The sequence below is a fragment of the Stenotrophomonas sp. SbOxS2 genome (assembly GCF_013416715.1).
Lineage (GTDB): Bacteria > Pseudomonadota > Gammaproteobacteria > Xanthomonadales > Xanthomonadaceae > Stenotrophomonas > Stenotrophomonas lactitubi.
In genome coordinates, this window is sequence record NZ_JAAVXD010000005.1 from 454521 (window position 1) to 511191 (window position 56671).

The window sequence follows — 56671 nt, forward strand, 5'->3', positions numbered from 1 at the left end:
CGCGGCCTTTGCAGTGGCCATTGTCGGTGCCGAGTACGTGGCGCGGCTGCTGCCCAAGGGCACCCACCACTACCAGGAATTCATCAAGCCGGCCGAGCTGGCGCGCTGGCTGCGCGAAGCCGACCTGCAGCTGGCCGATGTCAGCGGCATGGCCTACGAGCCGTGGCGCAACCGCGCCCGCCTGAGCAGCCGTACCGACATCAATTACCTGGCCCACGCGGTCAAGGCGCCGTGACCGCCGCAGCATTTCCGCGTGCGGTGCTGTTCGACCTGGACGGCACCCTGCTGGACAGCGCACCGGATTTTGTCGCCACGCTTGACGTGATGCTGGCCGAGCGTGGCCGCGCACCGATCGATCCGGCGCAGTTGCGTCCGGTGGTGTCGAAGGGCTCGCGGGCGATGGTGTTGGCCGCGTTTCCAGAACTGGAAGCGGCCGCGCGCGATGCGCTGATTCCGGAATTCCTGCAGCGCTACGAAGCCTTGATCGGCCAGCACGCCGTGTTGTTCGACGGCGTCGCCGGCATGCTCGATGCGCTGGACGCGGCCGGCACGGTGTGGGGCATCGTCACCAACAAGCCCGAGTACCTGGCGCGGCTGATCGTGCCGCAGTACGGCTGGCAGCAGCGTTGCGCGGTGCTGGTCGGTGGTGACACCCTGGCCGAGCGCAAGCCGCATCCGTTGCCGCTGCTGCACGCCGCGCAGCTGATCGGCATCGCAGCGGAAGACTGCGTGTATGTCGGCGACGATGAGCGCGACATCGTCGCCGCGCGTGCCGCCGGCATGCCGTCGGTGGCGGCACTGTGGGGCTACCGCCTGCACAGCGATGACCCGTTGGCCTGGCAGGCCGATGTGCTGGTCGAGAACGCCGAACTCCTGCAACTGGCCAGCCTCTGGCCGACCCGGCCGGCGACCCCGGCCCAGCCGTAAGGAACAACGTAGTGAGCAGTACCGCGCTGGACAGTTTCCTCGACAAGTGGCGCAGCCGCTGGCCGGAATGGTCGGTGGCTGAGCCGTTCGTGGCCGAACCGCAGCGCCCTGTGGCGCTGGCGTGGTTCGCGCTGCTGCAGGAATTCGACGACATGCTCAACACCAGTGGCGACCCGCTGCCGGCCGACGCCAAGCTGGCCTGGTGGGGCGAGGAACTGCGCAGCTGGGCCGCGCAGCGTTCGCGGCATCCGCTGGGACGCGTGCTGGAGCCGGTGCGGGCGCCGTGGGCGCAGCTGGCCGAGGCGCTGCCGGATCTGGTCGAGGCGCGCACTGCCGCGCTGGACCCTGCCGCTGCCGAACGCGCACTGGGCAACTATGCCGAAGCAGTGGCTGCGGTCGAAGCGGTGGTGTTTGCCGACACGCCGCGCAAGGGCGCCGGCCGTGCAGTGCTGTTGCAGACCCTGGCCCAGCGCCTGCAGGACGCTGGCGTGGCCGGCGTGCCGCGCAGCCTGCTGGACGAGGATGCCGGCAATGCCGCACAGCGTTGGGCGCAGCAGCTGCTGAAAGGGTGGGGCGCCCGTGTGCCCGGTCCGCGCGCGCGCCGCGTGTGGTCGAGCCTGGCGCGTGCCCGCCTGGCGGCGCAGGCCGCAGGCAAGCCGATTGAAGCGACGCCAGTGCGCACGTTGCTGCGTGTATGGTGGGCCGCGCGCGGCTGAACGATTGGCCGCTGCGCTCGCCGGGCATGGCCCGGCGCTACCAGTTCATCGCACGGCCCATGCGCGATAAACGATCCGTCACGCGGTAGCGCCGGGCCATGCCCGGCGGGGACGCCGCGCACGTTATTTCCGTTCCAGCACCAGCAACGGGTCGATGCGGGTGTCGAACCAGTTCATGCCCCAGTGCAGATGCGGGCCGGTAGCGCGACCGGTGGCGCCGACGGCGGCGATCACCTGGCCCTGTTCGACGCGATCACCGACCTTCACGTCGATGCGCGACAGGTGCAGGAAGTTCGAACTGACGCCGAAGCCATGGTCGAGCAGCAGGGTGCCGCCGGTCAGGTACAGATCCGGGCCCGCGAACGTCACCACACCCGCAGCCGGTGCTTTCACCGGGGTGCCGGTCGGTACCGCGATGTCCATGCCGGAGTGACCGGCACCGGGGTGGCCGTTGTACACGCGTGCGTTGCCGAAGCGACCGCTGATGCGCCCCTGCACCGGCCAGATGAAGGTCTGGGTGAAATCGGTGCGGTTGTCGTCGCGCGCACGCGCGGCGGTGACCTGCGCCTGTTCGCGCTTGATCCGCTCGGCGATGGCCGGCGGCGGATTGACCGTCTTCGGCGGCACGCCGTTCACCCGCTCGGTCGGCCAGTCGCGCGGCGTCACCGTGATGGCGGCCGTCTCGCTGCTGCCATCCGGTCGGCGGATCTGCACCTGCAGCGGGCCTTTCTCATCGCGACCGATGCCGAACACCACGCTGCCGTAGCTGCTCACGCGCAGGTCGCGGCCTGCGTAGCGCACGCTGCTGCCTGCGGGAACCTTGCCAATCACCAGCGCGCCCTGCGACGCGCTGGCCGGGAACACCACGCGGCTGTCGATCAGGTCGCCGATGACGTCCTGCGCCTGTGCCGACGGTGCAGGGAACAGGGGCGCCGCCAGCAGCAGCGCCCCGAACATGAGTGCCGAACGCATCAGCGGTCGTAGGTCATGCGCTGGCCGGCGGGCTGACCCGCCAGCTTGCTGCCGTCCCACACCAGCTGGCCGTTGACCCAGGTGGAAGCGATGCGCGATTGGAACGTGGTGCCTTCGAACGGCGACCAGCCGCACTTGGACAGCACGTCCTCGCGCTTGACCGTGAACGGCACGTCTTCCACCAGCACCAGGTCGGCGAAGTAGCCTTCGCGCAGGAAGCCACGCTCTTCCACGTCGAACAACTGGGCGGGAGCATGGGCGAATTTCTGCACCACCTGCTCGCGGGTCAGTTTGCCTTCGTGCACGCGTTCCAGCGCGGCGACCAGCGCGTACTGCACCAGCGGCAGGCCGGACGGCGCCTGCGCATAGGGCTTCTGCTTCTCTTCCCAGGTATGCGGGGCGTGGTCGGTGGCCAGGACATCCAGCACGTCGTCAGCCAATGCGGCGGTGATCGCCTCGCGATCAGCCACGTCCTTGATCGCCGGATTGCACTTGATCAGGTTGCCCTTGGTGGCGTAGTCCGGGCGGGCGAAGTGCAGGAAATGCACGCAGGTCTCGGCGGTGATCTGCTTGCGGCTGCCGTCGGCGCGGATCAGCGGGCCCTTCTCGAACAGCGCCAGTTCGTCGGCGGTGGAGATGTGCAGCACGTGCAGGCGGGTGCCGTGCTTGCGCGCCAGCGACATGGCCAGCCGCGTCGACTTGATGCAGGCTTCGCGCGAACGGATGTCCGGGTGCATCTCCGGGGTCAGCGCGTCGCCGTATTTTTCCTGGAAGGCCTTCAGGTTGGCATCGATCATCGGCGTGTCTTCGCAGTGCGTGATGATCGGGGTCGGGCACTCGCGGAAGATCGCGTCCAGGGTTTCCGGGTTGTCGACCAGCATGTTGCCGGTGGACGCACCCATGAACACCTTCACGCCCGGCGCCTTCTTCGGGTCGAGCGCGCGGATGGCGTCCAGGTTGTCGTTGCTGGCGCCGTGGTAGAAGCCGTAGTTGGCCCAGGCACGGCCGCGTGCCAGCTCGTACTTGGCTTCGAGGATGGTCGAGTCGAGCGTCGGCGGGTTGGTGTTGGGCATGTCCATGAAGCTGGTCAGGCCACCGGCCACGGCCGCGGCCGACTCGCTGGCGATGTCGCCCTTGTGGGTCAGGCCCGGTTCGCGGAAGTGCACCTGGTCGTCGATCATCCCGGGCAGCAGCCAGCGCCCGGCCGCATCCACCACCTGTTCGCCATCACGCGGGGTCAACCCTTTGCCGATCTGCGCGATGCGGTCGTTCTCGATGCGCAGGTCGCCTTCGAAGGTGCGGCCTTCGTTGACCAGGCGGGCGTTGGTGATGAGCGTGGAGGACATGTCAGTGTTTTCCTGTGCAACGGCAAGAAGGGGCGTCGGGAGATTCGGGTACTGGATCGAAGCCGCCGGGATGGAACGGATGGCAGCGGCCCAGCCGTCGCGCGGCCAGCCAGCTGCCGCGCAGCGGGCCGTGCCGGGAGATGGCTTCCATGGCGTATTCAGAGCAGCTCGGCACGAAACGGCAGCGAGGCCCCAGCAGCGGGCTGATGAAGCGCTTGTAGAAGCGCAGCAGGGCGATGAGCAGGCGCGAGATCACTCAGTCATCTTAAGCCAGTTGGCATGAAGGCCGCATTTGTGCAGGATGGGCCGTTGGTCGCATGTCGTAGATGGCCTGCGACCGCTATCGGCACCCCTCCAGGTGCCGGACAGGTTCCGTACCGCGCAACGCGGTCCGTGTTCGTCGGACCGCGCCTTGGACCCGTTGACTCCTGGACTGAATGGAGCGGGCCCCCAAGGTTGCTGCTGCGGGTCGGGTAGGCTATAAAGGCCCGCTTTCCCGGGCCCCGGGGAATCCAAGGAAGAGCGTTTCGTGGCTGCTAAAAAAACTGCAAAGAAGGCCGTCAAGGCCGCCAAGAAAACCGCCAAGCCTGTTGTGAAGAAGTTGGCGGCCAAGCCCGTTGCCAAGAAGCCGGCCAGCAAGCCGGTGACCAAGGCGGCATCCTCACAACCGGCGGCCAGGAAGGCCACCGCAAAGAAAGCGCCGGCCAAGTCCGGCAAGCCGGCAGTGGCGAAGAAACCCGCTGCGCCGGTCAAGGCCAAACCTGTCGCTGCCAGCAAGAAGGCACCGGCGGTGAAGAAGGTTGCCAGCAAGGCTGCGCCGGTGAAGAAGGCCGCTGCCAAGCCGGCACCGAAGAAGGCAGCAGCCAAGCCAGCGCCGAAGGCGGTGGTGAAGAAGGTTGCCGCCGCGCCTGCTGCGAAGCCGGCAGCAAAGAAGGTGGCGCCTGCCAAGCCGGCACCTGCCGCCAAGACTGCCAAGAATGTCGCCCCGCCGGCTGCCAAGCCGACGCCGGCCCCTGTAGTGAAGTCCGCACCGAAGCCAGCTGCGAAGCCGGCCCCGGCCAAGTCTGTCCCGGCCAAGACCGCGGCAGTGGCAGCAGCCAAACCGGCCTCCAAGCCGGCCCCGGCCGCCGCTTCTGCAGCATCGACCGCCCCGCAATCCAAGAATCCCGTGCCCGTTTCGAAATCGCCTGCTAAAACCGCCGTGAAATCCGATTCCGCTCCGAAGACCGTGACCCGCCCCGTGGGCAAGGTCGCCGTGGCCGTCGCCGCCCGTTCGTCGGCACCTGCGCCGCGCAGCAAGTACAAGGTCGTCGAATACAAGACCGACGAGGCCACTGGCCGCCCGATCCTGCCGGCAGGCTACAAGCCGGCCTCGGACGAGGAGTACATGAGCCCGCTGCAGCAGGAATACTTCCGCCAGCGCCTGCAGAACTGGCGCGCCGACCTGGTGGAAGAGTCCAAGCAGACCATCGAGAACCTGCGTGAGGAAGTGCGTGACATCGGCGATGAAGCCGAGCGCGCGACCCGCGAGACCGAGAACTCGCTGGAACTGCGCACCCGTGACCGTTACCGCAAGCTGATCGGCAAGATCGACAGCACCCTCAAGCGCCTGGAAGCGGGCGATTACGGGTACTGCGTGGACACCGGTGAAGAAATCGGCCTGGAGCGCCTCGAAGCGCGCCTGACCGCCGAGCGCACCATCGACGCCCAGGAGCGTTGGGAGCACCTGCAGAAGCAGCAGGGCGACTGATTCCGGTTCGTTGTGATGTCATGCGAAAAGCCCGGCTTCGGCCGGGTTTTTTGTTGGGTTCGAGTTGGCTGCGTAGGGCGGCGCCTTCCGGGTATCGGGGTGAGCCTGCGGGTGGGTCCGGACAGGACACGCTGCAAGTACATCCCTGTAAGCTCGGCCGCGGCATCCATGCCGCGGACGGTCCTGCCCGGACCCACCCGCAGGCTCTCGACGCTTCCCTGCGCGCGCGGCCGCTGTAGAGCCGAGCCCACGCTCGGCTCAGGCCGAAGCCGTAGGGCAGGGAAGAGCAAGAGCAAGAGCAAGAGCAAGAGCAGCCAAGCATGGCTTGGCTCTACCAGGAGCGGTCATGCGTGCGCTCGCGGCTGTTGGGTCCGCCTTGTAGCGAGCCGAGCACCGCAGGGGAATCAGGGGCGAAGAGGCGCCGCTGTTTGAGCGCAGCGAGTTCGGCGCCGTCCCCTGATTCACCGAGGAGCGCAGGGCACCGGTGCGCAGCGCCGGCTCGCGGATGGCGGCGCGTTCCCGCCGCGGTCGCGGAAAAGGGCCGCCGGGCATGGCCCGGCGCTACCAGTGCGTCGGCGCACGTAAACCCGCTGTCGCGGAAACGACGAGCCGACGCTACTGCAGATCGCGCAGATTCAATTTCCGCAGCGTCGGGTTCTTCCACGCGGTGATCCCGGCCACGCTCAGCACCGCGAACCCGCCCAGCACCACCGCCGGTACCAGCCCCAGAACCTTGGCCATCGTGCCGGCATAGAACGCGCCCAGTTCGTTGGACGAGCTGATGAAGATGCCGTTGATCGACGATACCCGGCCGCGCATCTCTTCCGGCGTGGCCAGCTGCAGGATGGTGGAGCGGATCACCACCGACACGCCGTCGAAGGCGCCGTAGAACAGCAGGATCAACGCCGACAGCCAGAAGTGCTGGGACAGGCCGAAGCCGATCACGCACAGGCCGAAGCCGGCCACGGCGAACAGCAGCACGCGACCAGCATTGCGGTGCAGGGGATGGCGCGCCAGCCACAGGCCGACGCACACCGACCCCAGTGCCGGGGCCGCGCGCAGGATGCCCAGTCCCTCCGGGCCGTGGTGCAGGATCTCGTGCAGGAACGCCGGCAGCATCGCCACCACGCCGCCCAGCAGCACCGAGAACATGTCCAGCGCCATGGCGCCGACCATGATCCGGTTGCCGACCACGAAGCGGGCGCCTTCGGCGATGCTCTTGAAGATCGGGGCGGCCGGGCCGGCATGCACCGGTTCTTCCACTTTCAGCGTGGCCAGGCAGCCCATCGCCACCAGCGCGAAGGCCGTGGCCACCGCATAGGACAGGCCCTTGCCACCGAAGCCGACCAGCACCCCACCCAGTGCCGGGCCGGCGATCATGCCAGTCTGGAACACCACGGCGCCGAGGCCGGCGCCACGGGCGAAATGTTCACGTGGCAGCACGCGGGCGAACAGGGCGTTGTAGATCGGCGACAGGAACGCGCGGACCATGCCGGTCAGGGCGATGGCCGCATAGATCGGCCACACGCCTTCAACCGGCAGCCAGCCCTTGGCTACGCTGGTCAGCACCAGCGCGGTGGCGATCAGTCCGGAACAGGCGACCATGCCCAGCTTGCGGCGCGGCAGATGATCCACCAGATAACCGGCAAACGGGGCCACACAGAAGAACGGCAGCACCTCGGCCAGGCCGATCAGGCCCAGCGAGAACGGATTGCGGGTGACTTCGTAGATGTGCCAACCGACGGTGACCGCGACCACCTGGTAGGACAGCATCGCGAAGATGCGGTACGCCAGCAGCCGGGCGAAACCGGGCCGGGACAGCAGGCCCAGCGCGGTGTCTTCGGCCGTGGCAGGTTCGCTCACGACGGATCGCGCTGCAGCTGGGCCTGCGCGGTCTCACGGATGAAGGCCAGCATCGCCGCCACGCCGTTGCTGCGCGTCGGCGACAGGTGGCGGGACAGGCCGATATCCTGGATATAGCTGGGTTCGGTGGCCAGGATCTCCTGCGCGGTGCGCCCGGAGTACACGCGCAGCGCCAGGAAGATCAGGCCGGAGACGATGGCCGAATCACTGATGGCGTGGAAACGCAGCGACTGCGCATTGCCTTCCGGCACGATCCAGACCATCGACTGGCAACCGAGCAGGCGGTGCTCTTCGGTCTTCCATGCTTCCGGGAAGGCGGGCAGCTTGCGGCCGAGGTCGATCAGGTACTGGTAGCGCTCGGACCAGTCGCCGAAGAAACCGAATTCCTCGGCGATGGCCGTTTGTGCCTCGGCGGCAGTGGGTTCAAGCGGGAATGGGGAGTCGATCACAACAGTCTCTACAGTGGGAGCGTGGCCGGCGGGCCGGCCACGGGGCAGGGCAGGTCAGCCGCGCTTGCGCGACCAGCGCACGCCCTGCGGGGTGTCTTCCAGCACGATGCCCTCGGCGGCCAGCTGGTCGCGGATGGCGTCGGAACGGGCGAAGTCGCGCGCCTGCTTGGCCGCCGCGCGTTCGTCGATCAAGCCCTGGATGCGCGCGTCGTCGTCGCTGTCGCCAGCGGCGTTGCCGAACCATTGCGCCGGGTCGGCCTGCAGCAGGCCCAGGGCGAGGCCGGCGCCGAGCAGTTCGCTCTTCAAGCGTGCGCGTTCGCCGGGATCGGTGGCGCGGCGCGCTTCGCCGGCGATACGGGCCACTTCGGCCAGCGCCTGCGGCGTATTGAGATCGTCATCCAATGCTGCTTCGATGTCTGCCGGGATCACTGCCGTGGCGGCCACATCGGCCAGCTCGCGCAGCGTGCCGTACAGGCGGTCGAGGGTGCGCCCGGACTGTTCGATCAGCGCGTCGGACCAGTCCAGCGGCTGCCGGTAGTGGGCCGACAGCAAGGCCAGGCGCAGTGCCTCGGGGGCGTGTTTACGCACCAGGTCGTGGACGCGCTCGATGTTGCCGATCGACTTGCTCATCTTGGCGCCGCCGAAGTTGAGCATGCCGTTGTGCAGCCAGAAGCGCGCGAACACCTTGCCGCCGTGCGCGCACTCGCTCTGCGCGATCTCGTTTTCGTGGTGCGGGAACTGCAGGTCGACGCCACCGGCATGGATGTCGATGGTCTCGCCCAGGTGTGCGGCGGCCATCGCCGAGCATTCGATATGCCAGCCCGGACGGCCGCGGCCCCACGGCGATTCCCAGCCAGGCAGGTCGTCGCCGGACGGCTTCCACAGTACGAAGTCGCCGGGCGCGCGCTTGTAGGGAGCAACCTCGACACGGGCACCGGCCAGCATTTCGTCCGGATCGCGGCGCGACAGCTTGCCGTAGCCCTCGAAACTGCCGACGGCGAACAGCACATGGCCCTCGGCGGCGTAAGCATGCCCGCTGCTGACCAGCTGCTCGATCATGGTAATGATCTGCGCCATGTGTGCGGTCACTTCCGGCTCGATGTCCGGCGGCACCACGCCCAGCGCGGCCATGTCTTCACGGTAGGCCGCGGCGAAACGGTCGGTGATGGTGCTGATCGGCACCCCCTGCTCGCGTGCGGCGGTGTTGATCTTGTCGTCCACGTCGGTGATGTTGCGGGCATAGCGCAGGGCACCGAAGCGCCGCCGCAGCAGGTCGGCCAGCACCCCGAACACCACCGGTCCACGGGCATTGCCGATGTGCACGTAGTTGTAGACCGTCGGGCCGCACACATACAGGGTCGGACAGGCCGGGTCGAGCGGGGTGAACGGTTCGAGCTGGCGAGTCAGGTTGTTGTGCAGGCGCAGGGTCATGGGTCTGTGACTGGGGGACAAGCCTGTGATTTTAGAACGTGTCGGGCCCCTTTGGGGGGACCATTGCCACCGGTGGACGTCACCGGCGGGTGGGTGGGGTGGGCAGGAACGACGCGGACGGGTAATGTTCAGCCCCTTGCGGTCACCACTGCCTACACTATTGCCGTGTCCCTGCTCCCATCGCCAATGAAAACCACCGCGTTGCTGACCCTGGCCTGCCTGTCGGCGCTGCCCGCCGTGGTCCTGGCCCAGGAGGCCGAGCCCCGCAACCGGGTGGTGATCGTGGAGAACGTGAAGTTCGACTACGCTCAGGTGCTCAACGTGGAGCCGGTGTTCCAGACCTTGCGCGCAACCCGTACCGAGGAGCACTGCGAGCCGGTCTCGACCCGCACCCTGGCCCCGGTCAACGTCACCGGCGAGGAGCCGGTCGAGGACAAGGGCCGCATCGGCCGCCTGTGGGATTCGGTGCGCTCGATGTTCAAGCGCAGCGACGAGGAGACGCTGGAGGAGCTTCCGGCGGAAACCCCCGCCCCGGCGCCGGCCAATACCGGTCCGATGCTGACCCGTGACTGTCGCATCGTGCCTGTCGGGCGTGAGTTCCGCCGCCCCATCGCCTACGACGTGGACTATGTCTACAAGGGCACCAAGTACCGTTCACGGCTGCCGGAGGACCCTGGCAACCGGCTGAAGATCCGGGTTTCGATCACCCCGTGGGTAGGCCCCGAGCAGGCTGCCGCTGGTACCCCCTGATTCTGCGACGCCGGCCTCTTGCGCCGGCCTCGGCCGCATGTAAAGATTGCCGACCAATGAAGCTCACCGACTTCCAGCACGACAGCAGCGCCGCCCGCCAGGCCACTGGCATGACGTCGCGTGCCCGTCGACCGGAACCCCACATTCTCGCTGGGTAATCCGGAGCTTTCTGCTGTTCGTCCGAAAAAAACCCAGCCCGCCGGCTGGGTTTTTTCGTTTCCGCGTTCTGAAAAGCTTCATCTGCAACCTTTTCGTATCACCTTGGTTCCCGGTTTTCCCTTCCACCTTCCACCGCGTCGGCCACCGGCGCCGCTCATGCAAGGAATGATGATGTCCCCCAAGCACTTCCTGAACACCCAGGACTGGAGCCGCAGCGAACTTGACGCGCTGCTGACCCAGGCTGCGCTGTTCAAGCGCAACAAGCTCGGCGACCAGCTCAAGGGCAAGTCGATCGCGCTGGTGTTCTTCAATCCGTCCATGCGTACCCGCACCAGTTTCGAGCTGGGCGCGTTCCAGCTCGGTGCCCACGCAGTGGTGCTGCAGCCGGGCAAGGATGCATGGCCGATCGAGTTCAACCTCGGCACGGTGATGGACGGCGATACCGAAGAGCACATCGCTGAAGTGGCCAAGGTGCTCGGCCGTTACTGCGACATCATCGCCGTGCGCGCGTTCCCGAAGTTCGTCGACTGGGCCTACGACCGCCAGGACGTCGTGCTCGAGAGTTTCGCCAGGTACTCGCCGGTGCCGGTGATCAACATGGAGACCATCACCCACCCGTGCCAGGAACTGGCGCACGTGATGGCCCTGCAGGAGCATTTCGGTACCCAGGACCTGCGCGGCAAGAAGTACGTGCTGACCTGGACCTACCATCCCAAGCCGCTGAACACCGCGGTGGCCAACTCGGCGCTGACCATCGCCACCCGCATGGGCATGGACGTGACGCTGCTGTGCCCGACCGCCGACTACATCCTCGACGAGCGCTACATGGGCTGGGCCGAGCAGAACGTGGCCGAGAGCGGCGGTTCGCTGAAGATCAGCCATGACATCGACAGCGCCTATGCCGGTGCCGACGTGGTCTATGCCAAGAGCTGGGGCGCGCTGCCGTTCTTCGGCAACTGGGAGCCGGAGAAGCCGATCCGCGACCAGTTCAAGCACTTCATCGTGGACGAGCGGAAGATGGCGCTGACCAACAACGGTGTGTTCAGCCACTGCCTGCCGCTGCGCCGCAACGTCAAGGCGACCGACGGCGTGATGGATTCGCCGCAGTGCATCGCCATCAACGAGGCCGAGAATCGCCTGCATGTGCAGAAGGCGATCATGGCCGCTGTTGCCGGGCGCTGATTTCTCCATTCGAACATTTCCGCCGGGCATGGCCCGGCGCTACCAGGACATACCCCCATGAGCAACAAAGACGTCGTTCTCGCCTTCTCCGGCGGCCTTGATACCAGCTTCTGCGTGCCGTACCTGCAGGAGCGCGGCTACAACGTGCATACCGTGTTCGCCGATACCGGCGGTGTGGATGACGAAGAGCGCGATTTCATCGAGAAGCGTGCCGCCGAACTGGGTGTCACCAGCCACCAGACCGTCGATGGCGGTCCGGCCATCTGGTCCGGCTTCGTCAAGCCGTTCGTGTGGGCCGGCGAGGGCTACCAGGGCCAGTACCCGCTGCTGGTGTCGGACCGTTACCTGATCGTCGATGCCGCGCTCAAGCGCGCCGCCGAACTGGGCACCAACATCATCGCCCACGGCTGCACCGGCATGGGCAACGACCAGGTGCGTTTCGACCTGGCAGTGAAGGCCCTGGGTGACTATCAGATCATCGCGCCGATCCGCGAGATCCAGAAGGAACACACCCAGACCCGCGCCTACGAGCAGAAGTACCTGGAAGAGCGTGGCTTCGGCGTGCGCGCCAAGCAGCAGGCCTACACCATCAACGAGAACCTGCTGGGCCTGACCATGTCCGGCGGCGAGATCGATCGTTGGGAAGCACCGGGCGAGGGCGCCCGTGGCTGGTGCGCACCGCGCAGCGAATGGCCGGAAGCACCGCTGACCGTCACCCTGAAGTTTGTCGAAGGCGAAGCCGTGGAGCTCAACGGCAAGGCCCTGCCGGGTGAGCAGATCCTGGCCCAGCTCAACAAGCTGTTTGCCCCCTACGGCGTCGGCCGTGGCGTGTACACCGGCGACACCGTGATCGGCCTGAAGGGCCGCATCGTGTTCGAGGCACCGGGCCTGGTCTCGCTGCTGGCCGCGCACCGTGCGCTGGAAGATGCGGTGCTGACCAAGCAGCAGAACCGCTTCAAGCCGGACGTGGCGCGCAAGTGGGTGGAGCTGGTGTACGAAGGCTTCTACCACGACCCGCTGAAGACCGACATCGAAGCCTTCCTGAAATCCTCGCAGGCCAAGGTCAACGGCGAAGTGGTGCTGGAAACCCGTGGCGGTCGCGTCGACGCCGTGGCGGTGAAGTCGCCGCACCTGCTCAACACCAAGGGCGCCACCTATGCGCAGTCGGCCGACTGGGGCGTGGAGGAAGCCGAAGGCTTCATCAAGCTGTTCGGCATGAGCTCGACGCTTTACGCGCAAGTCAATCGCTGAGCGATTGAATTGCGCGCGCGTCTCCCGCGCATTCCACCTAATCCCCGCGCCGTTGGCGCGCCCCCTTGAACATCAAGGGGGCTCTCCTCCAGCCGGTACACGTTGTACTGAAGGATCTTTGATTCATGCTTGAACAGACGCTCGATCACCTGCAGGCACTGGTGTCCTTCGACACGCGTAACCCGCCGCGTGCGATCACCACCGGCGGCATCTTCGACTACCTGCGCGACAACCTGCCCGGGTTCAATGTCGAGGTGATCGACCATGGCGCTGGCGCGGTCAGCCTGTATGCGGTGCGCGGTACGCCGAAGTACCTGTTCAACGTGCATCTGGACACCGTGCCGGACTCGCCGCACTGGAGTGCCGATCCGCACGTGATGCGCCGCCTCGACGACCGCGTGGTCGGCCTCGGTGTGTGTGACATCAAGGGGGCGGCTGCTGCGCTGGTGGCTGCAGCCAATGCCAGTGATGGCGACGCGGCGTTCCTGTTCTCCAGCGATGAAGAAGCCAACGATCCGCGCTGTATTGCTGCATTCCTGGCCCGGGGCATCAAGTACGAAGCGGTGCTGGTGGCCGAACCGACCATGAGCGAAGCGGTGCTCGCGCATCGTGGCATCAGCTCGGTGCTGATGCAGTTCGCCGGCCGTGCCGGCCATGCGTCGGGCAAGCAGGATGCCGCCGCCAGCGCGCTGCACCAGGCGATGCGCTGGGGCAACCGCGCGCTGGACCACGTCGAATCGCTGGCTTCTGCACGCTTTGGTGGACTGACCGGCCTGCGCTTCAACATCGGGCGCGTTGAAGGTGGCATCAAGGCCAACATGATCGCGCCGGCGGCGGAAGTGCGCTTCGGCTTCCGGCCGCTGCCGTCGATGGATATCGATGCGCTGCTGGCGACCTTTGCCGGTTTCGCCGAACCGGAAGCGGCACTGTTCACCGAAACCTTCCGTGGCCCCAGCCTGCCGGCGGGCGACATCGCCGAAGCCGAGAACCGCCGCCTGCTGGCGCGCGACGTGGCCGATGCGTTGGATATTCCGATCGGCAACGCGGTGGACTTCTGGACCGAGGCGTCGCTGTTCTCGGCCGCTGGCTATACCACGCTGGTGTTCGGCCCGGGCGACATCGCCCAGGCCCACACCGCCGACGAGTTCGTGACGCTGGAGCAGCTGCAGCGCTACGCCGATGCCGTACACCGGATCATCGCCGCCGGCGCCTGATCGACCCACAACGCCGCTGCGCTTCTGCGCGGCGGAACTGCAACGCGGCGACCGCCGCCTGTGACGAAACCGAAATGTCTCCTGCCCTCCAGCCCCACCGTCAGACCCGCCAGACCATCGTGCGCCTGCTCTCGAGCATGGCCAGCGCGAAGGAGATCAGCCAGTACCTCAAGCGCTTCTCGCAGCTGGACGCCAAGCGCTTCGCCGTGGTCAAGGTCGGCGGCGCAGTGCTGCGCGACGATCTCGACGCGCTGACCTCCTCGCTGTCGTTCCTGCAGGAGGTCGGCCTGACCCCGATCGTGCTGCATGGCGCCGGCCCGCAGCTGGATGCGGAACTGGCGGCCGCCGGCATTGAAAAGCAGACGGTCAACGGCCTGCGGGTGACGTCGCCGGAAGCGCTGGCGATCGTGCGCCGGGTGTTCCAGCAATCCAACCTGCGCCTGGTCGAAGCCCTGCAGCAGAACGGCGCGCGCGCCACGTCCATCACGGGTGGCGTGTTCGAGGCGGAGTACCTGGGCCTGGATACCTACGGCCTGGTCGGCGAGGTGAAGAAGGTCAACCTGGCACCGATCGAAGCCAGCCTGCGTGCCGGCTCGATCCCGGTCATCACCAGCCTCGGTGAGACCGCCGGCGGGCAGATCCTCAACGTCAATGCCGACTTCGCCGCCAACGAACTGGTGCAGGAACTGCAGCCATACAAGATCATCTTCCTGACCGGTACCGGCGGCCTGCTGGACGAAGCGGGCAACGTGATCGATTCGATCAACCTGTCCACCGAGTACGACCACCTGATCGCGCAACCGTGGATCCATGGCGGCATGAAGGTGAAGATCGAACAGATCAAGTCGCTGCTGGATCGCCTGCCGCTGGAATCGTCGGTGTCGATCACCCGGCCCGCCGACCTGGCCAAGGAACTGTTCACCCACAAGGGCTCGGGCACGCTGGTGCGCAAGGGCGAGAAGGTGCTGCGTGCAACCGCCTGGAGCGAGCTGGACCTGCCGCGCCTGAAGGGCCTGATCGAATCCAGTTTCGGTCGTACCCTGGTGGCGGACTATTTCCAGAAGACCACGCTGCTGCGCGCCTATGTGAGTGAGAACTACCGCACGGCGGTGATCCTCACCGATGAGGCCGAGGGCGTGTACCTGGACAAGTTCGCCGTGCTCGACGATGCGCAGGGCGAAGGCCTTGGCCGCGCCGTCTGGAACGTGATGCGCGAGGAAACCCCGCAGCTGTTCTGGCGCTCGCGCAACGGCAATCCGATCAACCATTTCTACTACGCCGAATCCGATGGCTGCTACAAGCAGGGCCATTGGAAGGTGTTCTGGTACGGTGCTGATGGCATCGACCGGATCAGGACCTATGTCGACCACTGCGCCGTGCGCGCACCGAGCCTGGAGGGCTGAGCGCGATGAACCACGCCGACTGGACCCGGGTACCCACGCTGACCGGCACGCATGCGCGGCTCGAACCGCTGCAGATGAACCATATCGACGGCCTGCGCGGTGCGTTGGGTGACGGTGCGTTGTCGAAGCTCTGGTACACCCAGGTACCTGATGCGAAGACCATGACCAGCTATGTGCAGGCCGCGCTGCAGGTTCAGGCCGAGGGCAAGGTGCTGCCGTTCGTGGTGTTCGATGCCAACGACCAGATCGTCGGCACCACCCGCTACTACGACCTGCAACCGGACGTGCCGCGGCTCAGCATCGGCTACACCTGGTATGGCGAGTCGGTGCAGCGCACCGGAGTCAACACCGAAACCAAGCTGATGCTGCTCAGCCATGCCTTCGAGCGGCTGGAATGCCTGAGCGTGGTGTTTGAAACCAGCTGGTTCAACTTCACCTCGCGTACCGCGATCGCACGCCTGGGGGCCAAGCAGGATGGCGTGCTGCGCAATCACCGTCGTCATCCCGACGGCACGCCGCGCGACACCGTCATCTTCTCCATCATCGACGCAGAATGGCAGGGCGTGAAACGCCACCTGCAGCACCGCCTCGACTCGCACGCATGAGCACGCACGCATGAGCACTTCCTCCTCGTTCACCGTCGGCATCGTCGGCGCCCGCGGCCATACCGGTGCCGAGCTGATCCGGCTGGTGGCCGCGCATCCGAACCTGCAGCTGGGCTTCGTCTCTTCGCGCGAACTGGCCGGGCAGCGCGTATCCGACCACTACCCGCAATGGCAGGGTGAACTGCAGTTCGAAAATCTCGACGCCGATGCCGTTGCCGCCAAGGGCGTGGATGCGGTGATCCTGGCGCTGCCCAATGGCCTGGCTGCTCCGTTCGTGGCGGCGCTGGAAACGGCGAAGCCGGACACGGTGATCGTCGATCTGTCGGCCGACTACCGTTTCGACACTGCCTGGTACTACGGCCTGCCCGAGCTTACCCGCGACCGTTACAACGGCCAGAAGCACATCAGCAATCCCGGCTGCTATGCCACCGCGATGCAGCTGGCGATCCATCCGCTGCGCGATCTGCTGGCGGGCCCGCCGCAGTGCTTCGGTGTGTCCGGCTACTCCGGTGCCGGCACCTCGCCGTCGGACAAGAACAATGTCGAGCTGCTGGCCGACAACCTGATGCCGTACGCGCTGACCAACCACGTGCACGAGCGTGAGGTGTCCGTGCAGCTCGGCGTGGCCGTCGAATTCATGCCGCACGTCGCGCCGCATTTCCGTGGCATCACTCTCACCGCCAACCTGTGGTTGAACCGTGTGCAGACCCGCGAGCAGATCGTCGAGCGCTTCCAGCAGGCCTATGCCGGTGAAGCACTCATCGAGGTCGTGGACGAGGCGCCGTGGGTGAGCCGCATCGCTGGCCGCCATGGCGCCCAGGTCGGCGGCTTCACGCTGGCCCCGGGCGGCAAGCGGGTGGTGGTGGTGGCGACCCTGGACAACCTGCTCAAGGGCGCGGCCACCCAGGCCATGCAGAACCTCAATCTCGCGCTGGGCATCGACGAACTGACGTCGATCCCGCACTGAAACCGCACAGGAGCCCCCATGGCAGACCTTCTTTGGCAGAAGCCCGGCGTCGCTGTCGATGCCCAGATCCAGACCTTCCTCGCCGGCGACGACGTGATCCTCGACCGCGAATTCTTCCTGCATGACATCGCCGCCAGCGCCGCGCACGCGCAGGGCCTGCAGCACATCGGCATCCTCAGCGCCGATGAACTCGCTGGCCTGCTGCGCGAACTGGAGGTGCTGGCGCAGGACTTCCGCGAAGGCCGCTTCGTGCTGGATACGCAGTATGAAGATGGCCATTCCGCCATCGAGGCACGGTTGACCGAGCGCCTGGGTGATGCAGGCCGCAAGATCCACACCGGCCGCAGCCGCAACGACCAGATCCTGGTCGCCACCCGGTTGTGGTTGAAGGAGAAGCTGCAGCGCGTCGCGCAGGTCAGTGCCGAAGTGGCCAAGGTGGCGCTCGACCGTGCGCAGGCCGAGCAGCATCTGCCGATTCCCGGTTACACCCACATCCAGCGTGCCGTGGTGTCCTCGGCAGGCATGTGGTGGGCTGGGTGGGCCGAGGCCTTCATCGACAACGCTGTGCGTGCCCGCGATACCCATGCACTGGTTGATGCCAATCCGCTCGGCACCGCCGCCGGTTACGGCGTGAACCTGCCGCTGGACCGCGAGCACACCACCCGCGCGCTTGGCTTTGCGCGCATGCAGATCTCGCCGATCTACGCGCAGCTGTCGCGTGGCAAGTTCGAACTGGCCGCACTGGAAGCGCTGGGCGGTGCGACCCTGGACCTGCGCCGCATCGCCTGGGACCTGTCGCTGTTCACCAGCGCCGAATTCGGTTTCGTCGCGCTGCCGGCGCAGTACACCACCGGCAGTTCGATCATGCCCAACAAGCGCAATCCGGACGTGATCGAGCTGATGCGGGCGACCCATGCCAGCGTCGCAGCCGCACGCACCGAGATCGAGCAGCTGCTGTCGCTGCCGTCGGGCTACCACCGCGATCTGCAGTCGTCCAAGGGCGCGATCTTCCACGGCTTCGGTCGTGGCCTGGCCGCGCTGGAGCTGCTGCCGGCGCTGTTGGCCAACCTGGAATGGCGCGATGACAAGCTGCGCGCAGCGATCGATTCGGGCATGTACGCCACCGATGTAGCGGTGGAAGCTGCGGTCGCGGGCGTACCCTTCCGCGAGGCCTACAAGGCCGCTGCTGCCGGCGCCGACAGCGCGGGGCAGGGGCGTACGCCAGAAGGCAGCCTGGCGGCGCGTGTATCGCCGGGTTCGGCGTCGGACCTGCGCCTGGATGAACTGCGCGCGCGCTGGCAGGCGCTGTCCTGATGGCCGGCACCGTCTACCTGGTGCTGGCGATGCGCCAGCCCGGCTTCACCGACGCTGTGGTGCAACCGCACCGCGACTTTCTTGATGCCCTGCAGGCCGAGGGCAAGCTGCAGCTGACCGGTGGCTTTGCCGATGGCAGTGGCGGCGCCTATGTGCTGTGCAACGTCGACAGCCTGGCGCAGGCACAGGCCATCGTCGCCACCGATCCGCTGGTGACGATGCAGGCATCGGCGCTGAGTGTCCACGAATGGAATACCCGCTGAGGCGCTCCTGATGACTGTCCACGCCGCCACCGTTGCATCGCCGTTCCCCGAACAAGCGCTGCCGTCGTGGCGGCGTGCCGTGCTCAAGGTCGGCAGCAGCCTGCTCGCGGCCGATGGCGGTGGCCTGTCGCCGCGTCATGCGCTGGGCCTGGCCCAGTTCGTCTCGGCCAACGTGCTGGCTGGGCGCGAAGTGGTGATCGTCTCCTCGGGTGCGGTGGCTGCCGGCCGCGCGATCCTGCCCAGGGCTGATGAGCCTGGTGCGGCGATGGCTGCGCGTCAGGCATTGGCGGCACTTGGCCAGGCGCAGCTGATCGGTCTGTGGCAGCGCTTCTTCGAGCGCCCGGTGGCGCAGGTGCTGCTGACCCATGACGATCTGCGCAACCGCCGTCGCTATCTCAACGCGCGGGCAACCCTCAACGAGTTGTTGCGGCTGGGTGCGCTGCCGGTGGTCAACGAGAACGACACCGTATCGGTGGACGAACTCAAGCTCGGTGACAACGACAACCTGGCTGCGACCGTGGCGGCGCTGGTCGATGCCGATGCACTGTTCATCGCCACCGACATCGATGGCCTCTACAGTGCCGACCCGCGCACGCATGCCGATGCACGGCCGCTGCACGACGTGCCCGAGTTGAATGATGCCGTGCTGGCGATGGCCGGTGGTGCCGGTTCAGTCGCCGGTACCGGTGGCATGCGCACCAAGCTGGAGGCCGCGGCCAAGGCCGGTCGTGTCGGCATCGAAACCTATCTGTTCAACGGCCGCAGTGGCGAGGTGGTGCGCGCGCTGGCGCAGGATCGCCTGTTCGGCACCCGCATCCACGCGGCGCGCAGCCGCGAGGCCGCCCGCAAGCACTGGCTGCGGCACGCGCCGCTGGCCGAAGGCGCGATCCTGATCGACGCCGGTGCAGCGCAGGCGATGCGCGAGAAGGGCGCCTCACTGCTGCCCGGTGGTATCACCGGTGCCGACGGCGCGTTCCGCCGTGGTGACATGGTGCAGGTGTGCTGGAACACCGACGCCGGCCGGGTCTGCGTGGCCCGTGGTGTCAGCCAGTACGCCGCCGATGACGTGCGCCGCATTGCCGGCCGCCACACGCGCGACATCCAGACCGTGCTCGGCTACAACTACGGCGGTACCGTCGTCCATCGTGACGATCTGGTGCTGCCATGAACCCATTGCAGGATGTCCCGATGAGTGAGATCGAATCGCAGGCCCGCGCCTGCCGTGACGCAGCCCAGGTGGTCGCTGGCCTCGACAGCGATGCCCGCAGGGCGCTGCTGCTGGCGATGGCGCAGTCACTGGAGGTCAATGCCGGGCAGATTCTTGCAGGCAACGCGCGCGACCTCGCTGCCGCCCGCGACAAGGGCGTGGGCAGTGCGATGCTCGACCGCCTGGCGCTGGACCCGGCGCGCCTGCTGGCGATGGCCGACGCCGTGCGTGAGGTGGCGGGCCTGCCGGACCCGGTCGGGCAGGTGACCCGCGACGACGTGCGACCGAACGGCATCCGCGTACAGAAGGTGCGCGTGCCGCTGGGAGTGATCGCGATGATCTACGAAGCACGCCCGAACGTGACCGCCGAAGCCGCCGCGCTGTGCCTGAAGGCGGGCAACGGCGTGATTCTGCGTGGAGGTTCGGAGGCCATCCATTCCAACACTGCCATCGCCCAGGCATTGGCCGGGGCATTGAAGGCCAACGGCGTGCCCCCTGCCGCGGTGACGGTGCTGACCGACCTGCGCCGCGAAGCCATGCTGGAACTGCTGCAGCTGCATGAACTGATCGACCTGGCGATCCCGCGCGGTGGCGAAGGCCTGATCCGCTTCGTTGCAGAACACGCGCGGGTACCGGTGATCAAGCACTACAAGGGTGTGTGCCATCTGTTCGTCGATGCCAGTGCCGACCCTGCCAAAGCGCTCGATCTGCTGGTGGATGGCAAGTGCAGTCGCCCGTCCGCGTGCAATTCACTGGAAACCCTGCTGGTGCACCAGGACATTGCCGCAGACTTCCTGCCGCGCGCCGCGCAGGCGCTGGCCGAACGTGGTGTGCAGCTGCGTGCCGACGCGCGCGCGCAGCCGTTGCTGCCGGGAAGCACTGTTGCCAGCGAGGACGACTATGCCGCCGAGTTCCTTGATCTGGTACTGGCGGTCCGCGTGGTCGACGATCTTGACGCAGCGATCGCGCACATCCGCACCTACACCTCCGACCATACCGAGGTGATCGCCACCGAAGACGCGGCCAGTGCCGAACGTTTCGTCAACGCGTTGCGCTCGGCGGTGGTGATGGTCAACGCGTCGTCGCGCTTTTCCGATGGCGGCCAGCTCGGTCTCGGCAGCGAGATCGGCATCTCCACCACGCGCCTGCATGCCTATGGCCCGATGGGACTGGAAGCACTCACGGTCGAACGTTTCGTAGTGCGCGGCGAAGGCCAGGTCAGAAGCTAGGTTCACGGCCGGGCTGCGCCCGGCACCTGCAGAGACAACGGCAACAGCCGATGCAACGGCCGAAGCAACGGCAAAAGCTGGGTTCCTGTGGGATGGCGGGGCGGGTCCGGTTGCGGGGGACGCCGTAAATCCATCCATGGAGGCTTGGGCGCGCCATCCATGGCGCTTACACCCCCGCAACCGGACCCACCCCGCCTTCGACAGATTTCCGCGAGATGTCGGAACGGCATTCTGTGCTGCTGTTGGTAGGTGTCGACCTTGGTCGACACGTAGATCCACGCCATGCGTGGATTCTTTTCGTTCAATTGTCGAAATATTCGATTTCGATTTCGATTTCGATTTCGATTGAGATGGACCCACCGTCACCGGAAAACTGTCGAAGGCGGGGCGGTGTCGGATTGCGGGGTGTCCGCGGCATGGATGCCGCGGCCAAGCCCCCATGGATGGGTTTACGGCGTCCCCGCAATCCGACACCGCCCCGCCATCCCACTGACTGCCAGCTGTTGCCGTTGCTGTTGCTTCGGCCTCTGCGGGTGCCGGGCGCAGCCCGGCCGAACCCCCTTACCGCAACAGCTGCGCAGTCATGCCCAGCGGCCGCGCATGCTCATCCATGTGCAGGGTGATGGCCTTCGCATTGAACATCTGTTCGGCGAGCTGATCACTAGCACCAAGCGAACGGGCGATCTCCGAGCGGCTGGCGTCCTCGCGTGGGTTGCGCCGTTCCCTGCCGGCGAAGCGGTAGCGGTTGTATTCGGCCCAGGCGATCAGCAGCAGCGCGCAGCCGGCCAGGATCACCGGCAGGGCGATGATCACGAACGGATCCAGTTGCTGCTTGCGCTCGTACAGTTGCAGCCACGCCTGCTGCCCACCCAGCACCCAGGACACCAGGGTGACCAGCGGCGCCCATAGATAGAAGTAGAACCCCCAGAACGCCAGGGTCACAAACCCCCAGGCGGTGCGCTGCAGGCGGGGCTGCTTGCGCGGTTTCTGGATCAGGCGCGAGTCGAAGCGGTTGGACGGCTTCCTCGTGGCGGTCTGGCGATGTGCGTTCATCGGATACCCCTGTCTGGGCTGACCCAGGTTGCACGCTTGCCACGCCGCCTGAGCAGGGTCTTGGGCAGCGCCACCAGCGTTGTGAACAGGCTGATCAACCAGTACGCCATCGGGTACCAGATGACCCAGAAATAGTTGCGGCCGATATGCGTTTCGTAACGCCTGTCGATGATCAGGCTGCTGGCGAACTGCAGCAGGCAGACCAACGCCAGGATCACGCCATGCCATTGCGGCAGCAACGTGTCGATGTACAACTGCGGCGGCACCGGGATGAACTTGCCCAGTGCCCACAGCAGGATGATCGCGAGCATGGTGTAGGCCCACAGCACGCTGAGGATGTATTCCAGCAGCACGCCCCACATGCGCCGCTTGCGCCAGCTGAACAACGAGGAGCCGTGGCGCAGCAGCACTTCCACACCGCCCTGCGCCCAGCGCAGGCGCTGCCGCCACAGTCCCTTCAGGGTTTCCGGCATCAGGATGAAGCACAGTGCGTTGGGCTCGTAACGGATGTCCCAATGATCCAGCTGCAGCCGCCAGCTGATGTCGATGTCCTCGGTGACCATGTCATCGGCCCAGTAGCCGATGCGGTGCAGGGCCGTGCGACGGAACGCGGCGATGACGCCGGAGACGGTGAAGATGCGGCCGTAAACGCGTTGGGCGCGCTTGATCATGCCGATGATCGACGAGAACTCCGCCACCTGCAGGCGGCCGAGCAGGGTGGAGCGGTTGCGGATGCGCGGGTTGCCGGTCACCGCGCCCACGCGCGGACCGCTGGTCAGGTGCCAGACCATCCAGTGCATGGCGAATTCTTCCAGCATGGCGTCGCCGTCGATGCACACCAGGTATTCCGATCGGGCAGCCAGGGCGCCCATGCGCAGCGCGTTGGCCTTGCCCAGGTTGCGATCCAGATGGACCACGCGCAGGCGTGGGTGCAGGGCCGCAAGTGCGTCCAGGCGGGCGCCGGTATCGTCGCTGCTGCCATCGTTGATGGCGATCACTTCGAAGTCCGGATAGCGCTGCGCCAATGCCGCGCCGAGGGTGTCGTCCAGGTTCGCCGATTCGTTGTGGCAGGGAATCAACAGGCTGGCGAACGGATACTCCGCCATGGGCGGTGGATCGTTGCGCGGCCGCGATTTCCGCTCACGGCGGAAGAAGTAGTACAGGCCACCGGACATCCAGAAGAACGCCATCACCATGGGGTAGAAGAAGGCGAACTGGAACATGGCGTTGAGCCACGGGTTCATGTCCACGTCACTTCTCCGGATACGGGAAATTGCGCGCGGACATCGCCGCGCGTGCATCCTGGGTCGACGGCTTGTCGGCAATGAAATCGTCCGGGTACCACGCGAAATGACGCACGCCCTGGGCCTGCAGGCGACGGATCTGCGCGCGCAGCTGTTCGCCGCTGATCGGCGTCTGCGTGCGCCAGTCCACGGTCTGCAGCTCGAACATCGTGTGCTTCAGGTCCGGGTCGTGCTCGCGCACTGCCACCACCAGGCGGTCCATCCAGCGCTGGGGACGGCGGCTGCCTTCCATCCACGGCATCGCCATCAGCGCGGTGCGGTCATAGGCCTTGTTGAACAGATCCAGGCGCTGGGCAAACCATGCCGCACTCTGCGGCTCCAGCACCGGCTGCGCGTACAGGTTGCGTACGGTGCCCAGCTTGGGGCGCCAGCGTTGTGCGCTGTCACGCAGTTCCAAAGTGAAATCGATCAGCGCCTGGGTGCGGCCACCGTCGCTGCCTTCCTGTGGCAGCTGCGCCAGTTCGGTATCGCGTACATAGCCGTCATCGTGGAACAACAGGCCTTCGAAGTACGAATTGATCGCCAGGTCTTCGTAGATGTCCTTGATGATCTGCCGTGCCTGCGGCTTGGTGAAATCCAGGCGGTACATGCCATCGCGTTCCGGGCTCTGGATGCCCAGCGCCGCACGCTGCGCAGCGTCGGGCAGTTCATAGCCCAGCACCGGCAGCCACGCGTAGACCTTCACCCCGGCGCGGGTTTTCAGCTGCCAGGCGACACGGTTGAACAGGTCCGCGCGCATCGGCAGGTGGCGGTTCGGGAAGTACAGGGCATCGGCGGTGTTGTTGCCGTCCGGGTCGGCGAAGGCCTGCAGGTAGACATGGGTCGGGCCGATCCGCTTCACGCGCTCGATCAGGGCATCCAGGTTGCGCGCCTGCTGTGCAGGGTCGCTGTCGTAGACCGAATCCAGGTCGATCTGCAGTGCACGGGTGCCGTCCAGGTTGACGTTGCGACGCAGCTCGAAGGCCAGCGAGGTGACGTTCGGATTGCTGGTCACCAGCAGGCGTGCAAGGCCGTGCAGGTCGGCGGTTACCGGCGTGCTGCGTCCTTCCAGGTCGAAGGACACCGGCATGCCCAGCTGCTCGGCGATGTCGTTGCTCAACTGGTTGTAGGCGGCATACGGCCAGACGATCGCTTTCGGGCGTACGCCCAGTTCCTTCTCGATGCGCTGCACGCTGCGGCCCAGATCATCGCGCAGGCGCTTCTCGTACTCCTGCGCGCTTTCATAGCGCTGCGCCTTCGGGTCGTAGATGCGGGTGATCACCGCCGGGGTCTGGTTGCCCTGCGGGTTGGACTGCACGCCGTGGTGCAGGTTGTCGGTATGGCTGGCCAGTTCGATCAGGCCGCTGGCCTGCATCTCGCGCAGCTGGTCCCAGGTCAGGAAATCGTCATGGCCGAACGGACGGTAGCCGTAGTCGATGGTGCGGCCCGGTGCCATGTCGACGTAGTCGGTGATCACCGCCACCAGCGCCGGATAGTTGTACGCGCGCAGCAGTGGATAGACACGGCTGTACACGCTGCGCAGGCCGTCGTCGAAGGTCAGCAGTACCGGCCGCGGCGGCAGCTTTGCTTCCCCCCGCGAGGCCTTGATCAGCTGCGACAGCGAGACCGGGTGATAGCCATGGGCGGACAGCCAGTCCAGGTGTGCGGCGAAGTTCTGCGTGCTGACCGCGTAGGCGTCGGCATCCGATTTTTCCAGCACATCATCGCGCACGTCGTGATAGCTGAGTACCAGCAGGCCGTTGTCGGCCGCGTCCAGGTCCGCGGCCGAGCGGTCGCGCTGGGCTGCGGCGGGCAGGGTGAGGAACAGCAGCGCAAGCAGCAGCACGGTCGTCAGGTTGCGAAGCATCCGTTCCATCTCATTCTCCCCAGCGCAGCGCGGCATCGAAGCCGATATGTCGTTCACGTTGGCCGTCGTAGACCGGCCGCGACCAACTCACGCCGTACTCGAGGATCCGCCCCTGATCGAACTGCCATTCGTGGCGGTAGGCCACTGTCGGAATGATTGAACTGCCAAAGCCTTCCTGCCAGTAGTTGCCAACGGACACCGTCAGGCGATGGCGGAAGTGGCGCTCGTAATGGCGCCACAACTGCTGATCGATGCGCAGGCCCACTTCCACCGAGCGATCCCGCGAGGGGTTGAAGTACGGCGCATCGTCGCGGCTGCCACGGCTGGTGTAGACACTGCCCAGGCCATCGATCAACAGGCGCGGGCGGGTCAACAGCCGTTGTTCGATCGCGCTGTTCAGCGTGTCGCGGCGGTTGCCATCGTCGTAACGGAACTGGCTGCCACCGATGCTCCAGTGGGTGCGCTCGTTGCGCGTGTAATCCACGGCAACGGCGACGCTGTCGGCAGTGATGCCGGCCACGCGCGCCTGCATCGAGGCTTCCGGGTCATTGCGGGCAGCGGTTACACCCGCGTGCCAGCGATCGTTGAACTGCCAGCCGACGCTGCCACGCAGACCGGTGTCACCGATGCTGTCATTGGGGCGCAGCACCGCCGCCTCGGCATCGACGCGGTCGAAGCGGTAACGCACGCCGGCACCGATCCACAGCGGATCGATATCCTGATCCTGGAAGGTGACCGAACGGCGGTCGGCGAAGGCGAACAGGCGCCAGCGGTCGTTGAGAACCGGCGAGGCGACTTCCATGCCGTAGTGCAGGTCGTCGTTGCCCAGCGGCGAGGTGCCGCCACCGCCGGAACTGCGGCCGCCCTCGACCGTGGCCAACAGCTGCCAGCCGCGATGGGCGCGCCAGTCGCGGTCCATGCGCTGCACCGACGGCTGGCTTGGATAGCGGGCCAGAAGATCGTCATGCAGCGGTCGCGCCAGGTCGTCGCGTTGCAGCTGCACGTAGGATTCGTACATGCCCAGCCGCGGCGCGATGTCACGCGGGTCCAGGGTGTAGGCCATCTGGTGACGTTCCAGTGCGCGCCGTGGCCAGCCGCGCATCTGGTAGACGCTGCCCAGCGAGGTCTGCAGGCTGCCATTGCCCGGGCCGACGTCGACCAGCGCTTCCAGCTCGCGCTGGGCCGTGGGCAGATCGCCGCTGTAGGCCCGCACCATCGCCAGGTTCAGGTCGGCTTCGTAGCGTGCCCAGTTCTGGAAGGGTGTCTTGCCACCGCCCCAGCGCCATGCCGGTTCATCCTTCTGCCACGCCTGAAGGTAGCCCACCGCCTTCTCCGCCTGCTCGGTTTCCAGGTAGGCATAGGCCAGCTCCGAGCGCGACTGGAAGCGCGAGGGATCGTTCTTCGCGGCGGCCTCCAGCAACGGGATGGCTTCTTCCGGATTCTGGGTGGACATCAGCGAGTCGCCCACCGCTGGCAGCACGTAGTCGGGCAGGGCATGGCCCTCGCGCTGCAGCGCCCGGGCTTCGTCGCGCACCTGCGCGTGACGGGCCAGGCGGTTGAGCAGGATCAGCCGGTCCATGCGGATCCGCAGCGGCGCCTGCGCCTGCGCGGTGCCATCGCGCTCGACGTACTGCTCCATTTCCGCCAGCGAAGCCTCGGCCTCGTCCAGCCGGGTGTCTTCGGTTTCCCCGTAGGCCAGGCTCCAGTTGACCAGCTTGGCCACGTAGTTGGCTTCCAGCCGCGCCTTCTGGTCCTGGTCGAACAGGTTGGGCCGGGCCTGGTAAAGCCGCCAGGCGCGATGGGCATTGCCGATGTCGCCCAGGGTCAATACCTGCAGCTTGTACAGCAGGTCGTCGTTGGGCTCGCGCAGCTGCGCCCGCTCGATTGCCGCCAGGGCATCGACCCAGCGCGCCTGGTCACGGTAGTGGCCGATTTCGGCGAGCCGTTCGGCGCGCGTGGTCGCGGTGGGCGGCGGCGCTGCATCAGCCCAGGACGCCAGAGTGGCGCAGGCCAGGCCGACGCAGAACGCCAGCGGACGGTAGACAACCATGAGACCCCCTAAGCATCCATACCTGAACGATGCGCTCAAAGTGTGACGCACATCACATGCCAACTGTAGCTGACGCTTTGCCGATGCGGGCAGTTGCGGTCCGTACCAGATTGACGGAAAGTCCGTGACGGATCGGCCAACCCTTCTGCAACGCATTGTTGAAAAAGGTATTTTTTGATTGCTCCGGCGGCAAGGGGGCGGCAGCACGGCACGTCCCCGGGCTGTCCGGCACCCCAAGCCGCGCCCGGCTCTGGACGCGAACCGGGTCAGCTTTGGACACGCTACGTCACCCGCTGCGGTGGCGGTGTGTAGGTCGCGGTAGTGGGGTGTGTGGGTCCAGCTTCACGGCGGCGGGCGTCAGGCAGCCGGGGCGGTCACCACAGGTCTTCCAGCTTGCGCGGCTTGCAGGCGACCCACGAGGCGCACAGCATCAGCACCGCGCAGCCGAACAGGAAGGCGAAGGGCAGGGTCCAGCCCTCGCTGACGGTATGCAGCCAGCCGACCAGGAACGGGCCCAGGCAGCTGAAGCTGTAGCCCACGCCCTGCATGAAGCCGGACAAGGCGGCCGAGCCGGTGGGGGTGCGCGTACGTAGATTGATCAGGGTCAGCGCCAGCGGGAACGTGGACGGCCCGACGCCCAGCAGGCAGGCCCACAGCAACGGCGCCTTCATCGGCGCGAACAGCAGGCCAGCGAAGGCGATGACGAAAGCGGAAAAGCCGATCAGCACCAGCGGGAACGGGTTCTGCAGGCGGACCGCCAGCGATGGGATCACCAGCGAAGGCAGCAGGCCCAATGCCGAAAACACCGCCACCATCACCCCACCGAAGGCGGGCGTGGCACCGGCTTCGACCACGATGCGCGGCAGCCAGGTGAACATCGAATAGGTCATCAGCGAGGTCATGCCGAACATCAGCGTCATGCTCCAGCCCAACGAGGTACGCCAGACCTTCCCGTGCGGCTGCGCGGTGGGGTCGTTGCTGTCCAGCACCGGCCTGGGCGCACTGCGTGCCAGCAGCATCCATGGCAGGGTCGCCGCCAGCGCCAGCAACGCCCACATGCCCAGCGACACCCGCCAGCCTGCGGCGTTGGCCACCGGCACCGCCAGCAGCGCCGGCATCATCGTGCCCAGCTGCAGCACGCTGATGTACAGCGTGCTCATGGTGCCGACCTTGTTGGCGAAGTAGCGCTTCACCAGCGGCGGCACCACCACGTTGCCGATGCCCATGCCGGCCAGTGCGATCACCGAGCCCAGCAGCAGGGTGCCGACATTGCCGGCGCTGGAGCGCAGCAGCAGGCCGGTGGCGGCCATCAGCATGGCCAGCAGCGTGGTGCGCTCAAGGCCCAGGCGTCGTGCCAGCGCCGGGGTGGCGACGCCGAACAATGCGAACGAGGCGGTCGGCAGCATGCCCAGCACACCGGTCATGGTGGTGCCGAAGCCGAACTGCTGGCCGAGCACGTCCAGCAGCGGAGTGATCGAGGTGACCGCAGTACGCAGGTTGACCGCTGCCAGCAGGATCGCGGCGAACGCCAGCAGGCGACCGTGCAGCAATGATGGCGAAGGGGAGGTGGGGGACGTCATGCGGTGTTCCTTGCAGGTGGCGCACGCCGCGCAGGTGACGTGCAGCGCCCGCACCGGACAGGGCCGGTGTGGCAGGTGGGGGAGTGGTGGCCATTGTACGTGGCCGGGCCGGGCCAGGTCCCCGGCGGCATGTGCTGATGGCGGCGTAGCCGGTTGTCCCGGATTTCAGGCACAAAAAAACCCGGAGGACACGGATGTCTTCCAGGCTTCTTGGTGACCACCGAAGTGGTCGGGGAGACAGGATTCGAACCTGCGACCTCTACGTCCCGAACGTAGCGCTCTACCAGACTGAGCTACACCCCGAAGGGAGCCGCCTATTCTAGCCATTTCCCCCGATGGCGGCAAGGGGGAAGACCGTTCTGCTTCGCTGCCGTGACAGCGACTCCTGCGGGAACAAAAAAGCCTGGAAGACTTCACCAGGCTTCAATGCGACCACCGAAGTGGTCGGGGAGACAGGATTCGAACCTGCGACCTCTACGTCCCGAACGTAGCGCTCTACCAGACTGAGCTACACCCCGAAGGAGCCGCCAAGAATACGGTGTGAAGGCCGTTCCGGCAACCCTTTTTTACAGTTTCAACGCACTTCCTTGTCGGCGCGCGCGCTTTCGCGTGCTTCGAACCACATCCCGTTGAGGATGGCCACGACCGAAGCCAGGCCAGCGCCGAGAATCCAAGCGAAATACCACATGGTCAATCTCCTGTGTGCGAGGGGTGTGCCGACCCTGGGCCGGCACACGGGCAATCAGTACGCGTTGGGGTTGTCGTCCATGTCCTCGACCGTCGTCTTGCCCTTCAGCACGCGGTACACCCAGGTGGTGTAGGCGAGGATGATCGGCAGGAAGATGGCCGTGGCCAGCAGCATGACCCACAGCGTGAGGTGGCTGGACGAACTGTCCCAGACGGTCAGGCTGGAGGTGGGCTGGCTGGAGGACGGCAGCAGGAACGGGAAGATCGCAAAGCCGACGGTGAGGATGATGCCGGCAATGGACGCGCCCGAGGCGATGAAGGCCAGGCCGCCACGACGCGCGCGCAACAGCACCGCACTGGCAAGTGCACCCAGCAGGCCCAGCACCGGGAACACCAGCGTTGCCGGCATGCTGCTGTAGTTGCGCAGCCAGCCACCGGCGGCGGTGCCCAGTTCGGCGGTCTTCAACAGCGGATTGGTCGGTCCGTCGGTCACCACCTGCGAGGTGATCTGGTAGCCCGGCAGGCCGAAGGCCACCCAGGCGCCGGCAGCGGCGAACAACACGAAGCTGATGATGGCGGCGATGCTGCCGTAGCGCGCCGCACGTTCGGCCACCGGGCCGTCGGTCTTGAGCACCAGCATGGCCGCACCGTGCGATACCAGCATGGCCACGCTGATCAGGCCGGCGATGAGCGCGAACGGCGTAAGCAGGCCGAAGAACGAACCGGTGTAGGTCACGCGCAGCGTGTCATCGAAGTGGAACGGCACACCCAGCAGTACGTTGCCCACCGCGACGCCGGCAATCAGGCCCGGCAGCAGGCCACCGACGAACAGCACGCGGTCCCAGTTGTCGCGCCAGCGCTTGGACGGCAGCTTGCTGCGGTACTTGAAGCCGACCGGGCGCAGGATCAGCCCGAACAGCATCGCAAACACCGCCAGGTAGAAGCCGGAGAAGCTGACCGCATACAGCGGCGGCCATGCGGCGAAGATCGCGCCGCCACCCAGCACCAACCAGACCTGGTTGCCTTCCCAGACCGGGCCGACAGTGTTGATCACCAGCCGGCGTTCTTCATCGGTCTTGGCCACGAACGGCAGCAGGGTGCCGACGCCCAGGTCGAAACCATCCATGACGGCCCAGCCGACCAGCAGGATGCCGAGCAGCAGCCACCAGATCACGCGGAGCGTGGTGTAATCAAGTGCAATGAATTCCATCTGGATTCTCCTGCCTCAGGCCTGGCCGGGGGCAACGGCATTGGGGGAAACAGGGCGGATGTCGGCCTGCAGCGTCGGCAGGATGTCATCAGGACCCTTGCGGACCGCCTTCAGCATCAGCTTGATTTCAATGATCAGCAGCACCGTGTACAGGCTGGTGAACACCGCCAGCGTGGTCAGGATTTCATGCAGTGCCAGGCCCGATGCTGCATAGAAGGTGGGCAGCACGCCGTCCACCGCCCACGGCTGGCGACCGTACTCGGCCACGAACCAACCGCATTCGATCGCGATCCACGGCGCCGGCAGGCTCCACACGGCAAGCTTCAGGAACCAGCGCTTGTCCTGGAAGTTGTTGCGGCACGAGTAGTAGAAGGCCAGCGCGAAGAAGGCGATCAGGTAGAAGCCCAGCCCGGCCATGATGCGGAAGGTCCAGAACAGCGGCGCCACGCGCGGCACGGTATCCATCGCGGCCTTGGAGATTTCCTCCGGCGTCGCGTTGAGGATGTCTTCGCGGTAACGCTTCAGCAGCAGACCATGGCCGAGATCCTGCCAATGGCGGTCGAACATCTCCCGTGCTTCGAGGTCGTTCTTGTCCTTCTTCACCCGTTCCAGCGCGCCGTAGGCGATCTGGCCACCACGGATGCGGTGCTCTGCACGGTCGACCAGTTCGAGGATGCCCGGAATCGGCTGGTCCAGCGAACGGGTGGCGATCAGGCCCATCAGGTACGGAATCTTGATCGCGTAATCGTTGGTATGGGTGTCCTGGTTGGGAATGCCGAAGGCGGTGAAGTCCGCCGGTGCACGCTCGGTCTCCCACATCGCTTCGATCGCGGCCAGCTTCATCTTCTGGTGTTCGCTGGCGGCATAACCGCTTTCGTCACCCAGCACGACCACCGACAGCGAGGACAGCAGGCCGAAGGCTGCGGCCACCGCGAACGAACGGCGGGCCATGTCCCTGTGCTTGTTGCGCAGCAGGTACAGGGCGCTGATCGACATCACGAAGATCGCACCGGTCACGTAGCCGGCGCTGACGGTGTGCACGAACTTGGCCTGCGCCACCGGGTTCAGCAGCACCGCAGCGAAGTCGACCACTTCCATGCGCATGGTTTCGGGGTTGAACACCGCACCGGTCGGGTTCTGCATCCAGCCGTTGGCGATCAGGATCCACACCGCCGACAGGTTGGTGCCCAGCGCCATCAGCCAGGTCACGGTGAGGTGCTTGACCGGGCTCAGGCGCTTCCAGCCGAAGAAGAACAGGCCGATGAAGGTGGCTTCCAGGAAGAACGCCATCAGGCCTTCGATGGCCAGCGGCGCACCGAAGATGTCACCCACGTAATGGCTGTAGTACGACCAGTTCATGCCGAACTGGAACTCCATCACCAGGCCGGTGGCCACGCCGATGGCGAAGTTGATGCCGAACAGGGTGCCCCAGAACAGGGTCATCTGCCGCCAGACCTGCTTACGGGTCATGACGTACACGCTTTCCATGATGGCCACCATGAAGGACAGGCCAAGCGTGAGCGGTACGAATAGGAAGTGGTACATCGCGGTCAGAGCGAATTGCAGCCGCGACAGTTCTACGACTGTCTGATCAATCATGGCCTGGCTACCTCGTTGGATAGTGCCGTTGCAGGTGGCGGGAAGGGTGGTCTACGGGGTGAATGATGTGACCGACTACTTCAAACAGCCTTGATCCAGATCAATGTATGAACAGGTGTTCAGGGGGATCGTATGCCAACCCGATGAAGACTGCGACCGCCGGCCGCAGGGGAAGGCGGTTGCCTGCGCCTACAATGCCGTCCATCCCCTGCTGCCTGTGAAGAGCCTTGAGCGCTGCCGAACCGACCGCCGACGCCCCTGATCGGGATGACGAATCGACCCGCCTGCGGCGTGTCCGCACCGCGTGGCTGGCCGATCTGGCCCGCGCCGCGAAGGGACGGCAGCGGCTGGCGTCGCTGTGCATCAGCGTGTCCGGCACGCTGTTGATCGGTCAGGCCGCCGCCATCGCCTGGCTGGTGCAGCAGGTGCTGGTCGAGCGCGCGCCGTTGGCCCAGGGCCTGCCGGTGTTGGCCGCGCTGGCGCTGATCCTGGTGGTGCGCACCCTGCTGGGCAGTGTCACCCAGGCTGCGGCCGGTGACGTTGCCGATGCCGCACGACTGTCCCTGCGCGAGCGTGTCTTCGCGCGCCTGCTCGGGCATGGTCCGCTGTGGCTGCGGCAGCGCCGCACCGGCGAGCTGGGTGAGCTGATGCTGCATCACGGCGATGCCATCGAGAACTACTACAGTGGTTTCCTGCCGGTGCGAACCGAAGTAGTGGTGGTGCCATTGCTGATCCTGGCTGCTGTGGCCTGGGTCGATTGGGTGGTCGCACTGATCCTGCTGTTCACCGCGCCGCTGGTGCCGTTTTTCATGATGCTGGTGGGTTGGGGCGCCGAAGCGGCCGGACGCGCGCAGTTGGGCGAACTGGCGCGGATGAGCGGGCACTTCGCCGATCGCATCAAGGGCCTGGGTCTGCTGCGCCTGTATGGCCGCGGGGAGGCCGAGCTGGCCGGCATCGAGGCTGCGGCCGACGGCGTTCGCGTGCGCACCATGAAGGTGCTGCGCATCGCCTTCCTGTCCTCCACCGTGCTGGAATTCTTTGCGTCGGTCAGCGTGGCGATGGTCGCGCTGTATCTGGGCCTGAGCTATCTGGGCCTGATGTCGCTGCGTGCGACCGTGCCGACGCTGGGGGCAGGCCTGTTCTGCCTGCTGCTGGCACCGGAGTTCTACGCGCCGTTGCGGCGCCTGGCCGCGCACTATCACGACCGTGCCAACGCGCTGGCCGCTGCCGCCGAGGTGGAGCGCCTGCTGCAGGTGCTGCCGGAAGACGAGGCCCCGATTGCAGAGGACGGCGTGCCGCTGGCACCGGAGCCGGCCGAGGCCGCTTTGCCACCGCTGCAGGCGCACGGTCTGGTACTGCGTCCGTTGGGCGCTGCGCATGACGTGCTGCAGAACCTCGACCTGCAGCTGGAACCGGGGCAGCGCTTGGCCCTGGTCGGTCCCAGTGGCAGCGGCAAGAGCACGTTGCTGGAAGCGCTGGCCGGATGGCTGCCGCCGCGCGCTGGCCGGGTGCAGCTGCGGCCGGGACTGCAGGTGGCCTATGCCAGCCAGCGTCCCTATCTGTTCCACGGCACCATTGCCGAAAACCTGCGCCTGGCCGATCCCGGTGCCAGTGACGCGCGCCTGCGCGCCGTTGCCGAAGCCGCACAGGTGCTGCAGTTCGCGCAGCGCCTGCCAGAGGGGCTGGATACGCTGATCGGCGAGCGCGGCTTCGGCCTGTCGGGTGGCGAAGCACGTCGCATCGGCCTGGCGCGTCTGCTGCTGCGCGATCCGCAGGTGCTGCTGCTGGATGAGCCAACTGCTTTTCTCGACGCCGAAACCGAAGCGGCGCTGCTGCGCAGCCTGGCCGCGTATGCGCGCGGACGCAGCGTGGTGGTGGCTACCCACAGCCCGGCGGTGATCGCCTGGGCCGACCGCTGCCTGCTGCTGCCCGAAGGGCGCCTGGTTGAGCCGGCGCAGGCGGTGCGCGCATGAGCCGCTCTTCCGATTCACTGCGCGCGGTGTTCCTGCGCCATCGCCCGCGCCTGCTGCTGGCGGTGCTGCTGCTGTGGACCACGATGCTGGCCGGCACCGCGCTGCTGGGCCTGTCCGGCGGCTTCCTGACCGCTGCAGCGCTGGCCGGTGCAGCGGGCCTTGGCCAGGGCTTCAATTTCTTCACTCCGTCGGCCGGCATCCGCGGGCTGACCATGGCGCGCATCGCATCGCGCTACTTCGAAAAACTGGTGGGGCATGACGCCACCCTGCGCATCGCCCGCGATCTGCGCGTGTGGTTCTTCCGCCGCGCGCTGCCGCTGGCGCCGGCACGGCTGGGCGCGACCCGCACTGGCGATCTGCTGGCGCGGCTTCTGGGCGACATCGGCGAAATCGACGGCCTGCTGGTGCGTGCCATCGGCCCGTTGCTGGCGCTGGCTGCGTTGACACTGGTGGGTGTGGGCTCGGCGGCGTTGATCCTGCCATCGGCAGCGCTGCTGCTGGCGGTACTGGCGCTGCTGATCGGTGTTGGCGTGCCGTGGCTGGGCGTACGTGGCCATGACAGCGAAGAGGCCGACCGCGCTGCCCATCGTGCGGCGCTGCGCACGGCAGCATTCGAGGGACTGGAAGGGGCGGCTGATCTGGCCGCGCTGAATGCTGGCAACGCCTGGCAGTTGAAGGTGCGGGTGGCGGCCAAACAGGTGGCCTCGCGCGATCGACGCCGACGCTTGCGGCTGATTGCTGCATCAACGCTGCATGGCGTGCTGGCCGGGCTCGGCCTGGTGGCGATGCTGGCACTGGCGCTGCATGCGGCCGAACAACAGCGCATCGCACCGGAAATGGCCGCCGGGCTGGTATTCCTGACGGTAGCGATGATCGAGCTGTGGGGGGGCATGGGCCTGGCCTGGCAATCGCTGCAATCGGGCCGCATTGCCGCCGCGCGTCTGCAGGCCATCGTCGAGCAACCGCCTTCGGTGGAAGAACCTGCATCGCCGCAGCCACTGGCGTCGGCCGCGACCGTGCATTGGGACGATGTGCACTTCCAGTGGCCAGGCGCCGCACGGCCGGTTCTGTGTGGCCTGCAGCTGACGCTGGCGCCGGGCGAGCGCATCGCCATCCGTGGCGACAGCGGCAGCGGCAAGACCACGTTGTCCAGCCTGCTGCTGCGTCTGTGGGATCCGCAGCACGGACGGCTGACCTACGGTGGCCAGGACCTGCGCGATGTCGCCCAGGCCGACTGGCACCGGCATCTGGCATGGCTGCCGCAGAACGCACCGGTATTTGCCGGCAGCGTGGCCGAAAACCTGCGACTGGGCGATCCCGAGGCCAGTGACGAGGCGTTGTGGTCGGTGCTGCAACGGGTACGGCTGGGCGAATGGGCCGAGCGCAATGGCGGCCTGCAGGCCTGGGTGGGCGAGAACGGCGCGACGATGTCGGCCGGCCAGGCGCGTCGCCTGGCGCTGGCCCGCGCGCTGCTGCGCAATGCGCCGATCCTGCTGGTGGATGAGCCCACCGAAGGCCTGGACGTGGATACCGCGCGCGCACTGCTGCAGGACCTGCCAGCTCTGCTGGAAGGACGCAGCCTGTTGATGATCACCCACGATGACCTGCCGGCCGGTGTGGTGGATGTGCAGTACCGGTTGCGCGATGGGGTATTGGTCCGCGAACCGCTTCGGTAGATGCCGACCAAGGTCGGCATATCCACGCGTAGCGTGGATCTACAGGGCGGCTACCGCGAAAATTCGCGCAGCATCACCGCGATCGAGGCCACGTTGGCCAGCACGCACAGCCAGAACACCCACTGGAACTGCATCTTGCGATGTTTGTGGCGGAATAGCGCCTGGCCGAGCAGGGCACCAGGCCAGCCGCCAGCAAATGCCAGCAGCTGCAGCGTGCGTTCCGGTGTCCGCTGCTGATTGCGCTGCGCTGCCCGCTTGTCGTGCCCATACAAGCCGAACGACACCGCGCTCGCCAGCGCGCACCACGCTGCCAGCCACAGTGGAAACACGCCGGTTGCGGTCAAGCCGATCAACGCACCGCACGCGGCCAGTGCGAGATTGCGCCGCCACACCATTACAGTTCGTCGAGGAAGCCGCGCACGGCCGGGCCGAAACGTTCGAAGTCGACCAGGAACGCGTCATGGCCCTGCGGTGATTCCAAGCCGATGAAACGCGCATCCGCGCCGCCGGCGCGCAGGCCATCGGCGACCTGTTGCTGCTGCTGTACCGGGAACAGGATGTCGGTGTTGGCGCCAATTGCCAGCGCCTTATCGACGCGGATGCTGGCCAGTCCGGCCAGCACATCGCCATCGCCATATTCGGCCAGGTCGAACCAGTCCATCGAGCGGCTCAGGTATAGATAGCAGTTCGGATCGAAGAAGCGCACGAACCGGCGTGCATGTCCCTCCAGATAGCTTTCGACCTGGAATTCCAGACCGAACGGATCATCGTCGGCCTGGTCGGAATCCAGCCGCACGCGACCGAAGCGGCCATCCCATTCCAGCGCCGAGCGGTAGGTGATCACACCCAGCTTGCGTGCCATGCGCATGCCCGATTCCGGGTATGCCTCATTGTCGTAGTGGCCACCGTTCCAGCGCGGATCCAGGCGGATGGCTTCGCGCTGCAGCGAACGGATCGCGATGGAGAAGGGCAATGCCTGCGCGCTGCCGGAAATGTTGATATGGCTGCGGGCGATGCCCGGATGCAGCAGCAACACCGCCAGCGCGGTCATCCCGCCCATCGAATTGCCGATCACGCAGGCGAGCTGCTCGACGCCCAGCGCGCGTACCACGTCAACTGCCGCGCGTGCGCCGTCTTCGATCGACAGTTCCGGAAAATCCAGACGATACAGTTCGCCGCTGGCTGGATTGATCGATGCAGGGCCGGTGGAGCCCTTGCAGCTGCCCAGCGAGTTCACGCAGATCACGAACCAGCGGTCGGTATCGATCGGTTTGCCGGGGCCGATCATGGCTTCCCACCAGCCCGGCGCAGGATTGGCTTCGTTGGCCGCCGCATGTGCGTCGGGCGACAGGCCGGTGACGATCAGGATCGCGTTGCCGGCGTCTGCGTCCAGCGCACCCCAGGTCTCGTAGGCCACGCGCGCACCGTGCAGGGCGCCACCACGTTTGCACGGAAAGGGCGAGGGCAGGGCATGGAAGCGGGTGCCGGGCGGAATGAATTCGGTCATGTGGGCATTCTAGCGGGGCGGCATGTGCAGCTGGCGACACGCTGGTTTCCATGGGCGGGCTGAGCGTGGATCCGCCGGGCATGGCCCGGCGAGCGCAGCGGCGCGTGTACGTTACGGGAACCGCAGCTCGACCACGCCGTCATGCGGCAGGCTGACCTTGACCGGGGCGGTCTGCAGGTCGTCTTCGCTGCGGTTGGCGCTGCCGCTGCGCGAAATGCGTGCCAGTACTTCCACTTCGCGATGCGCCGACAAGGGTGCAGTTGGCATCGGGCTGTCGCCGTCGCCGAGGCCGACCGTTGCAGGGAAGCTGGCCAAGGGCAGCTTGCGTGCAGCCACCGGCATCGGCGGGCCACCCACTGCGCGCGCCAGCACGAACACCTGGGTGCTGGCCGGCCAGTCACCCGTTTTCAGCGATGCGGGCAGGTGCACCCGCACCTGCAGCAGCGGCGGTGCCGCTGCCGGTGTGTCCGACGGCTGGCCAGCCGCCTCTCGGGCGATGGCGATCTGCGCCTGCAGCGCCTGCGCCGCGCCCGGTTCCAGGCGAGGCAGCAGCGTGCTCCAGAGGTCGGCAGCCTCGGCGTTGCGGCCACGCTGGCGCAGCGCGATGCCGAGCAACCAGCTGGCGCGCTCGGCATCGGGCGACAAGGTATGCGCACGCTGCAGCCATGCCAGCGCGGTGTCATCGAACTGCTTGCCCGGATCGGCCTGCGCGCGTGCCTGCGCGGCCTCGACCAGCACGCCCGGTTCGTCCGGCGCCAGTGCTGCGGCGCGGTTGAAGGCATCGGCTGCAGCGGCGGCATTGCCGAGTTCGGCCTGCGAACGGCCCAGCAGTGCCCAGCCATCGGCGCGTTGCGGGTCACGCTGCAACGCCTGCTGCAGTGCCTCTACGCCGTCGCGCAGGGTGGCCACCGAAGGCGCGGGTTGCACCTGTGCAGCGCGTGGATTGCCGACCAGCAGGTACAGGCAGGCGCCGGCTACACCGAGCGCCACCACCCCCAGCACGAAGCTGCGGCGGCCTTGCTGGCGCAGCGGCCAGAGCACTACTGCCGCCAACAGCGCAGCGGCCACTGCGGCGACCATCGGCAACCAGTGCGTCACCAGTCTTCTCCCTCGGTTGGGTTCACCACAGCGGACGCATCCATCTGCCGGCTGCGACGACGGACGATACCCATCACCACCAGCGCGCCGCCACCCAGTACCAGCAGCGGACCGCCCCACAGCAGCCAGGTGCCGGGTTGCAGCGGCGGTTGATACAGCACGAACTCGCCGTAGCGGGCGACCAGGAACTGCTTGATGGCCGCATCGTCCAGGCCCTGCTGCATCAACTGCAGCACTTCACTGCGCAGGTCCTGGGCGATCTGCGCGTTGGAATCGGCCAATGACTGGTTCTGGCACTGCACGCAGCGCAGCTGCGCGGCCAGGTCGTGGAATCGTGCTTCCTCGGCCGTATCGCGGAACACCAGCGGCCGCGCATCATGCACCGGTTGTTGGGCGAGGCCGGCGTTCGGCAGCACCAGGGTCATCGCCAGCAGCAGCGGCAGCAGCCAGCGCATGTGCTTACGGCGAGGCGTGCAGGGTGTTGCCGGCATCGCCTTGGGCCTTTTCAAGCTTCTCCAGCGCCGGAATCAATTTTTCGTCGACCACCTGCTGGGTCATCGCACCGCTGTACTTCCAGCGCACGATGCCACTGCCATCGACCAGGAAGGTTTCCGGTGCGGCCGTCACGCCCCAGTCGATGGCGGTGCGGCCTTCGATGTCGCTCAGCACGACCATGAACGGATTGCCCAGCTGTTCCAGCCAGTGCAGCGCGTCGGTGGGTTCATCCTTCCAGTTGTAGCCGATCACGCGTACGCGCTTGCTCTCGGCGAAGCGGGTCAGCACCGGATGTTCTTCACGGCAGGCCGCACACCAGCTGCCCCAGACGTTGAGCAGGTAGGGCGCGCCACGCAGTTCCTCGCTGCGCACGATCATCTGCGGGTCATGCAGCACCGGCAGCGCGAACGCCGGCGCCGGCTTGTCGATCAGTGCCGAAGGCAGCACATCGCGCTGCGGATCGCCCGATTTCATCACCCCGTAGATCATCAGGCCAAGCAGGCCGAAGAAGAACAGGACGCCAATCACGATGGCTACCGGCGGCAGCGGGCGGGAAGGGCGTGGGGCGGGTGACTCGGACATGGGGAACTCCTACGGACGACGAAAGCGGCGATCGGCGGCGGCGATGAATCCGCCCAGGGCCATCAACAGCGCGCCCAGCCAGATCCAGCGCACGAAGGGCTTGATGTGCACCCGTACCGCCCACGCATTGTTGCCCAGCGGCTCGCCCAATGCCACGTAGACATCACCGCTGAGGCGTGCATCGATGCCTGCTTCGGTCATCACCTGGCCGCCGCTGGCGTACTGGCGCTTCTCCGGATGCAGCAGGGCCAGTTCGCGACCATCGCGCAGCACCCGCAGATGGCCGCGATCAGCGATGAAATTGGGGCCTTCGCGGTGGTCCACGCCCTCGAAGCGGACTTCGTGGCCGGCGACCACCACCTGCTGGCCCGGTGACAGCGCGACTTCGCGCTGCACGTTCAAGGCTTCCACCAGCAGCGCGCCGGCCAGGAACACCGCGACACCGGCATGGGCGACGATCATGCCAAGCATCTCGGCAGTGAAGCGGCCATTGCCACGCAGGCGCTGCCAGACGAAACGGGCGGTGCCCAGGCCGACCCAGGCTGCGGCCGCGACGCCGATACCGGCCTTCCAGCCATTCTGCGGCGCCTGCCACCAGGCCCAGGCGCCGAGCAGCACGGCCAGGCCCGCCCATGGCAACAGCAATGCCAGTGCGCGCGAGGGTTGGTCGCGCTGCCACTTCACCAGCGGACCGAACGGCAGCAGCATCACCATCGGTGCCATCAACAGCAGGAACAGGCTGCCGAAGTACGGCGGCCCCACCGAGATCTTGCCCAGCGACAGCGCATCGGCCAGCAGCGGGTAGAGCGTGCCGAGCAGGACCATCGCGCAGGCGCTGGCCAGCAGCAGGTTGTTGGCCAGCAGCAGGGTTTCGCGCGAGGTTGCGGTGAAGCCACGGCGCGGGTCGCCGGCATCCACGGCCAGCCGCGGCGCACGCAGCGCGTACAGCAGCAGGCTGCCACCGACCAGCAGCGACAGGAAGATCAGGATGAACAGCCCGCGCGAGGGATCGGCGGCGAACGAATGCACGCTGGTCAGCACGCCGGAGCGGACCAGGAAGGTGCCCAGCAGCGACAGCGCGAATGCCGCGATGGCCAGCAGCAGCGTCCAGCTGCCGAAGGTGCCGCGCTTTTCGGTCACCGCCTGTGAATGGATCAGCGCCGCGCCAACCAGCCATGGCATGAAGCTGGCGTTCTCGACCGGATCCCAGAACCACCAGCCGCCCCAGCCCAGCTCGTAGTACGCCCACCAGCTGCCCAGTGCGATGCCCAGCGTCAGGAAGCCCCAGGCCACGTTGGTCCAGGGTCGCGTCCAGCGTTGCCAGCGTGCGTCGACGCGGCCTTCCAGCAGCGCCGCCACGGCGAAGGCGAACGGCACTGCGAAGCCGACGTAGCCCAGGTACAGCATCGGCGGATGGATGATCAGCCCCGGGTCCTGCAGCAGCGGGTTGAGGTCACGTCCCTCCAGCGGCACCGGGTTCAAGCGCAGGAACGGATTGGAGGTGAAGATCAGGAAGGCGAGGAAGCCGACACTGACCACGCCCATCACCGCCAGCACGCGCGCCTGTACCGGTGCTGGCAGATGCCTCGAGAACAGCGCCACCGCGCCGGTCCACAGCGCCAGCACCAGCGCCCACATCAGCAGCGAGCCTTCGTGCGCCCCCCACACCGCCGAATAGCGGTAGATCAGTGGCAGCAGTGAATTGGAGTTCTCGGCCACGTAGCGCACCGAGAAGTCCTGCTGCACGAAGGCTGCCGTCAGTACGGCGAACGCACCGGCCAGCAGCACCAGCTGGGCAAAGGCTGCCGGGCGGGCAATGGACATCCATGCGTCGTTGCCGCGCTGCGCACCGACCAGCGGCAGCACTGCCTGCAGCAGCGAGGCCAGCAACGCGCAGAGCAGGAGGATCTGACCGAATTCGGGAAGCACTCAGCGCACCTCGGGCGCCGTGACCGGCACATCATGCTTGCGATGGGCCTGGCCCATCTTGTCGGCCACTTCCTTGGGCACGTACTTTTCATCGTGCTTGGCCAGTACCTCGTCGGCGACGAACGTACCGTCCTGCAGGCGACCACTTGCGACCACGGCAGTGCCTTCGGCGAACATGTCCGGCAGGATCCGCGAGGTGGCCACCGGCAACTGCGCATCGCCGTCGGTGACCTTGAAATGCGCTTCCAACGAGCCGAGCGGGCGGTTGAAGGAACCCTTCACCACCATGCCGCCGAGGCGGAACCGGGTCTGTGCATCGACATCGCCGCGCAGTACTTCCGAGGGTGTGTACAGGTAGGCGATGTTGCGTTCCAGCGCCATCGCCACCAGCGCGGTGGCCAGCCCTGAGGCGAGCAGGGCCAGCAGCACCCAGACCAGACGGCGGCGTTGGACCGGCGTCATCGCTCCAGCTCCGCCGACAGCGCAGGCGCGGCGACCTGCTGTGCGGCCTGACGGGCCTGCTGCCGCTGCTGGCGCGACTGCGCCTGGCGGCGTGCCGCGCGCAGGCGCAGCCACGACCCAAGGGCATCGGCGCCGAGCACCAGCACGAACACGGCGTAGGCGCCGATCACGAAGGGCAGGTGAGTCATGGCCGCGATTCCTCCACCTCGGTTGCCCGGGCATCGACGCGGTCGCCAACCCAGGCCTTGCCGGCTTCGCGGTACAGGTTGTCGGCGCGTGCCTTGGCCAGCAGCGAACCACAGAACCAGAGTTTGGTGGCGATCACCATCCACCACAGCGGAGCAATCAGCTCGGTACGGATGGCCGATTCACCGAACACGCTGATCGACTGGCGCTGGTGCAGGCCACCCCACCAGTCCACCGAGTAACGGATCACTGGCAACAGGCTGACGCCGACGATGGCCAGCAGTCCGGCGGCACGCGCGGCACTGCGGCGGTCTTCGATGGCGTGGTAAAGCCCGATCACGCCCAGGTACAGGAACAGCAGCACCAGCTCACTGGTCATGCGCGGGTCCCAGTCCCACCACGTGCCCCAGGTGCCTTTGCCCCAGATGCTGCCGGTCACCAGGGTGATCAAGGTGAAACCGGCGCCCATCGGCGCGCACGCCATGGCCAGGATCTCGCAGATCTTGATCCGCCAGATCAGTGCGATGGCGGCATACAGCGCCATCAGCGCGAACACGAACAGGCTCATCCAGGCGCTGGGCACGTGGATGTAGAGGATGCGGAAGCTATCCAGCTGGCGGGCTTCCGGCGGCACCACCAGCAGCGCCTGCCACATGCCGACCAGCAGCACCGGTACCGCGGCGATGTAGAACAGTCGCGACCAGCGGGCAGCGAAACGATCGAACGTGGGAGGCGAGCCGAGTTGATGGAACCAGCGGACAATCGGATTCATGCGTGGCGGCTATCCAGCAGGGGTGGATTGGCTCTCAGCTCGGTCAACTCAGAGAAATACGAATCGCAGCAGCGGTCGCCAGCGGTGCCAGCACCAGGGCGATCACCAGTCCAGCGCCCAGCATCAGCAGCGCACCGACCGGATCCTGTCCGCGGCTGGCTGCCGCCAGGCTGCCGGCACCGAAGACAAGCACCGGTACATACAACGGCAACGACAGCAACGCCACGAGAATACCAGAGCGCCGGATGCCCACGGTCAGTGCAGCGACCACGCCACCGATCAGGCTCAACAACGGTGTTCCCAACAGCAACGATGCCAGCAACATCGGCAGCTGGTCATGCGGCAGATGCAGCATTTCCGCCAGCAGCGGGCTCAGCAGGATCAACGGCAGGGCGGTGGTCGCCCAATGCAGCAGCACGCGCACCAGCACCAGCCACGCCAGTGGCACCGGCGCCAGCAGCCATTGTTCGAGTGAACCGTCTTCGGCATCGGAGCGGAACAGCGAATCCAGCGCCAGCTGCCCGGCCAGCAGCACCGCCAACCACAGCACCGCACCGGCGGTGGCAGCCAGCGGCTGCGGATCCCGGCCCTGGGCGAGGGCGAACAGCACCACCACCAGCAGGGCGAACAGCAGCGGCTGCAGTGCATCGCCGCGACGGCGCCAGAGCAGACGCAGGTCGCGCGCCACCAGGGCGCGGGCGGTCTGCCACAGGCCCGGTTCGGTGCCCGGCGCGATCATGCGGCACCGCCGAGATCGAGCTGGCGGGTGCGTACCGGCGGGGCGGCATAGGCGCCATGGGTGGTGACCAGGGCGGCGCCGCCGCTGCGCAGGTGTGCGGAAATCATCCGGTTGACCAGGTTGATGCCTTCCAGATCGAGGTTGGCATAGGGTTCGTCGAGCAGCCACAGCGGGGCCGGTGACAGCCAGATGCGGGCCAGCGCCAGGCGCCGCTTCTGTCCGGCCGACAGGTGCCGCACCAGGGTGTTCTCGTAGCCGGCCAGACCAACGATGGCCAGCGCATTGCCCGGCATCTGCCGTGCGCGGCGGCCGTGCAGGCCACACAGGAAATGCAGGTTCTCCAGCGTGTCCAGGTCCGGCTTCAGCGCCGGCAGGTGGCTGAGGTAGGCGACATAGCGCGCACGCTCGGCGTTGCTGGCCGGCTTGCCGTCGATCAACACCTGGCCCGCGCCCGGGCGCGCCAGGCCCGACAGCACGCGCAGCAGGGTGGTCTTGCCGGCACCGTTGCCGCCCTGCACCAGCAGCGCTTCGCCGGCATCCACGTGGAAGTCCAGCGGGCCGAACACCGGCTCGTCATTGCGGGAGAAGCTCAGGCCGCTGGCAGCCAGCAATGCAGGGGTGTTCAAGGCGCAGGGGTCTTCATGCAGGAGTGCGGCGGCAATTGTAGCGGTGAAACCGCATCGGGTAGTGCCGGCCGCTGGCCGGCAGCTCTGCCAGGCGCCGGTGTGGCATGTGCAAAGAGCCGCCGGGTATGACCCGGCGCTACCGTCGGCGCCGCAGGCCGGGTCGGGATTTCGTACACTTCCAGCCCTTGTTTCCCCACAGCCCAGGCCGATGCAACCGAACACCAAGCTGCCCAAGGTCGGTACCACGATCTTCACCGTGATGTCCCAGCTCGCCGCCGAACATGGCGCGGTCAACCTCGGCCAGGGGTTCCCGGATTTCTCCGCGCCGCAGCGGCTGATCGACGAAACCAGCAAGGCGATGGCCGCCGGCCTGAACCAGTACCCGCCGATGACCGGCGTGGCGCCGCTGCGCCAGGCCATCGCACAGAAGTCGCTGGACCTGTACGGCGCGCAGATCGATCCGGACACCGAGATCACCGTCACCAGCGGCGCCACCGAGGCGATCTTCAACGCCATCCACGCCGTGGTGCGTGCCGGTGAGGAAGTGATCGTGCTCGACCCGGCCTACGACTGCTACGAACCGGCGATCGAACTGGCCGGTGCTACGGCGGTGCATGTGCCGCTGGACCCGCAGACCTTCGCGGTGGACTGGGACCGCGTGCGTGCGGCGATTACCCCGCGCACCCGCGTGCTGATGGTCAACACCCCGCACAACCCGTCCGGCGCGATGCTGGACGAAGCGGACATGCAGGCCTTGGCCGACGTGCTGCGCGGCACGCAGATCTACCTGATTTCCGATGAGGTGTACGAGCACATCATCTACGACGGCCGCCGTCATGAATCGGCACTGCGCTACCCGGAGCTGCGCGAGCGCACCTTCGTCATCTCCAGCTTCGGCAAGACCTACCACTGCACCGGCTGGAAGATCGGCTACGCGGTGGCGCCGCCGGCGATGACCGCTGAATTCCGCAAGGTGCACCAGTACAACACCTTCACCAGTTTCGGCCCGGCGCAGTACGGCTTTGCCGCGATGATCCGCGACGAACCGCAGCACCATCTGGAACTGGGCGCGTTCTATGAAGCCAAGCGCGACCGCTTCCGCGAGCAGCTGGCCGGTACCCGCCTGAAGGCGCTGCCGGTGCCGGGCGGCTACTTCCAGCTGGTCGATTATTCGGCCATCAGTGACCTGCCGGACCACGAGTTCGTGAAGTGGCTGACCATCGAGAAGGGCGTCACCGCCATCCCGCTGTCGCCGTTCTACGATACCGCGCCGGCCGGCCAGCGCCTGGTGCGCCTGTGCTTCGCCAAGAACGAGGCCACCCTGGACGCGGCGATCGAACGCCTGCGCCTGCTGTGAGCGGAGAAGACAGCATGCAGGACCTGCGCATTTCCCTCGTCCAGGGCGACACCCGCTGGCACGACCCGGCGGGCAACCGCGAGTACTACGGTGCGCTGCTGGCGCCGCTGGCCGGGACCACCGATCTGGTGATCCTGCCGGAAACCTTCACCAGTGGCTTTTCCAACGAAGCCATCGCCCAGGCCGAACGCATGGACGGCCCGACCGTGGCCTGGGTGCGCGAACAGGCCACGGCCGTGAATGCGGCGGTGATCGGCAGCGTGCAGCTGCGTGACGGCGAGGGCGTCTACAACCGCCTGCTGTTCGCCACCCCCGACGGTGGCCTGCAGTACTACGACAAGCGCCATCTGTTCCGTTACGGTGGCGAGCACGAGCGCTATGCCGCCGGCCGCGACCGCCTGTGCGTGGAATGGAAGGGCTGGCGGATCAATCCGCAGGTCTGCTACGACCTGCGTTTCCCGGTGTTCTGCCGCAACCGCTACAACGTCGAGCGTGTTGAACAGCTGGACTTTGACCTGCAGATCTTCGTCGCCAACTGGCCGTCGGCGCGCGCCTATGCGTGGAAGACCCTGCTGCGCGCGCGGGCGATCGAGAATCTGTGCTTCGTCGCTGCGGTCAACCGCGTAGGCGTGGACGGCAACCAGCTGCACTACGCTGGCGACAGCGCGGTCATCGACTTCCTTGGCCAGCCGCAGGTGGAGATCCGCGAGCGCGAGCAGGTGGTGACCACCACCATCTCGGCCGAAGCGCTGGCCTCGCACCGTGCACGCTTCCCGGCGATGCTCGATGCCGACGCCTTCCATCTGGATGTGCAGGCCTGATACGGCGGCTGAACGCCTCCTGCCTCACCGCGCGCGCCTGCATCCAACGTGCACGCGCGCGCTGCTAGATTCGCCCACATTCCGACCGATGTGGACGTTCTGCCGATGAATACCAAGCCGTTTGCCCTGCTGCTGGCGCTGGCCACTGCCTCCCTGGCCCCGACCGCGCAGGCCGGTGGCAATCTTGATTGCCAGCTGCGCTACAACCTGTCGGGCTGGTCGCTGATCTACAAGACCGCCTCGGGCAACGGCACCATCCACTGCACCAACGGCGCCAGCATGCCGGTGCGGATCCAACTGAAGGGTGGCGGCCTGACCGTCGGCAAGTCGAAGATCACCGATGGCCGTGGCAGCTTCACCGGCGCCAGCAGCGTCGGCGAGCTGCTGGGCACCTACGCCTCGGTAGGCGCGCACGCCGGTGCAGTGAAGTCCAGCAACGCGCAGGTGATGACCAAGGGCGATATCTCGCTGGCACTGTCCGGCACCGGCAAGGGCTGGGACCTGGGCGTGGACGGCGCGGCGTTCACCATCAGCCGGCGTTGAGCCGGGCCGGCGCGGCTCCTTCCCAGCTGATGCGGATGTAATGCTGCTCGGCATCGCTGGGCAGTCGTTCGACCTCGAAGCCATTCTTCTGCAACTGCGCGACGACGCCCTCGACGAGCCGCTCGCTGGCCAAAGCCTGGCTGAAGCCGAACACGATGTAGCGGCGGCCATTTTCCGACCCCGCCTGGATCGACGTGTCGAGATCGCGGTAGTACTGGTCGACAGGACGCGTAGCGGCATCTGCGTTGGCGCGGGCCTGTTCGGCGGTGATGGTGATCATGGGCATCTGCCTCGTTGGGGAGAGTGCGCACGATAGCCAGTGCATAGGGGGCGATTCCGGAAGCAGCGCACAGCGCATGGCCTTTGCAATAATTCCTAGGCCACAACGGCGCGCGGCCGCTGCAGCCAAAGTGCAAGCAGCCCGCATGCGATGAGCGTCGGTGCCAGCAGCTGCAGTGCACCGACCACGGCCATCGCCACGCCGATCAACAGGTAATAGAGCAGGCCGAACAGCGCGCCTGCGCTGCCGAGGCAATGCGGATAGCCGCGCAGGGCCTGGCCGAGCACATTGGGAATGGCCAGGCCGAAGCCGGTCACCACCGGCACCATCGCCACGACCAGAGCGGGTCGATCATGCAGCAGTACAGCCAACAGGCCACCGGCCAGCACCAGCCCCGCGGCGAGTTGGATGCGGGTGGTGGCGCACGCGCCTGCGCGTAGCAGGCGGCCATTGCCCCAGGCGCCCAGCGCCGAACCCAGCGCCAGCAGCGCTCCGCTGGCACCGAACCAGGCCAGCGGCCAGTGCAGTCGCTCGAACACGAAGGGCCCTAGGGCGTACCAGCTGTACATGGCCACGTTGAATGCCATCACCAGCAGCGCCTGTGACCAGATCCAGCGGTCGCAGAGCAGTTGCCGCAGCAGTGGCAGCAGAGGGGTGTGCCCGACGTTGGCAGGGCGGCTCTCGTGCAGGCCGGATGTGCATCCGAGCATCAGCAGTAGGGCAATCAGCAGCAGGCCTGCCTGCACGCCGGCATAGCCATGGGTGGCAACCAGCAACGTCCCCAGTGCCAGCCCGATCGCCGGGCTCAATGCCAGCGCCATGCCGATCCACGAGAACGCCTGCGCCAAGGCCGGCCCCTGCAGGTGATCGCGCAGTACCGTCTGGGTCACCACCGAGGCCGTCGCCGCGCCCAGCGCGGCCAGTGCCTGGGCCAGCAGGACCTGGCCGAACGTGCTGGCCAGCAGGCCTCCGCAGGCCGCCAGTGCGAACACGGCCAGGCCGCCGAGCAGGGCTGGGCGGCGGCCGATACGGTCGGCCAGCCATCCCCACAGCGCGACACCGGCGGCGAAACCGAACAGGTAAAGGCTCATCGCCTGGCTGGCGGCGCCCGGGGGCAGCGCGAAGCGCCCGGCGAGATCGGCCAGGGCGGGGCTGTACAGGGTCTGGGCCAGCTGCGGGAACATCAGCAGCGCGATGGTGAGCAGCAACAGGCGACGCGACATGCGGGCGCTCCGGAATCGGGGCCGCGCATTGTGGTGGCCGGCGCATTGGCGCAATCTGTCGGTCCTGACAGAAAGTGTAGGAAATCGGACATGGCCTGGCTGCAGCCGGATGCGCACTTCGATGCCGATGCCTGGGACGCGCCGGTGCTGGGCATTGCCTCGTCGCTGGCCGATCACGATTCGGGCTGGCATCAGCACGCACGTGCGCAGCTGCTGTACACGCGGCAGGGCTGCACGCGGCTGACTTTTGGTGACCGCATCAGTCTGCTGCCGCCGTCGCGCGCGGCCTGGATCCCTGGCGGCCTGCGCCATCGCGCGCAGATGCGTCAGGCGGTGGACTACCGCTCGCTGTACTTCGATACCACGCTGTCGGCACAGCTGCCGCAGCAGCCGGCAATCATCGGGGTGGGGCCCTTGCTGCAGGCGCTGCTGGAGCCGATCGCGCAGGCACCGTTCGATCACGACTGGCAGGCGCCACGTGCGCACCACCAGCTCGCGCTGTGCTTGCTGGAGATCGCCACCGCACCGGTAGCGCCGATGGACCTGCCATTGCCGCACGATCCACGCATCGCACGTTGCCTGCCGCTGGCCGAACACCTGCCGCCCGAACTGGGGGAGCTGGCCGCACGCACGGGCTTGAGCGTGCGCACCGTGGGCCGGCTGATGCAGCGCGACACCGGCATGGGCTACCAAGCCTGGCGCCAGCAATGGCGCCTGATGCGGGCGATGGAACTGCTGCTGCTTGGCCATCGCGTCGCACACGTCGCGCAGGACACCGGCTTCTCGGCAGAGAGCCCGTTCATTGCCTTCTTCCGCAGCATGGCTGGCACCACACCCGCCGCCTTCCAGCGCCACGCGAAAGGGGACGGAGGGGATTAAGTCGCTTTCGCCCGTTCGACACACAGTCTGGCAAAAACGACTTGATCCCCTCCGTCCCCTGTTTAAAGAAAAACCCCGGCCGGAGCCGGGGTTTTTCATGTGTCAGCAGTGCGGCCGATCAGCCGCCGCGCGGGCCGCTGCGACGCGGGCCACCCGGGCCACGGTTGCCGCCGGGGCCACCCGGGCCGCGGTTGCCACCCGGGCCGCCGGGACCACGATTGCCACCGGGGCCACCCGGACCGCGATTGCCGCCCGGACCACCCGGACCACGGTTACCACCCGGACGTGCATTCGCATTGCCGCCCGGACGACCGTTGCCGGCCGGACGCGAGGTGCCGTACGGACTGAAGCCGGGATTGGCGTGGTCGGACGGGAAGCTGGGGGCATTGCCCGGATGGCCGTACGGATGCTTGTTGCCCTGGCCCTGCGAGCGGTTGCCCGCACCGGCCGGACGACCCTGGCCGCCGGCGCCACCACGACCTTCTCCACCGTAGCCACCACGACCTTCACCGCCGTAGCCGCCGCGACCCTGACCGCCACCGGCGCCGGCGCCCGGACCCTTCGGCTTGCCGTACGGACGGCCCTGGCCGCCTGCACCTGCACCTGCGCCCGGACCACGCGCGCCGGGGCCACGTGCGCCCGGACCGGCATTGCGGTGGCCGCTCGGGCCGGTGCTGACGCCATCAGGCACGTACCAGGTACGGAATGCGGCCGGGTTGCCTTCCGGCAGCGAGCGGTCGTTCTTCGGCGCGCGCTGTTTGAACGGGCGCTGCGCCTGCTTGGCTGCGGCTTCACCGCTGACCGTCAGGCCGCCCTTGAAACCGCCGCCACTCTTGCCGCCGCGACCGCGGCCGCGGTCTTCGCGGACGTTGTCGAAGCGACGCAGTTCGCGACCTTCATCAGCGGTGTTGTGCCCGTTGACGTAGGCGTTGCCGCGGCCACCTTCGCGCACGCGCACGGTGGTCTTGGCGGCACGACGCTGGCCGATCACCGGCTGCAGGGTCAGGGCCGACGGCGCGCCTTCTTCCAGCTTCAGTTCGGCGCGCAGCGCTTCGACCTGGCTGCCCGGCAATTCGACGGACTGGCCGCGGGCCAGTTCGCGCGGCAGGCTGACCTTGCCGTAGCGGGTGCGCTTGAGGCGGCTGACCTGGCAGCCCTGCGATTCCCACAGGCGGCGCACTTCGCGGTTGCGGCCTTCCTTCACCACGACGCGGAACCAGTCGTGCGAATCGGTGCCGCCGATGCGTTCGATCTCATCGAACTTGGCCGGGCCATCTTCCAGCGCGACACCACGGGTGAGGCGGTCGACGACGGCGTCAGGCACCTTGTCCTCGCCTTCCGGGGCACGCACGCGCACCACGTACTCGCGCTCGACCTCGAACGAGGGGTGCATCATGGCGTTGGCCAGCTCACCGTCGGTGGTCGCCAGCAGCAGGCCGGTGGTGTTGATGTCCAGGCGGCCGACGGCGATCCAGCGGGCACCCTTCAGCGCCGGCAGGGATTCGAACACGGTCGGGCGGCCTTCCGGGTCTTCGCGGGTGGTCACTTCGCCTTCCGGCTTGTTGTAGACCAGCACGCGCGAGGGTTCGGCCAGCGCGGTGGCGACGAAACCGCGACCGTCGAGCTCGATCTTGTCGCCGCTCTTGACCGACATGCCGGTCTGCGCGACTTCACCGTTGACCTTGACCAGGCCTTCAGCGATGCGCTGTTCCAGCGCACGACGCGAGCCGAGGCCGGCCTGGGCCAGGACCTTGTGCAGGCGTTCTTCCAGCTTGAACTGTTCGGACGTGGCTTCGCGCTTGAGCGAAAGCTTGTTCAACGAGGGCTTGCGGGGGGTGTCACTCATCAGTTTTGCTCCGGCCGACGGTTTCGAGGTCGGCCTCTGGTTCGGAATCGGCTTGGTCAACAGCCACGGTCGTCTTCGCGACGGCGTTGTCTTCGCGTTCGTTCACTGTCACCGCGCGCTCGCCCGGCGCGGAATCGGGGTGCCCATCATCGGAGGGCGAAGGTGCTTGCTCATCGTCGGCCGCCGCAGGACGTGCGTCGGCAGAATCAGGGGTGTCGCCAGCGGTGATGCCGGCGTCGTCATTTGCAGCGGTATCCGGGTCGGCGCTCACGTCCGGGCCGTCGGCACTGGCGGCGAGGGGGGCGTCGCGATCCAGCGCCAGCTGCGGTTCCAGGTCGCCCAGGTCCTTCAGCTCGGAAAGGGGCGGCAGTTCGTCCAGGCGTTTCAGCCCGAAGTAGTCCAGGAAGCCCTTGGTGGTGCCGAACAGGGCCGGCTTGCCGGGTACGTCGCGGTGGCCGACCACGCGGATCCACTCGCGCTCTTCCAGCGCCTGGATGATGTTACTGCTGACCGCCACGCCGCGCACCTGCTCGATCTCGCCACGGGTGATCGGTTGCCGGTAGGCGATCAGTGCAAGCGTTTCCAGGGTGGCGCGGGTATAGCGGGTCTTGCGTTCGGTCCACAGCCGGCTGATCCAGCCATGTACTTCGGCGGTCACCTGGTAGCGGAAGCCGGAGGCCACCTCCACCAGTTCCACGCCACGGTCCTGGCAGCTCTCGCGCAGCCGTTCCAGCGCACGTTCGATGCTGCCCGGTGGCGCCGGCTCATCTTCCGGGAACAGGTCCTTCAGCTGGGCCAGGGTGAGCGGCTGGCTGGAGGCCAGCAGCGCACCTTCGACAATGCGGTTGATCAGCGTTTGATCCATCGGCAGTCAGCGCTCACTCGTTTTCATTGGCGGCGTCGTTGTCGTCGAATTCGCTGCTGAACTGCAGCGGGGCATTGGTGTTGCCGGCGGCCAGGGACTTCACATAGATCGGCGCCAGCGGTTCTTCCTGCACGAGGTCCAGCAGCTGCTCCTTGGCCAGTTCCAGCACGGCCAGGAACGTGACCAGCACGCCCAGCTTGCCTTCTTCGGCGGTGAACAGGTTTTCAAAACGGTAGAACCTGCCGTCTTCAAGCCGTCCCAGCACTTCGCCCATGCGCTGCCGGACACTCAGCGCCTCGCGCTTGATCGCGTGGCCGGTGAACAGCTCGGCGCGCTTGAGCACGTCGTGCAGCGCCATCAGCATTTCCTTCAGGTCCACCGGCGGCGGCAGCTTCACTGCGGCGCGCTCGGGCATGAAGGCATGCGCCACACTGGTGTCACGGTCCTGCCGGGGCAGGGCGTCGATATCCTCGGCGGCCTGCTTGAAGCGTTCGTACTCCTGCAGCCGTCGCACCAGCTCCGCACGCGGATCGGCTTCCTCGCCCTCCACGCTGGGGGGGCGGGGCAGCAGCATGCGCGACTTCACTTCCGCCAGGATCGCCGCCATCACCAGGTACTCGGCGGCAAGCTCGAAGCGCAGCTCGCGCATCACGGTGATGTATTCCACGTACTGCCGGGTGATCTCGGCCACGGGGATGTCCAGCACGTCCAGGTTCTGCCGGCGGATCAAATACAGCAGCAGGTCCAGCGGTCCTTCAAAGGCGTCCAGGATGACTTCCAGCGCATCCGGCGGGATGTACAGGTCCTGCGGAATCTGCAGGACCGGTTGCCCATGCACCACGGCCAGCGGCATTTCCTGCTGCTGGGGGGCGGGCGGCCGGGTTGGCGTGTTCGCGTCGAGCGCGAGTTCGGAAGTCATCTAATGGAGATCAGGATTGCAACGGACCAGTCGCGGCAGCTGGCATACCGGGCAACTGCCACGGACCGCCAGGACACCAGGCGCGCCTGTCTCGGCGCGGTTCCACACATCAAACAACAGGACGCTCCGCAGGACACGGCAGCGACAGGACTACGGGAGGTCGTCTACGGGGCCCGGTCGTGTGGACCGGTTCGAAGCAGCGGGTCGGTCGTCGGGGGCTGCGTTGGCCGCAAAAACCGACGGGCTGCTGCATCCAGCCACGTGCAATGGTTGCTAGGGTAAGCCTTTGCCGCGCCAGTGTCCAGCCGAGGCCGGGCAGGGGGCGGGATTGGCTAGAATCGCTTCACCAGCAACGCGAGCGAGGAAATGCCGGTGTGGTATGTGATTGAAGGTTACGACGGCCAGGATGTACTGGCCCAGCGGCTGCAGGCGCGGCCCGAGCACCTGGCGCGGTTGACCGCACTGCGCGATGAAGGCCGCCTGCTTCTGGCGGGGCCGTGTCCGGCGATCGACAGCGAAGACCCGGGCCCGGCAGGGTTCAGTGGCTCGGTGGTGATTGCCAGCTTCGACTCGCTGCCGCAGGCCCAGGCCTGGGCCGATGCCGACCCCTACGTCGCCGCAGGCGTCTACGTGCGGGTGCAGGTGCGTCCGTTCCGCAAGGTGCTGCCGTGAACGCGAAACGGATCGAGCAGATTCGTGATGCGCTGCAGCAAGCGCTGGCCCCCAGCGTGCTTGAGATCGAAGACGACAGCCATCGCCATGCAGGCCACGCCGGAGCGCGCGATGGTCGTGGCCATTTCAACGTGCACGTGGTCAGCGAGCGCTTCGCGGGAATGGCTCCGCTGGCCCGTCATCGCGCGGTCTACGCGGCGCTGGGCACCCTGATGGAAACCGACATCCACGCGTTGTCCATACGCGCACACACCCCGTCAGAGCAGGGCTGAAACCCTGTCCCGAGCTGTCCTGGCAGGTCCGTCGAGGGGCCTGCCAAGGACAGATTTCTGTGTCCGTTTAGGGACATTCGCCTAACGGACTGTTTACAAGCGCAGATGGAAACGCTTACATTCCGCGCCATTGCTGGTAGATCCAAGCCGTGGAGGGCGGCTTCGTGAACAAAGCAGCCATAACAATCAAAGACGTCGCCCGTGAAGCCAAGGTCTCTGTGGCCACCGTTTCGCGCGCGCTCAACGGGCATGAAAATGTCGCCGAACCGGTCCGCCAGCTTGTGCTGGAGGTGGCCGCACGGCTGCGTTACACCCCGCACGCCGCCGCCCGCAGCCTGAGCAGCCGCCGCACCAATACGGTGGGCGTGGTGCTTCCAGACCTGTACGGCGAATTCTTCTCCGAACTGATGCGTGGCATCGACAACGTCGCCCGCAGCCGGCGCCAGCACCTGCTGGTGTCGAGCTATCACGGCGACCAGGAGCAGCAGGGCGCAGCCCTGCGTGCCATGCGCGGCCGGGTCGACGGTCTGCTGGTGCTCTCACCCTATGCCGAGAGCCCGGGGTTCCTGACCGACAACCTGCCGCAGGCATTGCCGACGGTACTCATCAACACCTACCTGCCTGGGCAGGACCATCCGGTGTTGAGCATCGATGACCACGCCGGGGCGATGGCGATGACCCGCCACCTGCTCGACGCCGGCCATCGGCGCATTGCATTCATTTCTGGCCCGGACCTCAACTTCGACGCGCGTGAGCGCCTGCGCGGCTTCCGTGATGCGCTGGCGGCTTTTGGCGGTGGCGCCGAGGGGATCGAGTTGCCCGGTGATTTCGACGAAGCTTCCGGCCATCGCGCCGGTCAGGAGTTGCTGGCAGCCGGCACGCTGCCCGATGCCGTATTCGCCGCCAACGACATGATGGCCCTGGGTTGCCTGTATGCCTTCGCGCAGGCAGGTGTCCATGTGCCCTCCGATGTCGCCCTGGCCGGTTTCGATGACATTCCGCTTGCGCGTTTCGTCCACCCGTCGCTGACCACCATGCAGGTCAGCATCGCCGAACTGGGCGATCGGGCGATGTCGCGCTTGCTGCAGTTGATGGACGGCACCTCCACGGATGGGACAGGGGACAAGCAGACCCTGGTCCCGCGCCTGATTGTTCGCGATTCCACCACTCCGCCATCCGGCCATTGAAGCCAGAGGCGTTCCTTCTTTTTTGATTGATCGCAGGTGCCGCGCAAGCGGTCACCGCCACCCGGAGATTGAGTTGATGATGCATTCCACGATCCGCACGCCGGCGCGCCGGCTGCTGAGCACCGCCCTGGTCAGCTGCCTGATGCTGGCCGCCGCCCCGAACGTCATAGCGCAGTCGGCCAACGCCAGCCTGCGTGGCCAAGTGTCCGGCGCGCAGGCCGGCGCCGAAGTCACCGCCACCAACATCGCCACCGGTACCGTGCGTCGCGGCACCGTGCGCGCCGACGGCAGCTATTCGCTGATGGGCCTGGACCCGGGCACCTACAATGTCGTTGCCAACGGCCAGACCCAGAAGATCACCGTTACCGTCGCTTCGACCGCGACGCTGAACTTCAGCGAGGCGGCTGCTGGTGGTACCGGCACGACCGCCGCCACCAACCTGGACACCGTCAACGTCGTCGCGCCGACCCTGCTGCAGGAAGTGCGCACCTCCGAAGTCGGCAAGACCGTCAGCCTGCAGCAGATCCAGACCACCCCGCAGGTGTCGCGCAACTTCCTGGAGTTTGCCGACGCCGTGCCGGGCATGATCTTCACCCGCGATGCCAAGGGCAACACCTCGCTGCGCGGCGGTGCCACCAACTCCGACGGCACCAACGTCTATATCGACGGCGTGGGCCAGAAGAGCTACGTCAAGGGCGGTGGTATCTCCGGCCAGTCCGGCAGCGCCGGCAATCCGTTCCCGCAGCTGGCCATCGGCGAGTACAAGGTCATCACCGGCAACTACAAGGCCGAGTACGGCCAGGTTTCCAGTGCCGCGATCACTGCAGCGACCAAGTCCGGCACCAACGAGTTCAAGGGTGAAACCTTCTACCGTTACACCAACGACAGCATGCGTGCGATGACTCCGGCCGAGCGCCAGCCGGGCAAGAGCAAGGAAGAGTCGGCCGAGAAGGAATACGGTTTCGCCCTGGGCGGCCCGATCATCCAGGACAAGGCCCACTTCTTCGTCACCTATGAAGCCAAGCGCTTCGACCTGCCGGTGACCATCGCGCCGGACGGCGCAGTGACCCCCTCGGCCGCCAACCTGCCGGCTGACGGCGCCGCCGGCCTTGGCCCGGCCAGCCAGCCGTTCCAGCAGGACCTGATCTTCGCCAAGATCGATTTCGAGCCGACCGACAACGATCGCATCGAACTGACCTTCCAGGACCGCGACGAAACCCAGCAGCAGTTCAGTGGCCAGACCGCCAAGGTGCACGGCAAGGTCGTGGACAACACCGACCGTCGTTACGCCCTGCGCTGGAACCACAGCGGTGAGCGTTTCTACAACGAGTTGATGGTGACCCACGAGGAGGCCTTCAATAACCCGCTGCCGTTGAACTACGGCAACGGCATCATCTACACCGCACCGGATTTTGGTGACACCGACGCCAACCGT

55 protein-coding genes and 2 tRNA genes (2 of these 57 only partly in view) are annotated in these 56671 nt (G+C 66.8%); 25 read left to right on the forward strand and 32 right to left on the reverse strand.

What is annotated here, in order from left to right:
* The 3 genes in view from ubiG to HFK18_RS11665 are tightly spaced (at most 11 nt apart) and all read left to right on the forward strand, a layout consistent with a single transcriptional unit that may run on beyond the window.
* On the forward strand, positions 1-235 hold the final stretch of the coding sequence (ubiG, locus tag HFK18_RS11655; protein WP_180166378.1) for a bifunctional 2-polyprenyl-6-hydroxyphenol methylase/3-demethylubiquinol 3-O-methyltransferase UbiG. It extends 482 nt beyond the left edge of the window; only the last 235 of its 717 coding nucleotides appear in the window; its start codon lies beyond the left edge, outside the window; it ends in the stop codon at positions 233-235.
* Positions 232-927, forward strand: a complete 696-nt coding sequence (locus HFK18_RS11660; protein WP_180166379.1) for a phosphoglycolate phosphatase — start codon at positions 232-234, stop codon at positions 925-927. The genes ubiG and HFK18_RS11660 overlap by 4 nt, the downstream gene beginning before the upstream one ends.
* Positions 928-938: 11 nt before the next feature.
* Entirely contained in the window at positions 939-1643 is a 705-nt protein-coding gene (locus HFK18_RS11665; RefSeq protein ID WP_180166380.1) for a squalene/phytoene synthase family protein, read from the forward strand.
* A gap of 123 nt (positions 1644-1766) precedes the next feature.
* On the opposite strand, the gene HFK18_RS11670 is transcribed toward HFK18_RS11665, so the two are convergent.
* From HFK18_RS11670 to yidD, 3 genes are read right to left on the reverse strand one after another with little or no spacing between them, the layout of a single operon-like run.
* Positions 1767-2615: a M23 family metallopeptidase gene (locus tag HFK18_RS11670; protein WP_180166381.1), complete on the reverse strand. Its 849-nt coding sequence runs from the start codon at positions 2613-2615 to the stop codon at positions 1767-1769.
* Positions 2615-3961 carry a dihydroorotase gene (locus HFK18_RS11675; protein WP_180166382.1) on the reverse strand — a complete coding sequence of 449 codons (1347 nt, stop codon included), beginning with the start codon at positions 3959-3961 and terminating at the stop codon, positions 2615-2617. The genes HFK18_RS11670 and HFK18_RS11675 overlap by 1 nt, the downstream gene beginning before the upstream one ends.
* 1 nt (position 3962) lies before the next feature.
* Entirely contained in the window at positions 3963-4217 is a 255-nt protein-coding gene (gene yidD, locus HFK18_RS11680) for a membrane protein insertion efficiency factor YidD (protein WP_180166383.1), read from the reverse strand.
* A gap of 273 nt (positions 4218-4490) precedes the next feature.
* On the opposite strand from yidD, the gene dksA reads away from it, so the two are divergent.
* Positions 4491-5711: an RNA polymerase-binding protein DksA gene (gene dksA / locus HFK18_RS11685; protein ID WP_180166384.1), complete on the forward strand. Its 1221-nt coding sequence runs from the start codon at positions 4491-4493 to the stop codon at positions 5709-5711.
* Between the two features lie 615 nt (positions 5712-6326).
* Here dksA and HFK18_RS11690 read toward each other — a convergent pair.
* Genes HFK18_RS11690 through cysS form a run of 3 tightly spaced genes read right to left on the reverse strand, consistent with a single transcriptional unit; the run spans position 6327 to position 9454 of the window.
* Entirely contained in the window at positions 6327-7574 is a 1248-nt protein-coding gene (locus HFK18_RS11690) for an MFS transporter (protein ID WP_180166385.1), read from the reverse strand.
* Complete coding sequence (locus HFK18_RS11695) at positions 7571-8023, reverse strand: SufE family protein (protein WP_099821206.1); 453 nt, start codon at positions 8021-8023, stop codon at positions 7571-7573. The genes HFK18_RS11690 and HFK18_RS11695 overlap by 4 nt, the downstream gene beginning before the upstream one ends.
* A 54-nt stretch (positions 8024-8077) precedes the next feature.
* On the reverse strand, positions 8078-9454 hold the full coding sequence (gene cysS, locus HFK18_RS11700; protein ID WP_180166386.1) for a cysteine--tRNA ligase: 1377 nt from the start codon (positions 9452-9454) through the stop codon (positions 8078-8080).
* A 186-nt stretch (positions 9455-9640) separates the two neighbouring features.
* Here cysS and HFK18_RS11705 point away from each other — a divergent pair, with 186 nt between their 5' ends.
* The 11 genes from HFK18_RS11705 to HFK18_RS11755 all read left to right on the forward strand — a co-directional run bounded on the left by HFK18_RS11705 (position 9641) and on the right by HFK18_RS11755 (position 20998).
* Entirely contained in the window at positions 9641-10204 is a 564-nt protein-coding gene (locus tag HFK18_RS11705) for a hypothetical protein (protein ID WP_089236226.1), read from the forward strand.
* A 330-nt stretch (positions 10205-10534) separates the two neighbouring features.
* Positions 10535-11545 carry an N-acetylornithine carbamoyltransferase gene (locus tag HFK18_RS11710; protein ID WP_025876421.1) on the forward strand — a complete coding sequence of 337 codons (1011 nt, stop codon included), beginning with the start codon at positions 10535-10537 and terminating at the stop codon, positions 11543-11545.
* Between the two features lie 57 nt (positions 11546-11602).
* A complete protein-coding gene (locus HFK18_RS11715) occupies positions 11603-12796 on the forward strand; it encodes an argininosuccinate synthase (RefSeq protein ID WP_165377653.1) in 1194 nt (397 codons plus the stop codon).
* 125 nt (positions 12797-12921) lie between these two features.
* Positions 12922-14010 carry an acetylornithine deacetylase gene (locus tag HFK18_RS11720; protein WP_180166387.1) on the forward strand — a complete coding sequence of 363 codons (1089 nt, stop codon included), beginning with the start codon at positions 12922-12924 and terminating at the stop codon, positions 14008-14010.
* 74 nt (positions 14011-14084) lie between these two features.
* Positions 14085-15413, forward strand: a complete 1329-nt coding sequence (locus tag HFK18_RS11725) for an acetylglutamate kinase (RefSeq protein WP_180166388.1) — start codon at positions 14085-14087, stop codon at positions 15411-15413.
* Between the two features lie 5 nt (positions 15414-15418).
* Positions 15419-16018: a GNAT family protein gene (locus HFK18_RS11730; protein ID WP_180166389.1), complete on the forward strand. Its 600-nt coding sequence runs from the start codon at positions 15419-15421 to the stop codon at positions 16016-16018.
* 10 nt (positions 16019-16028) lie between these two features.
* Complete coding sequence (argC, locus tag HFK18_RS11735; protein ID WP_180166390.1) at positions 16029-16985, forward strand: N-acetyl-gamma-glutamyl-phosphate reductase; 957 nt, start codon at positions 16029-16031, stop codon at positions 16983-16985.
* An 18-nt stretch (positions 16986-17003) separates the two neighbouring features.
* Positions 17004-18299, forward strand: coding sequence for an argininosuccinate lyase (gene argH / locus HFK18_RS11740; protein ID WP_099821198.1), 1296 nt, complete (start codon positions 17004-17006; stop codon positions 18297-18299).
* Complete coding sequence (locus HFK18_RS11745) at positions 18299-18562, forward strand: YciI family protein (RefSeq protein WP_089236219.1); 264 nt, start codon at positions 18299-18301, stop codon at positions 18560-18562. Before argH ends, HFK18_RS11745 begins: the two co-directional genes overlap by 1 nt.
* 10 nt (positions 18563-18572) lie before the next feature.
* A complete protein-coding gene (proB, locus tag HFK18_RS11750) occupies positions 18573-19730 on the forward strand; it encodes a glutamate 5-kinase (protein WP_180166391.1) in 1158 nt (385 codons plus the stop codon).
* Entirely contained in the window at positions 19727-20998 is a 1272-nt protein-coding gene (locus HFK18_RS11755; protein WP_180166392.1) for a glutamate-5-semialdehyde dehydrogenase, read from the forward strand. The genes proB and HFK18_RS11755 overlap by 4 nt, the downstream gene beginning before the upstream one ends.
* Positions 20999-21559: 561 nt before the next feature.
* On the opposite strand, the gene pgaD is transcribed toward HFK18_RS11755, so the two are convergent.
* From pgaD to HFK18_RS11805, 10 genes are all read right to left on the reverse strand, one after another.
* Positions 21560-22051, reverse strand: coding sequence for a poly-beta-1,6-N-acetyl-D-glucosamine biosynthesis protein PgaD (gene pgaD / locus HFK18_RS11760; RefSeq protein ID WP_180166393.1), 492 nt, complete (start codon positions 22049-22051; stop codon positions 21560-21562).
* Entirely contained in the window at positions 22048-23301 is a 1254-nt protein-coding gene (gene pgaC / locus HFK18_RS11765; protein ID WP_100460680.1) for a poly-beta-1,6-N-acetyl-D-glucosamine synthase, read from the reverse strand. Before pgaC ends, pgaD begins: the two co-directional genes overlap by 4 nt.
* Before the next feature lies 1 nt (position 23302).
* A complete protein-coding gene (gene pgaB / locus HFK18_RS11770) occupies positions 23303-25210 on the reverse strand; it encodes a poly-beta-1,6-N-acetyl-D-glucosamine N-deacetylase PgaB (RefSeq protein ID WP_180166394.1) in 1908 nt (635 codons plus the stop codon).
* A gap of 1 nt (position 25211) precedes the next feature.
* Positions 25212-27251 carry a poly-beta-1,6 N-acetyl-D-glucosamine export porin PgaA gene (gene pgaA / locus HFK18_RS11775; RefSeq protein ID WP_180166395.1) on the reverse strand — a complete coding sequence of 680 codons (2040 nt, stop codon included), beginning with the start codon at positions 27249-27251 and terminating at the stop codon, positions 25212-25214.
* A 374-nt stretch (positions 27252-27625) separates the two neighbouring features.
* On the reverse strand, positions 27626-28831 hold the full coding sequence (locus HFK18_RS11780; protein ID WP_180166396.1) for an MFS transporter: 1206 nt from the start codon (positions 28829-28831) through the stop codon (positions 27626-27628).
* Positions 28832-29057: 226 nt separating this feature from the next.
* A tRNA-Pro gene (locus HFK18_RS11785) sits at positions 29058-29134 on the reverse strand.
* 138 nt (positions 29135-29272) lie between these two features.
* Positions 29273-29349: transfer RNA gene (locus HFK18_RS11790), tRNA-Pro, on the reverse strand.
* Between the two features lie 56 nt (positions 29350-29405).
* A complete protein-coding gene (gene cydX / locus HFK18_RS11795; RefSeq protein ID WP_025876452.1) occupies positions 29406-29519 on the reverse strand; it encodes a cytochrome bd-I oxidase subunit CydX in 114 nt (37 codons plus the stop codon).
* A 54-nt stretch (positions 29520-29573) separates the two neighbouring features.
* Positions 29574-30728: a cytochrome d ubiquinol oxidase subunit II gene (gene cydB, locus HFK18_RS11800; protein ID WP_088101726.1), complete on the reverse strand. Its 1155-nt coding sequence runs from the start codon at positions 30726-30728 to the stop codon at positions 29574-29576.
* Between the two features lie 15 nt (positions 30729-30743).
* Entirely contained in the window at positions 30744-32327 is a 1584-nt protein-coding gene (locus tag HFK18_RS11805; protein ID WP_099821188.1) for a cytochrome ubiquinol oxidase subunit I, read from the reverse strand.
* A 227-nt stretch (positions 32328-32554) separates the two neighbouring features.
* On the opposite strand from HFK18_RS11805, the gene cydD reads away from it, so the two are divergent.
* Both cydD and cydC read left to right on the forward strand, forming a co-directional pair.
* On the forward strand, positions 32555-34300 hold the full coding sequence (gene cydD / locus HFK18_RS11810) for a thiol reductant ABC exporter subunit CydD (protein WP_180166397.1): 1746 nt from the start codon (positions 32555-32557) through the stop codon (positions 34298-34300).
* A complete protein-coding gene (cydC, locus tag HFK18_RS11815; RefSeq protein ID WP_180166398.1) occupies positions 34297-35976 on the forward strand; it encodes a thiol reductant ABC exporter subunit CydC in 1680 nt (559 codons plus the stop codon). The genes cydD and cydC overlap by 4 nt, the downstream gene beginning before the upstream one ends.
* A gap of 50 nt (positions 35977-36026) precedes the next feature.
* On the opposite strand, the gene HFK18_RS11820 is transcribed toward cydC, so the two are convergent.
* From HFK18_RS11820 to ccmA, 11 genes are all read right to left on the reverse strand, one after another.
* Positions 36027-36371 (reverse strand): DUF1294 domain-containing protein, encoded by a 345-nt coding sequence (locus HFK18_RS11820; protein WP_180166399.1) that lies wholly within the window; start codon positions 36369-36371, stop codon positions 36027-36029.
* The gene (locus HFK18_RS11825) at positions 36371-37483 is read right to left on the reverse strand and encodes a homoserine O-acetyltransferase (protein WP_180166400.1); all 1113 of its coding nucleotides are present in this window, start codon (positions 37481-37483) and stop codon (positions 36371-36373) included. The genes HFK18_RS11820 and HFK18_RS11825 overlap by 1 nt, the downstream gene beginning before the upstream one ends.
* A gap of 111 nt (positions 37484-37594) precedes the next feature.
* A complete protein-coding gene (locus HFK18_RS11830; protein ID WP_180166656.1) occupies positions 37595-38584 on the reverse strand; it encodes a tetratricopeptide repeat protein in 990 nt (329 codons plus the stop codon).
* Positions 38578-39036: a cytochrome c-type biogenesis protein gene (locus HFK18_RS11835; RefSeq protein WP_180166401.1), complete on the reverse strand. Its 459-nt coding sequence runs from the start codon at positions 39034-39036 to the stop codon at positions 38578-38580. The genes HFK18_RS11830 and HFK18_RS11835 overlap by 7 nt, the downstream gene beginning before the upstream one ends.
* 4 nt (positions 39037-39040) lie before the next feature.
* Positions 39041-39658 carry a DsbE family thiol:disulfide interchange protein gene (locus tag HFK18_RS11840; protein ID WP_025876469.1) on the reverse strand — a complete coding sequence of 206 codons (618 nt, stop codon included), beginning with the start codon at positions 39656-39658 and terminating at the stop codon, positions 39041-39043.
* A gap of 9 nt (positions 39659-39667) precedes the next feature.
* Complete coding sequence (locus HFK18_RS11845; RefSeq protein WP_180166402.1) at positions 39668-41587, reverse strand: heme lyase CcmF/NrfE family subunit; 1920 nt, start codon at positions 41585-41587, stop codon at positions 39668-39670.
* Positions 41588-42049: a cytochrome c maturation protein CcmE gene (gene ccmE, locus HFK18_RS11850; protein ID WP_180166403.1), complete on the reverse strand. Its 462-nt coding sequence runs from the start codon at positions 42047-42049 to the stop codon at positions 41588-41590.
* Positions 42046-42237 (reverse strand): heme exporter protein CcmD, encoded by a 192-nt coding sequence (ccmD, locus tag HFK18_RS11855; RefSeq protein ID WP_100553022.1) that lies wholly within the window; start codon positions 42235-42237, stop codon positions 42046-42048. The genes ccmE and ccmD overlap by 4 nt, the downstream gene beginning before the upstream one ends.
* Positions 42234-43007 (reverse strand): heme ABC transporter permease CcmC, encoded by a 774-nt coding sequence (ccmC, locus tag HFK18_RS11860; RefSeq protein ID WP_100460624.1) that lies wholly within the window; start codon positions 43005-43007, stop codon positions 42234-42236. The genes ccmD and ccmC overlap by 4 nt, the downstream gene beginning before the upstream one ends.
* Positions 43008-43050: 43 nt before the next feature.
* Positions 43051-43746 (reverse strand): heme exporter protein CcmB, encoded by a 696-nt coding sequence (gene ccmB / locus HFK18_RS11865; RefSeq protein WP_100553021.1) that lies wholly within the window; start codon positions 43744-43746, stop codon positions 43051-43053.
* Positions 43743-44372: a heme ABC exporter ATP-binding protein CcmA gene (ccmA, locus tag HFK18_RS11870; protein ID WP_180166404.1), complete on the reverse strand. Its 630-nt coding sequence runs from the start codon at positions 44370-44372 to the stop codon at positions 43743-43745. Before ccmA ends, ccmB begins: the two co-directional genes overlap by 4 nt.
* A gap of 208 nt (positions 44373-44580) precedes the next feature.
* Between ccmA and HFK18_RS11875 the strand changes: the two genes are divergently transcribed.
* The 3 genes from HFK18_RS11875 to HFK18_RS11885 all read left to right on the forward strand — a co-directional run bounded on the left by HFK18_RS11875 (position 44581) and on the right by HFK18_RS11885 (position 47093).
* Complete coding sequence (locus tag HFK18_RS11875) at positions 44581-45729, forward strand: pyridoxal phosphate-dependent aminotransferase (RefSeq protein ID WP_180166405.1); 1149 nt, start codon at positions 44581-44583, stop codon at positions 45727-45729.
* Between the two features lie 14 nt (positions 45730-45743).
* Complete coding sequence (locus tag HFK18_RS11880) at positions 45744-46550, forward strand: amidohydrolase (RefSeq protein ID WP_180166406.1); 807 nt, start codon at positions 45744-45746, stop codon at positions 46548-46550.
* A gap of 105 nt (positions 46551-46655) precedes the next feature.
* Positions 46656-47093: a hypothetical protein gene (locus HFK18_RS11885; protein WP_180166407.1), complete on the forward strand. Its 438-nt coding sequence runs from the start codon at positions 46656-46658 to the stop codon at positions 47091-47093.
* On the opposite strand, the gene HFK18_RS11890 is transcribed toward HFK18_RS11885, so the two are convergent.
* Both HFK18_RS11890 and HFK18_RS11895 read right to left on the reverse strand, forming a co-directional pair.
* The gene (locus HFK18_RS11890; protein ID WP_100460594.1) at positions 47080-47373 is read right to left on the reverse strand and encodes a hypothetical protein; all 294 of its coding nucleotides are present in this window, start codon (positions 47371-47373) and stop codon (positions 47080-47082) included. The two genes, HFK18_RS11885 and HFK18_RS11890, sit on opposite strands and share 14 nt — an antisense overlap.
* Before the next feature lie 95 nt (positions 47374-47468).
* Positions 47469-48596 (reverse strand): MFS transporter, encoded by a 1128-nt coding sequence (locus tag HFK18_RS11895; protein ID WP_100553017.1) that lies wholly within the window; start codon positions 48594-48596, stop codon positions 47469-47471.
* Positions 48597-48686: 90 nt separating this feature from the next.
* On the opposite strand from HFK18_RS11895, the gene HFK18_RS11900 reads away from it, so the two are divergent.
* The gene (locus tag HFK18_RS11900; protein ID WP_180166408.1) at positions 48687-49475 is read left to right on the forward strand and encodes a helix-turn-helix transcriptional regulator; all 789 of its coding nucleotides are present in this window, start codon (positions 48687-48689) and stop codon (positions 49473-49475) included.
* Positions 49476-49593: 118 nt separating this feature from the next.
* Here the strand turns inward: HFK18_RS11900 and HFK18_RS11905 are convergent, their stop codons facing one another.
* The 3 genes from HFK18_RS11905 to HFK18_RS11915 are packed head-to-tail and all read right to left on the reverse strand — an operon-like array spanning position 49594 to position 53105.
* Positions 49594-51321: a pseudouridine synthase gene (locus HFK18_RS11905; protein WP_180166409.1), complete on the reverse strand. Its 1728-nt coding sequence runs from the start codon at positions 51319-51321 to the stop codon at positions 49594-49596.
* On the reverse strand, positions 51314-52186 hold the full coding sequence (gene scpB, locus HFK18_RS11910; protein WP_089236192.1) for an SMC-Scp complex subunit ScpB: 873 nt from the start codon (positions 52184-52186) through the stop codon (positions 51314-51316). The genes HFK18_RS11905 and scpB overlap by 8 nt, the downstream gene beginning before the upstream one ends.
* Before the next feature lie 13 nt (positions 52187-52199).
* Complete coding sequence (locus HFK18_RS11915; RefSeq protein WP_089236191.1) at positions 52200-53105, reverse strand: ScpA family protein; 906 nt, start codon at positions 53103-53105, stop codon at positions 52200-52202.
* Positions 53106-53477: 372 nt separating this feature from the next.
* Between HFK18_RS11915 and HFK18_RS11920 the strand changes: the two genes are divergently transcribed.
* The 4 genes from HFK18_RS11920 to HFK18_RS11935 all read left to right on the forward strand — a co-directional run.
* Positions 53478-53777 carry a YciI family protein gene (locus HFK18_RS11920; protein ID WP_089238010.1) on the forward strand — a complete coding sequence of 100 codons (300 nt, stop codon included), beginning with the start codon at positions 53478-53480 and terminating at the stop codon, positions 53775-53777.
* Complete coding sequence (locus tag HFK18_RS11925) at positions 53774-54049, forward strand: BolA family protein (RefSeq protein WP_100460571.1); 276 nt, start codon at positions 53774-53776, stop codon at positions 54047-54049. The genes HFK18_RS11920 and HFK18_RS11925 overlap by 4 nt, the downstream gene beginning before the upstream one ends.
* A 164-nt stretch (positions 54050-54213) precedes the next feature.
* Positions 54214-55236, forward strand: a complete 1023-nt coding sequence (locus HFK18_RS11930) for a LacI family DNA-binding transcriptional regulator (RefSeq protein ID WP_089238008.1) — start codon at positions 54214-54216, stop codon at positions 55234-55236.
* Between the two features lie 76 nt (positions 55237-55312).
* Positions 55313-56671, forward strand: the 5' end (the start) of a protein-coding gene (locus tag HFK18_RS11935; protein ID WP_180166410.1) for a TonB-dependent receptor. Its footprint extends 1728 nt past the window's final position; 1359 of the gene's 3087 nt are visible here — the first part of the coding sequence; its start codon is at positions 55313-55315; the stop codon falls past the right edge of the window.

Coding starts and splice junctions, on each gene's coding strand:
- argC (WP_180166390.1), top strand. CDS start 16,029: ATGAGCACTTCCTCCTCGTTCACCGTCGGCATCGTCGGCGCCCGCGGC.
- HFK18_RS11730 (WP_180166389.1), top strand. CDS start 15,419: ATGAACCACGCCGACTGGACCCGGGTACCCACGCTGACCGGCACGCAT.
- scpB (WP_089236192.1), bottom strand. CDS start 52,186: ATGGATCAAACGCTGATCAACCGCATTGTCGAAGGTGCGCTGCTGGCC.
- HFK18_RS11885 (WP_180166407.1), top strand. CDS start 46,656: ATGAATACCAAGCCGTTTGCCCTGCTGCTGGCGCTGGCCACTGCCTCC.
- ccmC (WP_100460624.1), bottom strand. CDS start 43,007: ATGAATCCGATTGTCCGCTGGTTCCATCAACTCGGCTCGCCTCCCACG.
- HFK18_RS11900 (WP_180166408.1), top strand. CDS start 48,687: ATGGCCTGGCTGCAGCCGGATGCGCACTTCGATGCCGATGCCTGGGAC.
- HFK18_RS11710 (WP_025876421.1), top strand. CDS start 10,535: ATGTCCCCCAAGCACTTCCTGAACACCCAGGACTGGAGCCGCAGCGAA.
- proB (WP_180166391.1), top strand. CDS start 18,573: ATGACTGTCCACGCCGCCACCGTTGCATCGCCGTTCCCCGAACAAGCG.
- HFK18_RS11895 (WP_100553017.1), bottom strand. CDS start 48,596: ATGTCGCGTCGCCTGTTGCTGCTCACCATCGCGCTGCTGATGTTCCCG.
- HFK18_RS11715 (WP_165377653.1), top strand. CDS start 11,603: ATGAGCAACAAAGACGTCGTTCTCGCCTTCTCCGGCGGCCTTGATACC.
- pgaB (WP_180166394.1), bottom strand. CDS start 25,210: ATGGAACGGATGCTTCGCAACCTGACGACCGTGCTGCTGCTTGCGCTG.
- HFK18_RS11675 (WP_180166382.1), bottom strand. CDS start 3,961: ATGTCCTCCACGCTCATCACCAACGCCCGCCTGGTCAACGAAGGCCGC.
- pgaD (WP_180166393.1), bottom strand. CDS start 22,051: ATGAACGCACATCGCCAGACCGCCACGAGGAAGCCGTCCAACCGCTTC.
- HFK18_RS11755 (WP_180166392.1), top strand. CDS start 19,727: ATGAACCCATTGCAGGATGTCCCGATGAGTGAGATCGAATCGCAGGCC.
- HFK18_RS11890 (WP_100460594.1), bottom strand. CDS start 47,373: ATGATCACCATCACCGCCGAACAGGCCCGCGCCAACGCAGATGCCGCT.
- HFK18_RS11875 (WP_180166405.1), top strand. CDS start 44,581: ATGCAACCGAACACCAAGCTGCCCAAGGTCGGTACCACGATCTTCACC.
- cydC (WP_180166398.1), top strand. CDS start 34,297: ATGAGCCGCTCTTCCGATTCACTGCGCGCGGTGTTCCTGCGCCATCGC.
- ccmD (WP_100553022.1), bottom strand. CDS start 42,237: ATGACTCACCTGCCCTTCGTGATCGGCGCCTACGCCGTGTTCGTGCTG.
- HFK18_RS11805 (WP_099821188.1), bottom strand. CDS start 32,327: ATGATTGATCAGACAGTCGTAGAACTGTCGCGGCTGCAATTCGCTCTG.
- HFK18_RS11720 (WP_180166387.1), top strand. CDS start 12,922: ATGCTTGAACAGACGCTCGATCACCTGCAGGCACTGGTGTCCTTCGAC.
- ccmB (WP_100553021.1), bottom strand. CDS start 43,746: ATGATCGCGCCGGGCACCGAACCGGGCCTGTGGCAGACCGCCCGCGCC.
- HFK18_RS11705 (WP_089236226.1), top strand. CDS start 9,641: ATGAAAACCACCGCGTTGCTGACCCTGGCCTGCCTGTCGGCGCTGCCC.
- HFK18_RS11820 (WP_180166399.1), bottom strand. CDS start 36,371: ATGGTGTGGCGGCGCAATCTCGCACTGGCCGCGTGCGGTGCGTTGATC.
- HFK18_RS11780 (WP_180166396.1), bottom strand. CDS start 28,831: ATGACGTCCCCCACCTCCCCTTCGCCATCATTGCTGCACGGTCGCCTG.
- cydB (WP_088101726.1), bottom strand. CDS start 30,728: ATGGAATTCATTGCACTTGATTACACCACGCTCCGCGTGATCTGGTGG.
- HFK18_RS11725 (WP_180166388.1), top strand. CDS start 14,085: ATGTCTCCTGCCCTCCAGCCCCACCGTCAGACCCGCCAGACCATCGTG.
- HFK18_RS11905 (WP_180166409.1), bottom strand. CDS start 51,321: ATGAGTGACACCCCCCGCAAGCCCTCGTTGAACAAGCTTTCGCTCAAG.
- ccmE (WP_180166403.1), bottom strand. CDS start 42,049: ATGACGCCGGTCCAACGCCGCCGTCTGGTCTGGGTGCTGCTGGCCCTG.
- HFK18_RS11835 (WP_180166401.1), bottom strand. CDS start 39,036: ATGCGCTGGCTGCTGCCGCTGCTGCTGGCGATGACCCTGGTGCTGCCG.
- argH (WP_099821198.1), top strand. CDS start 17,004: ATGGCAGACCTTCTTTGGCAGAAGCCCGGCGTCGCTGTCGATGCCCAG.
- HFK18_RS11670 (WP_180166381.1), bottom strand. CDS start 2,615: ATGCGTTCGGCACTCATGTTCGGGGCGCTGCTGCTGGCGGCGCCCCTG.
- HFK18_RS11880 (WP_180166406.1), top strand. CDS start 45,744: ATGCAGGACCTGCGCATTTCCCTCGTCCAGGGCGACACCCGCTGGCAC.
- HFK18_RS11825 (WP_180166400.1), bottom strand. CDS start 37,483: ATGACCGAATTCATTCCGCCCGGCACCCGCTTCCATGCCCTGCCCTCG.
- HFK18_RS11915 (WP_089236191.1), bottom strand. CDS start 53,105: ATGACTTCCGAACTCGCGCTCGACGCGAACACGCCAACCCGGCCGCCC.
- cysS (WP_180166386.1), bottom strand. CDS start 9,454: ATGACCCTGCGCCTGCACAACAACCTGACTCGCCAGCTCGAACCGTTC.
- HFK18_RS11745 (WP_089236219.1), top strand. CDS start 18,299: ATGGCCGGCACCGTCTACCTGGTGCTGGCGATGCGCCAGCCCGGCTTC.
- cydX (WP_025876452.1), bottom strand. CDS start 29,519: ATGTGGTATTTCGCTTGGATTCTCGGCGCTGGCCTGGCTTCGGTCGTG.
- pgaA (WP_180166395.1), bottom strand. CDS start 27,251: ATGGTTGTCTACCGTCCGCTGGCGTTCTGCGTCGGCCTGGCCTGCGCC.
- HFK18_RS11840 (WP_025876469.1), bottom strand. CDS start 39,658: ATGTCCGAGTCACCCGCCCCACGCCCTTCCCGCCCGCTGCCGCCGGTA.